The 57,671-nt window shown below is 38.0% G+C and carries 48 protein-coding genes, 1 other RNA gene and 2 pseudogenes (2 of these 51 running past the window's edge); 32 read left to right on the forward strand and 19 right to left on the reverse strand.

What is annotated here, in order from left to right; translation table 11 throughout:
* The 5 genes from XM47_RS01105 to XM47_RS01125 form a co-directional block, all read right to left on the reverse strand.
* Positions 1 to 341, reverse strand: partial view of a TolC family protein gene (locus XM47_RS01105; protein ID WP_078061796.1) — the 5' portion only. It extends 1,000 nt beyond the left edge of the window; the window shows 341 of its 1,341 coding nt (coding positions 1–341); it begins with the start codon at positions 339 to 341; the stop codon falls past the left edge of the window.
* Between the two features lie 69 nt (positions 342 to 410).
* Positions 411 to 761, reverse strand: coding sequence for a hypothetical protein (locus XM47_RS01110; protein ID WP_048688417.1), 351 nt, complete (start codon positions 759 to 761; stop codon positions 411 to 413).
* A 46-nt stretch (positions 762 to 807) separates the two neighbouring features.
* Complete coding sequence (locus XM47_RS01115) at positions 808 to 1,704, reverse strand: cation diffusion facilitator family transporter (RefSeq protein ID WP_048688420.1); 897 nt, start codon at positions 1,702 to 1,704, stop codon at positions 808 to 810.
* Positions 1,697 to 2,425: a transglutaminase-like domain-containing protein gene (locus XM47_RS01120; protein ID WP_048688422.1), complete on the reverse strand. Its 729-nt coding sequence runs from the start codon at positions 2,423 to 2,425 to the stop codon at positions 1,697 to 1,699. Before XM47_RS01120 ends, XM47_RS01115 begins: the two co-directional genes overlap by 8 nt.
* An 11-nt stretch (positions 2,426 to 2,436) precedes the next feature.
* Positions 2,437 to 3,066 carry a cation efflux transmembrane domain-containing protein gene (locus XM47_RS01125; protein WP_048688424.1) on the reverse strand — a complete coding sequence of 210 codons (630 nt, stop codon included), beginning with the start codon at positions 3,064 to 3,066 and terminating at the stop codon, positions 2,437 to 2,439.
* 82 nt (positions 3,067 to 3,148) lie between these two features.
* Here XM47_RS01125 and cadR point away from each other — a divergent pair, with 82 nt between their 5' ends.
* Positions 3,149 to 3,544, forward strand: coding sequence for a Cd(II)/Pb(II)-responsive transcriptional regulator (gene cadR, locus XM47_RS01130; protein ID WP_048688426.1), 396 nt, complete (start codon positions 3,149 to 3,151; stop codon positions 3,542 to 3,544).
* A gap of 91 nt (positions 3,545 to 3,635) precedes the next feature.
* On the opposite strand, the gene XM47_RS01135 is transcribed toward cadR, so the two are convergent.
* Complete coding sequence (locus XM47_RS01135; RefSeq protein WP_048688429.1) at positions 3,636 to 4,043, reverse strand: hypothetical protein; 408 nt, start codon at positions 4,041 to 4,043, stop codon at positions 3,636 to 3,638.
* Positions 4,044 to 4,168: 125 nt separating this feature from the next.
* Here XM47_RS01135 and XM47_RS01140 point away from each other — a divergent pair, with 125 nt between their 5' ends.
* The 18 genes and pseudogenes from XM47_RS01140 to XM47_RS18790 all read left to right on the forward strand — a co-directional run.
* Positions 4,169 to 4,375 (forward strand): helix-turn-helix domain-containing protein, encoded by a 207-nt coding sequence (locus tag XM47_RS01140; protein ID WP_048688431.1) that lies wholly within the window; start codon positions 4,169 to 4,171, stop codon positions 4,373 to 4,375.
* Positions 4,376 to 4,960: 585 nt separating this feature from the next.
* Entirely contained in the window at positions 4,961 to 5,341 is a 381-nt protein-coding gene (locus XM47_RS01145; RefSeq protein ID WP_048688432.1) for a hypothetical protein, read from the forward strand.
* A gap of 107 nt (positions 5,342 to 5,448) precedes the next feature.
* Positions 5,449 to 5,946 (forward strand): DUF411 domain-containing protein, encoded by a 498-nt coding sequence (locus tag XM47_RS01150; protein WP_048688435.1) that lies wholly within the window; start codon positions 5,449 to 5,451, stop codon positions 5,944 to 5,946.
* Positions 5,946 to 7,373: a TolC family protein gene (locus XM47_RS01155; protein WP_048688437.1), complete on the forward strand. Its 1,428-nt coding sequence runs from the start codon at positions 5,946 to 5,948 to the stop codon at positions 7,371 to 7,373. The genes XM47_RS01150 and XM47_RS01155 overlap by 1 nt, the downstream gene beginning before the upstream one ends.
* Entirely contained in the window at positions 7,373 to 9,145 is a 1,773-nt protein-coding gene (locus XM47_RS01160) for an efflux RND transporter periplasmic adaptor subunit (protein WP_048688439.1), read from the forward strand. Before XM47_RS01155 ends, XM47_RS01160 begins: the two co-directional genes overlap by 1 nt.
* 14 nt (positions 9,146 to 9,159) lie before the next feature.
* On the forward strand, positions 9,160 to 12,339 hold the full coding sequence (locus XM47_RS01165) for an efflux RND transporter permease subunit (protein WP_048688443.1): 3,180 nt from the start codon (positions 9,160 to 9,162) through the stop codon (positions 12,337 to 12,339).
* A 54-nt stretch (positions 12,340 to 12,393) separates the two neighbouring features.
* A complete protein-coding gene (locus tag XM47_RS01170; protein WP_048688445.1) occupies positions 12,394 to 12,741 on the forward strand; it encodes a copper resistance CopC family protein in 348 nt (115 codons plus the stop codon).
* 18 nt (positions 12,742 to 12,759) lie between these two features.
* Positions 12,760 to 13,644, forward strand: coding sequence for a copper resistance D family protein (locus XM47_RS01175; RefSeq protein ID WP_048688447.1), 885 nt, complete (start codon positions 12,760 to 12,762; stop codon positions 13,642 to 13,644).
* A 15-nt stretch (positions 13,645 to 13,659) separates the two neighbouring features.
* Complete coding sequence (locus XM47_RS01180) at positions 13,660 to 14,019, forward strand: hypothetical protein (protein WP_245623396.1); 360 nt, start codon at positions 13,660 to 13,662, stop codon at positions 14,017 to 14,019.
* A gap of 97 nt (positions 14,020 to 14,116) precedes the next feature.
* Positions 14,117 to 14,539: a hypothetical protein gene (locus XM47_RS01185; RefSeq protein ID WP_048688450.1), complete on the forward strand. Its 423-nt coding sequence runs from the start codon at positions 14,117 to 14,119 to the stop codon at positions 14,537 to 14,539.
* Positions 14,540 to 14,848: 309 nt separating this feature from the next.
* Positions 14,849 to 15,262: a MerR family transcriptional regulator gene (locus XM47_RS01190; RefSeq protein ID WP_048688453.1), complete on the forward strand. Its 414-nt coding sequence runs from the start codon at positions 14,849 to 14,851 to the stop codon at positions 15,260 to 15,262.
* 101 nt (positions 15,263 to 15,363) lie between these two features.
* Positions 15,364 to 17,607, forward strand: coding sequence for a heavy metal translocating P-type ATPase (locus XM47_RS01195; RefSeq protein ID WP_048688454.1), 2,244 nt, complete (start codon positions 15,364 to 15,366; stop codon positions 17,605 to 17,607).
* Positions 17,608 to 17,632: 25 nt separating this feature from the next.
* Entirely contained in the window at positions 17,633 to 17,986 is a 354-nt protein-coding gene (locus XM47_RS01200) for a cupredoxin domain-containing protein (protein WP_048688456.1), read from the forward strand.
* 9 nt (positions 17,987 to 17,995) lie between these two features.
* A complete protein-coding gene (locus XM47_RS01205; RefSeq protein ID WP_048688458.1) occupies positions 17,996 to 18,331 on the forward strand; it encodes a DUF2933 domain-containing protein in 336 nt (111 codons plus the stop codon).
* Complete coding sequence (locus XM47_RS01210) at positions 18,324 to 18,989, forward strand: methyltransferase family protein (RefSeq protein WP_048688461.1); 666 nt, start codon at positions 18,324 to 18,326, stop codon at positions 18,987 to 18,989. The genes XM47_RS01205 and XM47_RS01210 overlap by 8 nt, the downstream gene beginning before the upstream one ends.
* Positions 18,973 to 19,395: a hypothetical protein gene (locus XM47_RS01215; RefSeq protein WP_048688464.1), complete on the forward strand. Its 423-nt coding sequence runs from the start codon at positions 18,973 to 18,975 to the stop codon at positions 19,393 to 19,395. Before XM47_RS01210 ends, XM47_RS01215 begins: the two co-directional genes overlap by 17 nt.
* 10 nt (positions 19,396 to 19,405) lie before the next feature.
* Positions 19,406 to 19,777 carry a hypothetical protein gene (locus XM47_RS01220; RefSeq protein ID WP_048688467.1) on the forward strand — a complete coding sequence of 124 codons (372 nt, stop codon included), beginning with the start codon at positions 19,406 to 19,408 and terminating at the stop codon, positions 19,775 to 19,777.
* A 228-nt stretch (positions 19,778 to 20,005) separates the two neighbouring features.
* Positions 20,006 to 20,218 (forward strand): annotated as a pseudogene (locus tag XM47_RS18790) (integrase core domain-containing protein); the annotation flags it as partial.
* Between the two features lie 142 nt (positions 20,219 to 20,360).
* Here XM47_RS18790 and XM47_RS01225 read toward each other — a convergent pair.
* Complete coding sequence (locus XM47_RS01225) at positions 20,361 to 20,597, reverse strand: helix-turn-helix domain-containing protein (RefSeq protein WP_048688469.1); 237 nt, start codon at positions 20,595 to 20,597, stop codon at positions 20,361 to 20,363.
* A gap of 102 nt (positions 20,598 to 20,699) precedes the next feature.
* Between XM47_RS01225 and XM47_RS01230 the strand changes: the two genes are divergently transcribed.
* Together XM47_RS01230 and XM47_RS01235 are read left to right on the forward strand one after the other, a co-directional pair.
* On the forward strand, positions 20,700 to 21,221 hold the full coding sequence (locus XM47_RS01230; protein WP_048689163.1) for a hypothetical protein: 522 nt from the start codon (positions 20,700 to 20,702) through the stop codon (positions 21,219 to 21,221).
* Positions 21,218 to 22,657, forward strand: coding sequence for a DEAD/DEAH box helicase (locus tag XM47_RS01235; protein ID WP_048688472.1), 1,440 nt, complete (start codon positions 21,218 to 21,220; stop codon positions 22,655 to 22,657). The genes XM47_RS01230 and XM47_RS01235 overlap by 4 nt, the downstream gene beginning before the upstream one ends.
* A 748-nt stretch (positions 22,658 to 23,405) precedes the next feature.
* On the opposite strand, the gene XM47_RS01240 is transcribed toward XM47_RS01235, so the two are convergent.
* Both XM47_RS01240 and XM47_RS01245 read right to left on the reverse strand, forming a co-directional pair.
* Complete coding sequence (locus tag XM47_RS01240) at positions 23,406 to 25,130, reverse strand: ATP-dependent nuclease (protein WP_048688475.1); 1,725 nt, start codon at positions 25,128 to 25,130, stop codon at positions 23,406 to 23,408.
* A gap of 284 nt (positions 25,131 to 25,414) precedes the next feature.
* A pseudogene (locus tag XM47_RS01245) lies at positions 25,415 to 26,012 on the reverse strand (tyrosine-type recombinase/integrase).
* A gap of 236 nt (positions 26,013 to 26,248) precedes the next feature.
* Here XM47_RS01245 and XM47_RS01250 point away from each other — a divergent pair.
* The 4 genes from XM47_RS01250 (at position 26,249) to XM47_RS19285 (ending at position 31,237) form a co-directional block, all read left to right on the forward strand.
* A complete protein-coding gene (locus XM47_RS01250) occupies positions 26,249 to 30,022 on the forward strand; it encodes a DNA replication protein (protein WP_048688477.1) in 3,774 nt (1,257 codons plus the stop codon).
* 185 nt (positions 30,023 to 30,207) lie between these two features.
* Positions 30,208 to 30,585 (forward strand): MerR family transcriptional regulator, encoded by a 378-nt coding sequence (locus XM47_RS01255; protein WP_048688479.1) that lies wholly within the window; start codon positions 30,208 to 30,210, stop codon positions 30,583 to 30,585.
* A gap of 56 nt (positions 30,586 to 30,641) precedes the next feature.
* On the forward strand, positions 30,642 to 31,031 hold the full coding sequence (merC, locus tag XM47_RS01260) for an organomercurial transporter MerC (protein ID WP_048688482.1): 390 nt from the start codon (positions 30,642 to 30,644) through the stop codon (positions 31,029 to 31,031).
* Entirely contained in the window at positions 31,019 to 31,237 is a 219-nt protein-coding gene (locus XM47_RS19285) for a GDCCVxC domain-containing (seleno)protein (RefSeq protein WP_077066428.1), read from the forward strand. The genes merC and XM47_RS19285 overlap by 13 nt, the downstream gene beginning before the upstream one ends.
* A gap of 201 nt (positions 31,238 to 31,438) precedes the next feature.
* Here XM47_RS19285 and XM47_RS01265 read toward each other — a convergent pair whose 3' ends face one another.
* From XM47_RS01265 to ffs, 4 genes are all read right to left on the reverse strand, one after another.
* Complete coding sequence (locus XM47_RS01265; protein WP_077066440.1) at positions 31,439 to 32,419, reverse strand: TniB family NTP-binding protein; 981 nt, start codon at positions 32,417 to 32,419, stop codon at positions 31,439 to 31,441.
* A gap of 22 nt (positions 32,420 to 32,441) precedes the next feature.
* Entirely contained in the window at positions 32,442 to 34,259 is a 1,818-nt protein-coding gene (locus tag XM47_RS01270; RefSeq protein WP_048688487.1) for a Mu transposase C-terminal domain-containing protein, read from the reverse strand.
* On the reverse strand, positions 34,243 to 34,878 hold the full coding sequence (locus tag XM47_RS01275) for a TnsA endonuclease N-terminal domain-containing protein (protein WP_077066441.1): 636 nt from the start codon (positions 34,876 to 34,878) through the stop codon (positions 34,243 to 34,245). The genes XM47_RS01270 and XM47_RS01275 overlap by 17 nt, the downstream gene beginning before the upstream one ends.
* Before the next feature lie 127 nt (positions 34,879 to 35,005).
* Positions 35,006 to 35,102: signal recognition particle sRNA small type (gene ffs / locus XM47_RS18800), an RNA gene on the reverse strand.
* A 196-nt stretch (positions 35,103 to 35,298) separates the two neighbouring features.
* On the opposite strand from ffs, the gene aroA reads away from it, so the two are divergent.
* Positions 35,299 to 36,588 (forward strand): 3-phosphoshikimate 1-carboxyvinyltransferase, encoded by a 1,290-nt coding sequence (aroA, locus tag XM47_RS01280; protein ID WP_048688493.1) that lies wholly within the window; start codon positions 35,299 to 35,301, stop codon positions 36,586 to 36,588.
* 94 nt (positions 36,589 to 36,682) lie between these two features.
* On the opposite strand, the gene XM47_RS01285 is transcribed toward aroA, so the two are convergent.
* From XM47_RS01285 to XM47_RS01295, 3 genes are all read right to left on the reverse strand, one after another.
* Positions 36,683 to 38,878, reverse strand: coding sequence for a di-heme-cytochrome C peroxidase (locus XM47_RS01285; protein WP_048688496.1), 2,196 nt, complete (start codon positions 38,876 to 38,878; stop codon positions 36,683 to 36,685).
* 69 nt (positions 38,879 to 38,947) lie between these two features.
* A complete protein-coding gene (locus XM47_RS01290) occupies positions 38,948 to 41,782 on the reverse strand; it encodes a trypsin-like peptidase domain-containing protein (protein WP_048688497.1) in 2,835 nt (944 codons plus the stop codon).
* Positions 41,783 to 41,890: 108 nt separating this feature from the next.
* Entirely contained in the window at positions 41,891 to 42,403 is a 513-nt protein-coding gene (locus XM47_RS01295) for a retropepsin-like aspartic protease family protein (protein ID WP_048688500.1), read from the reverse strand.
* Between XM47_RS01295 and ampD the strand changes: the two genes are divergently transcribed.
* From ampD to tnpA, 5 genes are all read left to right on the forward strand, one after another.
* Complete coding sequence (gene ampD / locus XM47_RS01300; protein ID WP_078061798.1) at positions 42,402 to 42,965, forward strand: 1,6-anhydro-N-acetylmuramyl-L-alanine amidase AmpD; 564 nt, start codon at positions 42,402 to 42,404, stop codon at positions 42,963 to 42,965. The two genes, XM47_RS01295 and ampD, sit on opposite strands and share 2 nt — an antisense overlap.
* A gap of 50 nt (positions 42,966 to 43,015) precedes the next feature.
* On the forward strand, positions 43,016 to 44,017 hold the full coding sequence (ampE, locus tag XM47_RS01305; protein ID WP_048688503.1) for a regulatory signaling modulator protein AmpE: 1,002 nt from the start codon (positions 43,016 to 43,018) through the stop codon (positions 44,015 to 44,017).
* Positions 44,018 to 44,537: 520 nt separating this feature from the next.
* Positions 44,538 to 47,624: a TonB-dependent receptor gene (locus XM47_RS01310; RefSeq protein ID WP_048688505.1), complete on the forward strand. Its 3,087-nt coding sequence runs from the start codon at positions 44,538 to 44,540 to the stop codon at positions 47,622 to 47,624.
* Between the two features lie 63 nt (positions 47,625 to 47,687).
* On the forward strand, positions 47,688 to 54,401 hold the full coding sequence (locus XM47_RS18665) for a pectinesterase family protein (RefSeq protein WP_053084486.1): 6,714 nt from the start codon (positions 47,688 to 47,690) through the stop codon (positions 54,399 to 54,401).
* A gap of 368 nt (positions 54,402 to 54,769) precedes the next feature.
* Complete coding sequence (tnpA, locus tag XM47_RS01320; protein ID WP_048688506.1) at positions 54,770 to 55,195, forward strand: IS200/IS605 family transposase; 426 nt, start codon at positions 54,770 to 54,772, stop codon at positions 55,193 to 55,195.
* Between the two features lie 175 nt (positions 55,196 to 55,370).
* Here tnpA and XM47_RS19485 read toward each other — a convergent pair whose 3' ends face one another.
* Both XM47_RS19485 and XM47_RS01325 read right to left on the reverse strand, forming a co-directional pair.
* Complete coding sequence (locus XM47_RS19485; RefSeq protein ID WP_412731119.1) at positions 55,371 to 55,493, reverse strand: RICIN domain-containing protein; 123 nt, start codon at positions 55,491 to 55,493, stop codon at positions 55,371 to 55,373.
* Positions 55,463 to 56,080: an RICIN domain-containing protein gene (locus tag XM47_RS01325; RefSeq protein WP_053084487.1), complete on the reverse strand. Its 618-nt coding sequence runs from the start codon at positions 56,078 to 56,080 to the stop codon at positions 55,463 to 55,465. The genes XM47_RS19485 and XM47_RS01325 overlap by 31 nt, the downstream gene beginning before the upstream one ends.
* Before the next feature lie 72 nt (positions 56,081 to 56,152).
* Between XM47_RS01325 and XM47_RS01330 the strand changes: the two genes are divergently transcribed.
* Positions 56,153 to 56,506, forward strand: coding sequence for a DUF1428 domain-containing protein (locus XM47_RS01330; protein ID WP_048688508.1), 354 nt, complete (start codon positions 56,153 to 56,155; stop codon positions 56,504 to 56,506).
* 102 nt (positions 56,507 to 56,608) lie between these two features.
* Here XM47_RS01330 and XM47_RS01335 read toward each other — a convergent pair whose 3' ends face one another.
* Positions 56,609 to 57,671, reverse strand: partial view of a peptidase M42 gene (locus XM47_RS01335; RefSeq protein WP_048688511.1) — the 3' portion only. Its footprint extends 35 nt past the window's final position; 1,063 of the gene's 1,098 nt are visible here — the last part of the coding sequence; its start codon lies beyond the right edge, outside the window; the stop codon is at positions 56,609 to 56,611.

The following is a 57,671-nucleotide window of genomic DNA, read 5'->3' on the forward strand; positions in this document are numbered from 1 at the left end:
CCAAATTCTATTACTGATGAGATTGTTAATGTCATCTCTGAATTACTAAGTCCAGATACCTCACCTGTGCCAGCAAAGTTTTCTAATTCAGCCCCTACACTGTATTCAGGTTTCAACCCTGCGGTAATTAACTCACCTTCTAAACTTTTATATTTATAATCAAAAACACTTAACTGTGGGTTATTGGCAAGTGTTCTTTGTATTGCATTTGATAATGAAATTGTATCAATTGATAATTCATTAGCTAATGCGGTGGTGGTTGTCACCATTAATGACAACGTAAGCAACCGTGTCGTTTTCTTCAAAACACAGACGGAAGCCTTAAAATAAGACCAATTCATATTTTATCCTGTTTATTTTATGAAATGAGCGCAGGCTTAATAACCAAGCGCGCCAAGTAAATAAAAGGATTATTTTTTAGGGGGACGAAGCAGCTTGCTAGAGGGACTTTCGATTACTGAATTTTGGTAAATGAATGAGTGAGTATGTTTAAAAACAAATAATTGATGCAAATAAGCATGTGGCGCACCTTGCACATGTGAGCCATTACAATGACCGCAATGGTGGCAATCTGCTGGGTTATGCAATCCATCCTCTGCTATTTCGTATGAGCTTTGGTTATCATCTAGAGCGTGGACGTGGGTAGTTTGAAGATGCTCTGGATCAAGCATATGAAAATCGACTGATTTTGCCACAGCAGAAAGCGACTGAAGTAAAATCAGCACTATCATTATGTATTTAGAAAATCGGTTAATATTCATTTTTTTATTATATCTCTTTGCTTAATTTATACTAACACTATTTTGTTTAGTTTGCGTCACGGCATTGTTCATCTAAAAACTCTATCTCTATCGTAGTATGAGCGAACTCAAACCCTTCAAGTTCGTCTGATAATTCCTTCTTGTACACTTTTAATTGTTGGTTTGATACATCTGTATTTAGAGCAATATGTGCAGTTAACACGTTATTTTCACCATCTAACGACCAAATATGCAAATGATGTACTTCACCTACAATATCTTTCGATAATATTTTTATTTTAATGTTTTCAATCAGTTCAAGGTCGGGCGCTGCTTGCAAAAATAGTAATATTGTTGATTTTAATGTCCGCGCAACATTAAACAAAATAAATAAAGTGAAGCAAATTGATAGAATAGGATCGAGGATAGGCCAATCAACAAACATCAATACAATTGAAACAATAAAAATTGCTATCCAACCTAAAACATCTTCTAACAAATGCCAGTTTAACACTCTCTCATTAAGTGATTTTCCATGGCTTAGTTTATACGCAGCGTACCCATTTACTGTCATACCAAAAATCGCGAGTAAAAACATACCTTCGACATGTGGCATTTCTGGCTCTGCCAATCTAGGTATAGCCTCTATTAAGATAAAAATGGAACCAACTGATAAAACTAGACCATTAATTAACGCACCAAGTAAAGAAAACCGCTTGTAACCGTATGAAAACCGGTTAGTCGCAGGTTTGTTACTCAGTTTATTTAATCCCCATGCGGCACCGATTGAAAAACTATCGCCTAAATCATGGATAGCGTCAGCCATAATTGCAGTGCTATTAGTCAGCCAACCCCCAATAAACTCAATTATAGTAAAAGTCAAGTTCAGAAAAAAAGCCCAGCCTATGCGCTTGGATGCCTCATCATGGTGTAGATGAGTATGATTGTGAGTGTGGTTATGCATGCTGTACCTCTGCAATTATTGCTTTTGCCCTGAGTCTTCGCACATTCCAATTAATAATATGCCTGATCATTTTTTGATATGCCCAACGTCGGATACCCGATAAGTTTGTTCCTCGCTCAGCGTAAAATGCATCAGGTGAATCATAAATTCCAAAGTCGTCATGTATTCCTTCTTTTTGAATATAGGTATCCTTACCGGTCCAATCTGTTTCTGGCTTTTCTAAGCATTTTGTTGCGATACCGTACCCGCAAAAACTTTCTTTTGTTTGACTAAATTTAGATTGGATTGAATTCAGGTAAGGTCCGTCAAGAATAAACCCTTCTAAATTTATCCACTTATCTTCAAAATACACTTCAACCCAACTATGGATAATGTATTTAGGTGCTAGCCAAAAAACATAACTTGGAATAGCGCCTTTTTGTAGTTGCTGGTCTATCGTGAATCCATGGAAACGACATTGAATACCAAGTGCTCTTAAAAGGGCCACTAATAGGTTTCCTTTGGTATTACACTGCCCGTAGCCATCTAATAAAACCTCACTGGCAGCAATATCATCACTTTGGTTGTAGCCGAACTTGACTTCGTCTTTTACAAAAGTATAAACGGCCCCTATTTTGTTGTAATCATCGAGGAGTTTCCAGTTGCGCAGTAAAATCAATGATTGGATATTGTTATTTTTAAAATCTAATATTTTTGTGGCTGATAAGTAATTTGGGTTCATTTGAATAGCCTTTACGAACATGATTCTGATCGATTAGCACCGCAACTATTTTTAGTCTTTTTAGCGTCAGTAATAATTAAATATGACCCTCTTATTATTAAAATCGCAATTAGGCTACCAATTAAAATATCAGGCCAACGTGATTCAAGCCACATCACTAATATACCTGCAGCAATTACGCCTAAATTGGCAATCACATCATTAGCTGAAAATATCCAGCTTGCTCGCATATGGACCTCACCGTTATTGTGTTTTCTAATTAAAACTAAACAAATAATATTGGCAACTAATGCTATGAACCCCATACCGATCATAAACCATGAACTTGGCTCTGCAGAGCCAAATAATCTTCGAATTATGTCAAAGGTAATTAGTAACCCGAGCGCTAATTGAAAATAGCCACTAATAAGAGCAGCATTTGCTTTATGAATTAATGAACGACTTACTGCATATAGGGCGATGATATAGACTATGGCATCAGCTAACATATCTATTGAATCGGCTATCAGCGCCGTTGAATTGGCAATCAAACCCACTGAAATCTCAACCAAGAACATGACCACATTGATTCCAAGCAACCAATAAAGTACATGTTTTTGCTGAGTATCTTTTAACTCAACTTCACAGCCACATCCACTCATAATTGACCCCTTTATATTTAGCTTTATTCTTTAACTATAAAGTCTATACTTGGTATAGGGTCAAGGGCAGGGTTAAATAATTATGAAAATAGGCGACATAGCAGAAATAACAGGTTGTAGCATTCAGACAATACGATTTTATGAGCGAAAAAAATTACTACCAGAACCTACTCGAACCGATGCGAATTATCGTTTATATGATCAAAACGCTATAGAAAGGTTAACCTTTATAAAACAATGTCGAGCGCATGATATGTCCATTCAGGAAATATCATTGTTGTTAGCAAATAAGGAAATGCCAGAAGAAAGCTGTGACAGTGTTAATGCAATTATCGATGAGCATTTGCAACAGATTACTGTCAAAATTGAGGAGCTTATTGCCCTTAAGAAAAGCTTAAAGCAAATGGTAAATTCATGCTCTTCAAACCGCAAAATTAAAGATTGCGGAATATTGTCTAACTTAACTAAGTTGGATTAGTGCGTTACAGGATCCATTCCAAACTTTAACCATAACATTTGACTTAGTAATTTAATCCATCTAAGTCATATGACTAAAAAATATGTACATTTTAGTCATTTATATAATGAGTATTGTCTTTAGTTAGCGCATTGTACTCGTTAGCTAAAATGAAAATCCAAGGTGTTTTGCTTTCGATTTTTACACGTTTAAGAGGATGATTATTATTTGAAATATTCCTCATGATGCTCGTTAAATTTCGTTTGAACACACTGGGCTTCATTTTAAGGTAGCTTAAATTATTAATTTGAAGGGCTTGTTGGTTTTTGACTCGTTCAATGTTTAAAACATCGTCTAACTGCCATCCCATATCTGCTAATAAACTATCTGGCAAGGGTAAAATATAGTCACCATTTTCATCTGTTTCTATATCAACTGTAAAAAACAAACTTGATTCAAAAGTGACAATTGACGGTTTAAAGTTTTTAGGGAGTGACTTTGGACGTTTTATTTTTAACATATGAAGTTCCTTAAATTTTATTGGTGATCAAAATGGTGATTGAAAAGCAGCAATAAGCTGCTGACGAAAATTACCCAGTATATCCATATAAGCCAGATTCTGATTAAAACACTGAGATTCTTAAAATGAAAGATTTAGCTCAACGATTAGGTGCCAATATTCGTGAAAAAAGAAAAGAGATAGGTTTGGCTCAAGATAAGTTAGCAGAATTCGCCGACATGGATAGAAGCTATATCGGCCGAATTGAAAGAGGTCAGATGAATATTACAAAAGAGAAGCTTTATGCACTTGCAAAAGTGTTGGGTTGTCACGCGAAAGAGTTATTACCTTGAAGTTATTTATCTTCTTCCTCTTTGACTTACAGCAACTTGCACCGTTTAATATCTGCAAGCGTTTCGTTCAGAATTGACATTTTCCTTTTCGACTAACTTTAAATATCAATAATAAGATAATTATCCTTTTATCGGATAATCTAGTATAAAATTACACACTCTTTGAGTAAGCCATGTAAGCAGAGTTAACTCAATTGAAAATTGCTATAATGAAGAACCGAAAATCAACTCACTTTTGAAGCGAACATCGGATTAACAGTTCAGTAAAATCAAAAAGCGCATTGTGTTTGATTTTTCGCTTTTGGCACGCAGTAGACAAAGAAACAAACCTGTACTGTTACATTTGCTCCTATTGAGAAACAAAATTTTATAGAAAAATACATCTCAACATAGTTTGTGGTGATTGTAATAATAAGTTTATTTCTGATTTAATCGTTGTGTAGTTTAGTTATCGACTAAGCGATAATTTACATTTACCTCGCTGAAAAAATCGATATCAAATAATCATAAATACATATTTGATATCGATTTACTTATTCAAAAAATTAAATTATCATACTCACTGTATGTTTGTAAGAGAATTTTATGTCTAAAGCATTTTCAAAAGTCTTAGTAATAACGCTTATTATGGTTGCCTTTGTTGGGCAAACATTTGCGTATTCTGCTATGTCTTGTGAAATGCCACCTGGTTCTCACGAGTCACATATGAATATGGAACATTCTAATATGGGTCATCATGAAGGAATGAATCATGGTGAAATGACAAAAAGCAGCAATGCTCAAACTGAAGATTGTTGTACTTTAGAATGCGTTTGTCCGGCAAACGCTTGTACTTCTAAGACAATGTTAATTTCTAGTGTTGACTTAACGTACATTCAGGTGCTAAGTGAATCTGTAGCAACACTTAAATCTAAACAGCCTCATTCAATTTCAACTTCCCTTTATCGTCCACCGATTTTTGCCTAATACAGGATTAGTGCGCCCAAATTTTGCGCACATGTAATTAATTTTTCTGTTATTCAATATAGCGTCGTAGCGCTATAGATATTTTCCAGCGATGTCTGGGGGCAAAAATGATCAATAAGTATTTAAAAATAGCAGTTGTAATGCTGCTTTCACCTGCGTTTGCAAACGCTAATGAACATAACCATGCAGACAATCACGACGTAACACCTTTGGAGTTAATCGTTTATAAAACCCCTACTTGTGGGTGTTGTAAAAAATGGATAACTCATATTGAAGACGAAGGGATTGTTGCGCACTCCAAAGATTTTCGAAACATCAGCAATATCAAAACTAAGTATGGTATCAAGCCTAATTATCGCTCCTGCCACACGGCAGTGAGTAGAAACGGATTTGCCTTTGAAGGTCACGTGCCTGCTAAATTTATTCAGCAGTTCTTATCAGAAGAGCACCCGAATGCGATTGGGCTTTCAGTTCCAGCAATGCCAGTTGGCTCTCCCGGTATGGAAGTCGGTGACCGCTTTATGCCATACAACGTGTTAATTCTATTTAAAGATGGAACGAGCAAAGTGTACGCAAAAATTAAGAAATACGAGGAGCAATTCTAATGAAATTGAACGCTTCAAACCTTACGTCACTTTCAACTGCGCTACTGCTCGGCTTATCTGTATTCTCTGTTCAAGCTGAGAAAGTAGTGTCACTTGAACAAGCTATCACCTTAGCTCAGCAAAATGATCCTTGGCTTCATGGTAGCCGATTGAAACAAAGTGCGGTTGAAAATAGAAGTATTGCTTCAGGTACTTTGCCTGATCCGAGAGTATCGCTAGGGATAATGAATTTACCAACAGATACTTGGGATTTAGATCAGGAAGGAATGACTCAGCTAAAGGTTGGCGTCTCTCAAATGTTTCCGAGAGGCGATAGCCTAGAGATTAAACAAAGCCAGTTAAAAATTGAGTCAACGAAATTTCCTCTGTTACGTGATGATCGTAAAGCCAAGTTAAAAAGCCAAGTGTCACAGCTTTGGCTAGATGCTTACTTAGCCCAACAGACTATTAAATTGATAGAAGAAGATTGGTCGCTATTTGAGCAGATAGCGGAAGTGGCTAAAGCTAGCTACTCAAACGTTGTTGGTAAAACCAGACAGCAAGATGTTATTCGTGCTCAGTTGGAAATCGTGCAGTTAGATGACAGATTAACTTCGCAAAAACAGAAACTGGAAACGTCAATCGCTCGCCTCAATGAGTGGCTTCATATTTACGATGCAGACCGCTTGAATGAATCATTCAACTTTGATGCGCAACCATTAGAGTTTAGGGTTTCAAAAAAATTGCCAGCAATTACTCTGAATAATCCAGCAGTCCTAAAAGTATCTAATTACTCAAGAAATCTATTGGCTCAGGAACTTGCGAATCATCCAGCCATACTTGCAATTGATGTAAAACGCAAAGCTTCAGAAAAAGGAATTGAGTTAGCCAAACAGCAATATGAGCCGCAATGGGGTGTTAATGCAAGTTATGCCTATCGTGACAATATGCCTTCTGGTGATAGCAGATCTGACCTATTTTCTGTTGGCGTAACGTTTGATTTGCCGTTGTTCACTGAGAATAGACAAGATAAGCAAGTTGCAGCTTCTATTGCTGAGTCAGAGGCTATTAAAACAGAGAAACTCTTGCTGACAAAGCAAATGATCAGTGCGGTAGAAAAAGAGCTTAGACAGTTTAAACGCTTATCAGATAGACAATCTATCTATCAAGAACAACTCCTTAAACAAACTCATGACCAAGCGGAAGCGTCATTGACGGCTTACACAAATGATGATGGCGATTTTTCCGAAGTTGTTCGAGCAAGAATCGCAGAATTAAATGCCAGAATATCAGCCTTAAGAATTGATGTTGACGCACTTAAAACAGTTGCTCGCATCAACTATTTCTTTGCGCATTCTCAATCAAACTCAATTGCTGAACATAAGTCGATGCACACTTCGCACAAAATGAATCAGCACTTATCCAGTCCGCAATTTGGAGAAAAATAATGTCAACGAATACTAAAACACCAAATTTGAAACTAGTAGCCGCCATCATTATTGGGGCAGCACTAGGTGCTGGAGCATTAAGTTTATATCAAGGTACAGGTTCAAGCGGTAATGGCAATGAAGCTACATCAGCAGAGAAAAAACCGCTGTATTGGGTTGCACCGATGGATGCTAATTACCGCCGGGACAAGCCCGGGAAGTCGCCTATGGGGATGGATTTAATTCCCGTGTATGAGGAAGAATCATCTGGTGATGACTTTGGCCCCGGAGCAGTAAAAATTGCGCCTCATGTAGTGAATAACCTTGGGGTTCGGACTGCTCCTGTGGAGCTGAAAAATATGCATACCGAAATCTCAACGGTAGGTTACGTTCAATATGATGAAGATAGGCTAATTCATATCCATCCTCGTGTGGACGGTTGGATTGAAAAACTCTATGTAAAAGCAGCGGGTAACATTGTAGAAAAAGGACAACCGTTATACACCCTATATTCTCCACAACTTGTTAATGCACAAGAAGAACTGCTGATTGCTTTAAGGCGCAACAACAGTTCGTTAATTAGCGCATCAAAGGATCGTTTGAAAGCGTTACAATTATCATCGCGGTTTATCAAAGAGTTAGAAGAAAAACAAAAAGTACAACAAAACATTACTTTTTATTCCCCTCAAGCTGGTGTGATTGATGGTTTAAAAATTCGAGAAGGATCTTACGTTAAGCCGGGCAATACTTTGCTTAGTATTGGCAAACTTGATCAAGTTTGGGTTGAAGCAGAAGTTTTTGAACGTGATGCCGCACTAATTAAAGAGGGCCTCCCCGTTTCAATGACACTCGATTATTTACCGGGAGAGGATTGGACCGGATTTGTTGATTATGTCTACCCCACATTGAATAGCAAAACGCGCACCTTAAGACTGCGATTGAAATTCGACAACCCAGATTACCAGCTAAAACCAAACATGTTTGCACAAGTATCTATTCACGCTAATCAAGCTGATAGCACGATACTCGTGCCTAAAGAAGCCGTCATTCGCACAGGTAAACAAGACAGAGTTGTACTTGCGTTGGGGGATGGGCAATTTAAGTCTATCGAAGTGACGATTGGCCGAGTTGATATCGAAAGTATCGAAATCTTAGACGGTCTTAGTGAAGATGATGTTGTTGTCACCTCTGCGCAATTCTTAATAGATTCCGAATCGAGTAAATCGTCAGACTTCAAACGAATGACTCATGATGAAGTGCCTAACTCTGTTTGGATGCAAGGGGATGTTAATAGTGTAATGGCTGGGCACCGCATGGTTAATATTTCACATGGCCCTGCTGAAGCTTGGGATTGGCCTGAAATGGTTATGGATTTTACTGTGGCTGAAAAAGTCGATTTTGACTCATTAAAGTCAGGTCAATCTCTGCACTTTGAAGTGAGTAAAACCGAAGACGGTGGATATGAAATCACTGGTATTCATATCATGAGTGAGTCTGGTGATATGAGTGAAGAAGTATCTTTTGCAACAGTATCAGGTCTAATTAATGCGATTAATGTTGATACGCGTATTCTAAATATTAGCCGAGGCCCAATAGAGAAATGGGATAGAACTGCTGCGACGATGGACTTTTTCGTCGCGGACAATATAGAAATACTTGATTTCAATGTTGGTGATAACGTCACTTTCACTTTTGAGGTGAGAGAGGATTTGGTTATCACTGAAATCTCTCTTGAATCAGATGAACAACACGGCAAGGAAAATAAGCCTGTAGTTGATCACTCGAATCATTAAGTGGGAGAAAAATAATGATTGAATCAATTATTAGATGGTCTATCGGCAATCGTTTCTTTGTTTTGTTGATTACCTTAATTGTCGCGTTTGGTGGTTTGTACTCATTACAAAAAACGCCAGTAGATGCACTCCCAGATCTTTCTGATGTGCAGGTGATAATTAAGACGAGCTATCCGGGACAGGCACCACAAGTAGTGCAAGATCAAGTGACGTTTCCCCTTACTACAGCGATGTTGTCAGTGCCGGGAGCGCAAACTGTTCGTGGTTACTCATTTTTTGGTGACTCCTACGTCTATATCATTTTTGATGATGATACTGATTTGTATTGGGCTAGAAGCAGAGTACTTGAGTACTTAAGTCAAGTAGCATCAAGCCTGCCTGATTCGGCAAAACCACAATTAGGACCTGATGCGACAGGTGTGGGTTGGGTATACATCTACGCTTTAACAGATAAGTCTGGAAACCATGATCTAAGCCAATTAAGAAGTATTCAAGACTGGTTTTTAAAGTATGAACTACAAACTGTTCCGGGCGTGTCTGAGGTTTCCGCCGTTGGCGGTATGGTTAAGCAATATCAGGTACAAGTCGATCCCGACAAGCTCAGAGCTTATAACGTGCCGTTAAGTCATATCCAAATGGCACTTAAACGAGGCAATAAAGAAACTGGCGCATCTGTTGTGGAAATGGCGGAAGCTGAATATATGGTTACTGCTACGGGATATATTCAATCAGTTGGAGACATAGAGAAAATTCCACTTGGTATTAACGAGCAAGGCACGCCATTGCGTATTGGTGATGTTGCTACCGTTAATTTAGGGCCTCAAATGCGCCGTGGTATAGCAGAGCTTAATGGTGAAGGCGAAGTTGTAGGCGGTGTTGTCGTTATGCGCTTTGGTGAAAATGCCCAACAAACCATAAACGGTGTAAAAGAAAAACTTGAGTCGCTTAAATCTTCTCTACCAGAGGGGGTGGAGATTGTCCCTGTCTATGACAGATCGAAGTTAATAGATCGTGCTGTTGATAATCTTTGGAGCAAGTTGCTAGAGGAGCTTGCAGTCGTTGCTATTGTCTGTGTTGCTTTCCTATTTCATCTTCGCTCATCAATTGTAGCTGTTGTCACTCTGCCATTAGGTATCTTGGTGTCGTTCATCATCATGTATATGCAAGGCATCAATGCCAATATTATGTCTTTAGGTGGTATCGCTATTGCGATCGGTGCGATGACTGATGGCGCAATAGTGATGATTGAAAATATGCATAAACATATGGAGGCTCTTAATAAAAAGGGAATACCACTAACAGATGAAAACCGCTGGCAAATTGTAGCTAAGGCTGCGAGTGAGGTAGGCCCTGCATTATTTTTTAGCTTGCTGATCATAACTGTCTCATTCTTACCTGTGTTTATCTTAGAAGCGCAAGAAGGCAGAATGTTTTCACCGCTCGCCTATACAAAAACCTATGCAATGGCGGCATCAGCAGGCTTGGCGATCACATTGGTGCCTGTTTTGATGGGCTACTTTATTCGAGGCAAAGTTGTTTCTGAAAAGAAAAACCCGTTAAACCGATTATTGATTGCTATCTACATGCCTGTTTTAAAGCAAGTAATGAGGTTTCCAAAATCGACAATAGTAGCAGCAGTATTAGTGACTATCGTTGGCTTTTGGCCTGTCGATAAAATCGGTAGTGAATTTATTCCACCGTTGGATGAAGGCGATCTCATGTATATGCCTACTACTTATCCCGGTATTTCAATTGGTAAAGCAAGAGAGTTATTACAGCAAACAGACAAGCTTATTCGCACTGTGCCAGAAGTTGAAACTGTATTTGGTAAAGTAGGAAGAGCTGAAACTGCAACCGATCCTGCACCTTTAACCATGATTGAAACCTTTATTCAATTGAAGCCACAAGAGCAGTGGCGAGAAGGTGTGACTACTGAATCGTTAAAAGCTGAGTTTGATAAATTAGTTAAGTTTCCGGGCTTAACAAATGCTTGGGTTATGCCAATCAAGACCCGAATCGACATGTTAGCTACAGGCATAAAAACGCCTGTGGGTATTAAAGTCGCCGGACCAGAGCTTGATGTGATTCAGGAAATCGGCCAACAAATAGAGCAAATTTTACCCAAAGTTACAGGCACAGCATCAGTTTACTCTGAGCGAGTTGCAGGTGGCCGATATATCAAGGTTGATATTTCACGCGATAAGGCAAGTCGCTTTGGGTTAAATATCGAAGATGTTCAACAAGTGGTTTCTACAGCGATTGGTGGTATGAACGTTACCCAAACGGTAGAAGGTCAAGAGCGTTACCCTGTTAACTTACGTTATCCGCAGGATTATCGTGATTCTCCAGAGCAGCTTGCAAGGTTGCCAGTTGTAACACCAAATGGACAACGCATTGCATTAGGTGATGTCGCAGATATCCGAGTAGAAAATGGTCCGCCGGGGATTAAGAGTGAAAATGCTCGATTAAATGGCTGGACGTTTATCGATATAGACGGTGTTGACGTAGGTACTTATGTTGAAAGTGCAAAAATACACTTGGCTAATAATCTAAAACTACCAGCAGGTTATTCAATTACTTGGGCTGGGCAATACGAATATATGGAAAGAGCGAAAGAAAAGCTCACCTATGTATTGCCTTTAACACTCGCCATTATTGTTATTCTACTTTACTTGAACTTCAGAGCGTTTAGCGAAGTGGCTATCATCATCGTGACTTTGCCGATGGCAATGATTGGTGGCTTATGGTTGATGTATCTAGAAGGATTTAACTTCTCTGTGGCTGTTGGCGTGGGCTTTATTGCGCTGGCTGGTGTTGCTGTTGAGATTGGCGTGATAATGCTGGTTTATCTCAATCAAGCACTTGCTGAGCTGAAGGAAAAAGCCGAAGAGCGAGCTGAACCCATCTCAGATGATGCATATCAAGATGCATTATTGAACGGTGCTGGCTTACGTGTCCGTCCAGTAATGATGACGGTAGCCACAATCATTATCGGTTTAATGCCTATTTTATATGGTACAGGTACAGGCTCTGAGGTAATGAGTCGTATTGCTGCACCAATGGTAGGAGGCATGACAAGTGCTGTGCTACTCACTCTTATTGTGCTCCCAGTAATTTACTCAATCGTTAAAAAGCCAGAATTAAACGCCTTTAACAAGGAGCTTTCTAAGGCGGAGCTAAAAAGTAATGCTTAGCGAAGTTAAGAAAATCATAAATAGCAATTTCAATAAACTAAAATAGAGGTAAATATGAAAAAATTAATTAAATTTTTGACCGTAATCAGTGTCGTTTTTAGTAGTGCGGTATTTGCGCATGTGCATCTTGAAAAAAGTGTACCTGCTGATAATGCCATGCTGATGAAGACTCCAGAGAAATTAGCATTGACCTTTAGTAAAGAGGTACGCGTAGTCAAAGTTACTTTGCAAAGCAAAAAAGGTGAAAAGGTTAAATTTGGGTTCAAGCCATCAAAAGAAGCCTCCAGTGAATTTACATGGAAACTACCTAAGTTAGCTCCTGCAAACTATGTCGTTGATGTGACCTTCTTAGGTAAAGATGGGCATAAAATGAAAGATAGCTTCAGCTTTATGGTCCACTAATCTAACGGAGTGATTGTTATGGAAATGTATATCTGGAATACAGTTATTGTACTGTCAAAAATTGTATTTTACGTCGGCTTTGCCTGTATTGCTGGGTATACATTTTTCAGGCAAATTTTTGAGCATATTGAACCTCATAATAATGCTGTAATAGCGAACTTAACGTGGACAAGAACTTATATAGTTATGGCTTTGATCGCTAATATTATTTGGTTCTTTGCCAGTACTGGTGCGATGGCAGAAGAAGGTATTCAAGGAGCGCTAGACGCTGATATGTTGGCTATTATGTGGGACTCATCTGTCGGCACTGGTGCTTTGCTTCGTGGACTTGGGTTAGTTATCGCAATAATCGCTTTAGCTTTCAAACTAATTCAACGCTACAAATGCTTAAAGCAAAGTGTTTTAGTGTTTAGTTTAACTATCCTAGCTTATTCCTTCACTGTGCTGGGCCATGTTTCTGAGTTAGGCGTAATTGAAAAAGGCTTTCTGATGTTTCACGTGCTAGTTATGGCGTGGTGGTTTGGAGCGTTATGGCCACTAAAACGAGCTTGCTCACAACTAAGTTATACAGAACTTCATTTACTGATGGAAAGCTTTGGTAAACAAGCAAGTTTTGCAGTGAGCTTATTGTTGCTAGCAGGTCTCTGGCTCGTGATTCAATTAGTCGGAAGTGTTGAAGAACTGTTTAGTTCAAGCTATGGGCAAACACTGTTACTTAAATTAGCTCTCGTGACTTCGATATTGGGCATCGCAGCTAAGCATAAATTAAAACTCGTCCCACAACTTAAAAATAGTCAAGGCAGAGAGGCGTTATCTAAATCTATCTCGATAGAAATGGTAGTCGCTTTTGTTATTTTATTCATTACTTCAGGACTTACCAGTGTTGTTGGTACTGCAAATTAAAACCTAAAAGAGAAAATGAAAACAATAAATATACTACTCGTTTTATTAATGACGTTTAGTTTCGCAGCAAATGCTCATGGTGATAAGAATAAAGATAAAGGATTGTTTAAAGGTGTAGGTTCACCAGCCGCAAAAGTTGTTTTGGCATTTCACCAAGCACTTGAAACTGGCAATCAGAAACAGGCTAGAGAGCAGTTGGCTGATGATGTGACCATCTACGAGGGAGACCGTGTTGAAAGAAGTGCTGATGAATACGCCCATCACCATATGCTATCGGATATGAAATATTTAGCAGCCATGAAGAGCGAAACACTTGAACATCAAGCACATTCATTGGTCACATTAATTTTTTGGTCAAATAACGGAGAACTTTAAATGACTAAATATATAGCAGCCGGTACAAATATTGATCTGCATCATGGAAATGTTTTCATAAGCTGTTAGTGTTAACAGTGCTATAGAAGGAATTAAAATGTTTAGACTTTTCAGGTGGTTTAAAATAGTGGTGATTACCGTGTTGCTTACGCAGCATGGCTTTGCTATTGCTAAACCAATGAATTGTGAAGAACATCATAAGGACTCTTCCGATACGCATATTATGCAACAAAGCAAAAATATGCATCATCAAACAATGCATGAGAATACTCATCATCACACTGAAAATTTGCAAGATACCAAACACGATCATGCCGATGAAGAGTGTGAAAAATGTAAAGCTGGTGATTGTCTTTGCTGCGAAGGTGGCTTTTGTGCAAGCTTTCATTTAAATGCCTATCTTGTGCAAGAGGAAGAAGAAAGCAGCAGCAATATTAACTTAGACTTAATTATTCAACGGATACCCCCGCCAGCCTCTGGCATCCATCTCTTACCTTATCGTCCCCCAATTATTGGCTAATCACGGGATCAGTGCGTCTTTTTTCGCCAGTCCCATCAAAAATAGAACGATTTACTGATTGGTTTAAATAACCAACTGTTTTGAACAATTAGCACAATATCTTTGGGAGGCATGATGAACATGCTCAAATTATTGCCATTTACAGTAGTTAATACTGTCTATTTTGGCCGAGACTCCCTCATTTCACCAAAAAATAGTTTTTTGCTTTTGTATTTTAAATCACAAATAAAAGCGCTTGACCTGTGTCTAAGACACAGGTCTAAGCTGTAGGTGAGAGTACAAACTTAGGTGAAAAACTAAGGAGTAAATATGAAAGTTACAGAGCTGGCAAAAAGCCTTGGGACGACTGCTGATACGGTTCGTTATTACACGCGATTGGGACTGTTAAAACCTGCTAAGTCAGTGAACGGCTACAAGTCGTACTCGAATAAAGACGTATCGAGACTTAAATTCATTTTGAGTGCCAGAAACCTTGGTTTTTCCGTTGCTGATATCAAGCAAATTCTTAATGAATCTGAAGATGGTAAAAGTGCGTGCCCATTAGTCAGAAGCCTGATCAAAGAGCGGCTTGAAGAAACAGAAAAACAGTTTCAAGCAATGTTGGCACTTCGAGGAAAAATGTCTTCAGCTCTTTCTCAATGGGAAGAAATGGAAGACAAAGCACCGACTGCAAATATGGTTTGTCATCTCATCGAAAACTTTGAAAAAATTAAAAAGGCATAGGAGGAAAAATGGTGACTACTAATACAAATATAGAAACCAAATCAGGCTGTTGCTGTCAGGCAAAATCTCAATCCTCTTCGTGTAAAAGTAAGGAGAATACGTTGGATAAAGTATCACATAACCAACAGCTCATCATTGAAGGAGCTGGGTGTGCTAGCTGTGTAGGCAAAATTGAAGGGGCGTTAAAGGCAACTCTTGGAGTCGTCAGTGCGGAAATGAATTTTGCTGATAGGACTGTAACAGTTTCTGGGACAGCTAAGACAGAAGAATTGATCAAAGCTGTTGAGTCTGTGGGGTATAACGCGAAGCCAATTGATGATAGCTCAGCAACAGATGCGCTTGACGAGAAAGAGGCGGCGGATTGGGCATATTACAAAAAGCTAATGCGCGATACGTTTATTGCCCTTTCACTCGGCGTTCCTTTGATGATCTACAGCATTGTGGTTGGAGAAATGACGGTTGAAACCAACCTTGAACGTATGTCTTGGCTGGTTGTAGGCATTTTAACTTTTGGTGTTATGTATTTTTCAGGTAAGCATTTTTACGTTGGTGCTTGGAAAAGCTTTAAAAACCACTCCGCTAATATGGACACTCTAATAGCTTTAGGAACAGGTACAGCTTGGGTGTATTCGATGGTTGTCGTGTTTGCACCTGACGCCGTTCCATTGATGGCACGGCATGTTTATTTTGAAGCTACCGCCATGATCATTGGCTTAATTGATTTAGGTCTAGCATTAGAAATAAAAGCCAGAGGTAAAACCTCTGAGGCCATTAAACGTCTTATCGGCTTGCAAGCCAAAACAGCAACCGTGGTTCGTGACAACAAAGAAGTTCAGATTGGTATTGAACAGGTTTTACTTAACGATATTGTGAAGGTAAAACCGGGTGAAAAAATTCCCGTCGATGGTGTGGTATTGGAAGGGCACACTTCTATTGATGAGTCCATGCTGACAGGCGAACCTATGCCTGTTGAAAAAGCCGAAGAAGATGAGGTTGTCGCTGGTACTTTGAACAAATCAGGCATGATTTTATTCAGAGCCACACGCGTTGGTAAAGATACGGCGCTTGCGCAAATTATCAATATGGTGAAACGAGCACAAAATTCAAAACCGCCGATTGGCCGCTTGGCCGATGTTATTTCAGCTTTTTTCGTGCCTGTCGTCATGATCATCTCTGTGTTAAGTGCGCTTGCATGGCTTAACTTTGGACCTGAGCCAGCCATTGCTTTTGCCATCGTATCAGCAACTACCGTACTCATTATTGCCTGCCCATGTGCTTTGGGCTTGGCAACTCCCATGTCTGTCATGGTCGGAGTAGGAAAAGCAGCAGAGGCCGGAGTGCTTATTCGAAACGGTGAAGCACTGCAAACCGCCTCTAAAATCACTGCCATGATTTTAGATAAAACGGGCACTATTACTGAAGGGGCACCTAAGGTAACCGATATTATTTTAGCAAAAGCCACTGATGAAAAAGACGTTCTACAGCTTGCAGCAAGTTTAGAAAGCTGCTCAGAGCACCCTTTAGCGCAAGCGATTGTTGAAAGCGCGTTAGATAAGGATATTGAGTTACTAAAAATTGAATCGTTTAACGCCATTACGGGTTTTGGTGTAGAAGCAAACTGCAACAATAAAGCCCTGCTTTTCGGAAACGATAAACTAATGAAAATTAAAGGCATTGACCTTACTGGCTTTGTTGAACAAGCGCAGTCTTTAGCAAAAGAAGCCAAAACGCCTATGTATTTTGCAGTTGATGGTGAGCTGGCCGCAATTATTGCTGTTGCAGATCCAATCAAGTCTGACTCAATCTCCGCTATTAAACGTCTTCAGGGAAATGGTATACGCGTCATCATGCTAACCGGGGATAACAAGGAAACCGCTGCCGCTGTTGCCAAAAAAGCGGGTATTAGTGAGTTTCTTGCTGAAGTACTACCTGAAGATAAAGCTAACAAGGTGAAAGAGCTACAAGGCAGTGGCGAAATCGTTGGTATGACAGGTGATGGCATCAACGATGCTCCGGCACTAGCGTTAGCTGATGTTGGTTTCGCAATAGGCACAGGGACAGACGTAGCGATTGAAAGTGCTGACATTACCCTAATGCGTGGTTCACTTCATGGCCTTGCTGATGCCATAGCGGTAAGCAAAGCTACTTTACGAAATATCAAACAAAACTTGTTTGGCGCGTTTGTCTATAACGTAGCCGGGATTCCTTTTGCTGCGGGGATTCTATATCCCTTCTTTGGCATTCTGCTTAGCCCTGTAATTGCTGGTGCTGCAATGGCGTTTTCGTCATTGACTGTGGTGTCAAATGCAAATCGACTTCGATTTTTTAAAGCCCAAAATTCATAGAAAGTAAGCATTAAGGAGAATCACAATGATGATAATTAACTTATTAGGCTTAATGTTAATCGCGCTGATTGTTTGGTGGTTTTGGCTATACAAACCTAACAAAACAATTGTGCAAAACAGTGAAGTGCTAATTGAGGTGAAAGATGGCGTGTATTCCCCATCTTCAATTCAAGTGTCTGCTAGCCAACCTGTCACCTTGAAGTTTATGCGTAAAGATCAATCACCCTGCGCTGAAACAATGCTTATTCCTTCATTGGATATAAGCGAACAGCTTAAATTGAATGAAATTACTCAAATTACCTTATTGAACTTGTCACCGGGAGAGTATGAGTTTCATTGTCAGATGCAAATGTATCGCGGTGTGTTAAAGGTCGTTTAGGAGGCTAACATGAAAAATCAACACCCTAAATTTTGGTCAACACCCACAGGTTGGGCTGCATTGGTACTTATTGCCGCCGCCACCTATTTTTTAATCTTTGAACATGGACAACATGTTCTGCAATTTCTTCCCTATTTGATTTTGCTGTTATGTCCTTTGATGCACGTATTTATGCATGGCAGTCATGGCAAACATGGTCACGATCATTCACATGGTCCTGATGAGAAAAAGGAAGAAAGCTTTCAAGAACTCACGGATAAAAATGCAGCCTATCGCGATGGCTACATACAAGGTTTAGAGGAAGGACGCAAGGAATCACATAAAAAGGAGAACAGTGATGAATGAGACATATGATTACGGTTTATGGTCAATGGTGATACTGAACTCAGCAATTTTTATCTTTTTTGCATTTAGTTTTGTCAAACCAAAAACTTCTACTGATTGGCGAAGCCTTGGAGCGTTTTCCGCCTTTATTGTAGCCCTATTTACTGAAATGTATGGCTTTCCTTTAACTATCTATTTTCTATCGGGATGGCTGACGGAGACCTATCCCGAAGTAAACTTCTTTGCGCATGAAAATGGGCACTTATTGCATACTTTCTTTGGTTTTGAAGGTGATGCCCATTGGGACCCATTTCATATAGCGAGTATGGTGTTTATTGTTGCAGGTTTCTTTATGTTGTCTTCAGCATGGAATGTATTACATCACGCGCAAAAACATCATCAATTGGCTACAACTGGATGGTATGCAAGGTGTCGCCACCCACAGTATGTAGCTTTCATTCTAATCATGTTCGGCTTTTTATTGCAGTGGCCGACCATCCCAACACTGGTGATGTTTCCAATCTTGGTCGTTGTTTACGTCAAGCTAGCGAAACGCGAAGAAGCACAAGCGATTACTGAATTTGGCTCTGAGTACAACAGGTATATGGAATCGACACCAAGTTGGATTCCAAATTTTAATAAGAACATAGAAGGTAAAAATCATGAAAACGTTAGGTAAATCAATTTTATTTGTTAGCTCACTATTGGTGGCCACAAGTTTATTTGCCCAAAACAATGAGCATAAACATGAAGGCGTGGAAAAACCTGATATGCATCAAGGCATGGCAATGTCGCATGAGAGCATGGGAAAAATGCATAAAAAAATGATGGAAATGAAAAAAGAAATTCATGCCATTAAAACTGAAAATAATCCTGAAAAGCAAAAGCAGATGATGGTTGAACATCATCGCTCAATGATGAAGATGATGCAATCCATGCACAAAAACATGGAAGGAATGCCAATGCATCAACAAATCCAGATGGCTGAACATCATCTGGAAATGATGGAAAACATGATGCCGCAGATGAACCGGAAAATGGAAGAAATGAAAGATAGCAATCAACAGCATTCACACAAACATTAGGAGAAAAATTATGAGCGATTTAGATCATAGAGTTGGCGTTAGAGAGCAAAATTTAGTTGTTCGAAATCTAAAGCTTAGCAATGTCACAGAAGAAAGCTGTGACGAGTTAGTAAAAGAAATAGATCAGCTTTTTGGTATAGATGAAGTCAGTTACAACATCAAAGAAGGTGAAATACATCTTGCTTATGATGCCGTAAATATCAACCTTGATGGTATTGAGGAGGTTATTCGCAAGCATGGTGCTGATGTTCATGATGATTGGTGGACACACACCAAAGAAGGCTATTACAAATTTGTTGATCAAAACGTAAAGGACAACGCTGAGCATAAGCCGTGGAGTTGTCACAAAGTTCCTCCTCAATCTAGCCGATACAATAAGTAAGTTCTTTTAAGAAGCAACTGGGCTTATGTGTCTATCTATTAAGGAGCGTTATCTTAAATAGGAGTTCCTTAGAAATCACTTTTTTAATGCTCAGATTCATCTTCCATGAATCTGAGCATTATATTTTTGTGTTTCCAGATATTTAACAAAGAATTGAACGTTAAAGTGAAATAGACGACCAATATAGTGCCCTGAGATTCGAGCAAAAAAATCGCTCCCTACACGGGCTGTTCTCAAAATGCATTAGCAGAACGGGCCAATGGTATATTAAAACAGGAGTTCTTATTGTATAAGTGCAACTCTTTAAGTGAATTAAAAGAGCTCGTTCAAGAGTCTGTATTTATATATAATGAAATGAGACCGTACTCTAGTTTAGGGTTAAAAACGCCGAATCAAGGGCATAAAAAAGGCCAAGAGCAGAAGCGCCTAGCCTTTCACTAAAACCGTCAACATATTTTAGTTGACCGTTACAATAGTGTGTTGCTATTTAACTAATAATTAAGGTTAATATACCTTAATTATTGTATTTGTTTTATTTAAACTATCACTAATGTACAAATAAGTGTATTTAAATACGTTTAAGTTAATCTAAGATAATTTTATGCTTGAACCTTGAAGGCATGATGTCTGAAAACTCGCAATCTAAGGCGTTTGCTAGTTTGTATAAGGTTTCTAGTTTTATGTTTACTAAACCTCGTTCCATCTTGCCGTAGTTGCCTCTTTCAATGCCTACATAGGCAGCAAAGTTCTCTTGAGAATAGCCCGCTTCTTTGCGCTTTAGCCGTAATAATTCACCAAACTCTTTAACCAAATTACTCACCAGAATTTTCCTTGGGGTAAAATGATTAGATTTTCATATTGAGGGTTAAGGAACCACGCCCTATAATACCCATTTTATAATTTAATGTTAGTGAGTATTACTTTGAAATTAGATCCTTTTGTCGCTCAAATTATTTCCACTACCAACTTTGACCACTTCACAACGAGTGATGTCCGATCAGCATATTTTGTTTTGAAAAATGACCTATCTCTTGATGCAACAAATGTTAGGCGCTTTATCTATGCAGAGCTATTGAAGCTTGTGAAAAAAGGTTGGTTGAATAAATTGGCTTCTAATAAAAAAGGTAATACGCGGTTTCATAAAACTGAGCTTTTTAATGGTAAAGAAATATCGTTATTGGCTACGGAAATCGCAGAACCAGCAAGTACCGAGGTTAATAAACAAGATAAGTTACTTGCTAAGTTAAATCATTATAAAGCGGAATTGCTACTTAATATTGGGGAATCTGAGGCGTATAAAGATTTATATTCAGAATTACCTGAATTGGTTGATGAAATACAGCCTAAGTACAATAAGGCTAGAGATAACAATACTAAGCTACTAGGGAAGATCAGGGCCATTGAGGGCTTACTTAACCAAGATAAATTACCTGAGAACATATGAAATTACGACAATGGCAATCTGAATGTATCGAGTTAGCGTTAAAGCAGTATTTGGGTGGACATAGCCACTTTTTAACTTTAGCTACACCAGGCGCAGGTAAAACGTTAATGGCTTCGGAGTTAGCTAATCAGCTGTTAAGAAAGGACTTGGTTGATTTAGTTATTTGCTTTTCACCTTCTTCCATTGTTTCTCAAGACTTTAGTGAAAGCTTACAGCTAAAAACGCAAGAGCGCTTTGATGGGTTGATAGGTGCTAAGGGAAGGACGTTAACTTATCAAAACCTTCAGTTTCTTAATGGCGACTTTTGGCGTTTATTTACACGGTACCGTGTATTTGTGATATTTGATGAGATTCACCATTGTGCGGGATCAAATGTTGATAATGCCAATATGTGGGGTGAACAGATAATACTGAATATTCAAGACAAGGCTAAATACACTTTAGCGTTAACAGGTACTCCTTGGCGCTCAGATGCCGCCCCTATTGTTCTTTCTAATTATAGTCACCCCATCAATAAAATATCCTGCGATTACGTTTATGGGCTTTCTGAGGCTATTACAGATGATGTTTGCCGTGTACCACAGATTGTTGCGATAGATAATAACAATATTTCAGTGGTGAATGACAAGGAAACCAAAACATTTACTAGTTTTAAGTGTTTACTTTCACAATCGGTAATTCCTTATCAAGAAATTATCGAGGATGAAGCTGTTATTAAGTACGTAATATCTTCTGCGCATAAGAAACTTTCTAAAATTAGCCGAGTTAACCCTGATGCTGCAGGGTTAATTGTTGCCTCATCTGTTGAGCATGCAAGTCAGATATCTTCGTTGATGAAAACACGTTTTAACGAGGATAGTGTCGTAGTGACATATCGAGAAAGTGAGCCTACAGGTATTATTCAGCGCTTTAGGCATAGCCAAGCGAAATGGATTATTTCAGTTGGTATGATCAGTGAAGGAACTAATATTCCTAGATTACAGGTTTGTTGCCACCTAACGAACATAAAGACTGAGATGCACTTTAGGCAGATTTTGGGGCGAATACTCAGAGTAACAGGCTCAAAGAACCAAGAAGCTATTCTGTATATGCCTGCGGAGCCTAAGCTATTGGAATATGCTTATCGTGTTAAGCAAGATGTTCCATTTGAGGCTGATGTGGTGAAGTTTGACAAGATGAAAGCTGAAGTTAAGGCCGGCTTAGAGAGAAGTGAAAAAACAGACGTCGGTTTCGACAAGAGGGAGCCTTTAAAGCCGAATGTTAAACTTAGGGTTAATGGCTTTGAGAGTGAATTTAGCAATATAGATTTCGGTGAAAATAGTGTTGTTGCTGATGATCACTATTTAACAACTTCTTATGAAAAAATGGTCAATATATTTGGTCGGTTTAAGCAAGAAACAATAGAGCTAGGGCTAAGTGGATTGAGACTTACGTAGTTTAAAACCTGATTAATAGGAAATATACGATGAAAAGGCGCTGTATAAAACTAAATAAACAAAAACTCACAAGAACGATACGAGATAGTAAAAGAAATGAACTTTGTCTGTCATTGTGGTTATCCTTAAGAAATCAACTCTCATTAAGCAAACAAAAAAAACGCTCACAGAAAAAATGGTTCTCAATTAGACTTTAAGAACGCAGAATTCGATAGCTCACTAAAATGGTTGATGGTAACAGAGCTAGTTCCTGGTATAAGTTTTAAAGACTGCTCTGTTAGAATATTTCAATCTCCCAGCGAACTGCCCACTGAATTTCAGAAAGAGTTTTCGCATTATTGGAAATAAAAGTTCCCCACTAAGTTTGATATCAAGCAAAGGGGATTTGAGGCTTAATTTTTGTACTCCTTTCATTCACTAAAATGGTACCCATAAGTTAACTGAATATTTATATCCACCTTTCTACCTTGGAAAATAACATGGATGGAAAATCACATTAAATTTGCCAGTCATTATCATTCAACACAGCCACCAAATGACATTTACGGTCACCACTGAATTGCATTAAGTTTGCCGCTGACAAATTAAGTTCACTGTGGCACAAAGCCTATATTTCTGCTTTGAGCGAGGTGCGGGCAGTCGCTCTAAATCATTTCTGGACAAAAACGAGTTAGGACTGATGCTCTAAAGCGTTTCTGCCAGGTTAGGAAAAGTATGTTGATTCCTTGATTGTTTGTTTGTTATATTTTTATTTTACACCTTTACTTTTAGACAATATGTCATGTAACAAAGAAACTATTTCTAAATAATCTGAGCACTGAGTCCTTTGTGAAAGAAAGTACCCAATAAACAAGTCATACAACGAACCAACAGGGATAGAGGTTTGCTCAGATAATTCTTTGAATTTATCTTTACTATTATTGATTTCATCAACCTTACTTACGTCTACAAACGAAAAAGCACTTAAAACGTAAGAACGATCATAAATAATATCTTCTGGAATTTTTCTGGGTAAAAATAGAACATTTGATTTATAGTAATTAATATACTTTTTATAAAATTCTAATTTTTGTTTTGTATTTGAAACTTTTTTACTACCATCTACATGGAAAGGAAATTTATCAATATTTATATCTGTTATTAATTTTATCTGGCCTTCAAGATATGATTCATTTTTTTCTTTTTCTGGAACTGATGACAAGTTTACGACTGAAGATTTAAACATATCTCCATCAAAAACAATAAATCTATTAGCATCACCAACTTTAGAAAATGCTGTAATTAAAGACGTTTTAATGCTAGATGCACCTCCAGAGAAAAAATCAATATCCAACTGATTATTTATTTTTTCATTTTGTGCTACTCTCTCTAAAATTTTCTTTGCCAGATCATCTTCAACAATAACGTTCACACGTTCAAAATCTATTTCTAAGTTCTCTAAAGCATTAAGATATGTCGCACCTTGCTCAATAAACGTTTTACCAGCTTGGTCAGTAACAAAATTTTTAACACATACACTCGGTATATGTTCTATAAATGCCTGAGAATGTGTAGAGATGATAATTTGAATTTTTTTCTTAATTATTAAATCAAGGAAATAAGACAGCAATCTTTTTTGAGCACCTACATGTAAAGACAACTCAGGTTCATCTAGTAATAAAATAGTTCCAGATTGAATAGATGATAACTTATTTACAATATTTGCAACTATAAACTCACCACTGCCAGAGTTTGCTTCAGAATATACCTCACCTGAATTGAATATTATACTTGTTCCCCAAGTCCCACTAAAAAACCGATGCTCAATTATTTTTATTTCACCATAGTTTTTACCTAAAATCTCATTTATAACATTAACATTTTCTCTACTTATTTCTTTCAGTTTAGCTTTTTTACCATTATTATTCTTGGTGCTAATTGATTGTTGAACTTTCTTAGTAACCTTTTTTGCATACTCTACTTTTGATTTTAGATCCAACTTTGATGTTTGGTTATCAAAAAATGTGTTCTTTTCAAATGAGCCGATTAGAGATTTGAATTGTATATACACAATTTTAGTGAATGTTTTAACATTAGTGTTGTTTGATAAATAATTTTTTATTTCTTTATTTGTAGAAACAACTTCATCCGATTTAAAAGGAACCCAACTAAAGTGTTGCGTATTAATTTCTTTATATGAAACACCATCTAGCTTATAGCCAAACTCTGACGATCCTTGACCTTTAAATTTATCCCACTCAGTCTCAAAAAAGTAGTCATTTGGAGTTCGCTCTTTAGCCATAGACATGATCAGCTTAAGTAAGGTCGATTTTCCAGAACCATTTTTTCCGACCAAAATAGCTAACGGATGATCAAAACTTACATTTGAATTTTCACCAAACTGCCTAAAGTTATTGATCTTAAAATATTCAAGCTGATTTTTTATGATTCCTTTTGAATATAGTTCATCAATTGTTTTTATCTTTGATAACATCTGAACTCCAATTAAAAATATAACAGTGTCTTTTTAGAAGACATTATCTATATGATATTTTTATCAAATATATACACCATAGCAGTAACATACTGCTATGACTATCTTTATAATCCTAGCACTCACAAATTGCAGAACATGTCTGTATAGTCTTGAATGCTCAACTAGACTCATAGTCTGCCATTAGGAAAAGTAGGTCAAGAACTGACTTAGGAACGTATTCAGGAATTGAATGCCGAATGATCTTGGGGCAAAGGTAGCTTGAGTTTGCTGCCTATGTTAAGTCAACAATCTATTTCTCTGGATATCTTAATTGCATCTTCAATTTCAATTCCGAGGTATCTTATTGTGTTATCAATTTTTGTATGGCCAAGTAACAACTGGATGGCTCTAATATTTTTGGTTCGAGCATAAACCAAAGTCGCTTTCGTTCTTCTCATTGAATGAGTTCCGTATAGGCCAGAATCGAGACCCAACTGCATCTGCCCAGCATCTAATGATAGACCTATAATATGAATAGCTTATTGGTTGATTGGCTCGGCGCAAACTCGGAAATAAATAATCGCTAGATTGTAATGCGACTCCTTGAGTCCAACGGCTTATACTCTGTTGCGTTCGCGGTGTTATTTCAAATTGAACTTCCATTCCTGTTTTTTTCTGCGTTAATTGAACCCTTTCAAATACTTGATCGTGAGTAGCGACATCTCGAACTTTTAAATACAGTAAATCACATGATCTTAGTTTGCAATCTATAGCCAAATTAAGTAAGGCTAATTGCATCAAGTTGTTTTGAATTTCAATTCGAGTGCGGATACGCCAAATCTCTTCAAGTTTGAAAGGACGTTTCACGCCTGTAGCATTGTGGTTTAGTTCTGGTTTCATAGTAACCTCCTGTTTAAAGTCACTATGAGGATAGCGGATGTATTGCTGATTAGGGTTTGGACAAAAGTGTTTTAGAACCAGTATTAAAAATTATCCAAACGATGGTCGCTAATTACTTTAAACAAATACCTAACTAAATTTGTTCCTTGAACTACATGCGATTTAATTCCCATTCTTGTCGAAAAAATGCATTATTGAAGCAATAAAATATAAAAACCTATGTGTAAGGATATCTAGTGACTATAGCAAATCAAATAAGAAGCAAGTTACTTGAGTTGGAAGGAGGTGTTTTTCAAAGATTATGTGACGACTGGCTGCATCGTAAAGGTTATGAAAACATCAACTCTATAGGGATGATGAATACAACAGATAGAGTAACTAAAGGTACTCCTGACTGTTTATTTATTCAGCCTGATGGGTATTACGTTTTTTCAGAATACACAGTCCAACAAAATCGCCTTGCTGCAAAGCTTGAAGATGACATTAACAAGTGTTTCGACGAACAAAAAACAGGTATTAAAAGTGAGCAAATAAGCGAAATTATAATTTGCTATTTAGGAAATTTAACAACCAAAGAAATCAACCATTTAAAAAGTTTATGTCAGAAAAGACACGTAAGAGTTTGCTTAAATGGGCTCGATTCAATATCTTTAAGCATCCAAAATTGCTACCCCGTTTTATCAGAACAATATTTAGGATTAGCGCTTGATACAGGGCAACTGCTTTCCATAAATGACTTCGTCACTAGGTATGGAAAAAACAATCTCACAACGCCTATAGACAATAAGATACTGTTCCAAAGTGATGCTATTGACAAAGGTTTAGAACAGTTACGTCATTGGAGATTACTACTCGTTTCAGGGGCAGCAGGAGTTGGTAAAACACTATTTTCTGTCAATCTTGCATCGGCAATGCAAAAAAATAACCCAGCTTTAAAAGTGTATTGCTTATTTGACAAAGGTGCCGATTTAATAAGAGATATTACTGCACATTTTAGTGAACCCGGTGACTACTTAATATTTGTCGATGATGCTAACCGTTTGGATAGCCGGCTTGACTACATATTGCATTATTTAAACGAGAATGATGAAAACAGAACATTTCGTATTGTTGCAACAGTTAGAGATTACGCTCGTCACTCAGTAATTACCCAAGCCAGTAAATTCACCGAGGTTCAAGAACAAACAATTCAACCTTTGACAGATGAACAAATCAAAGAATTAGTAGTTGAGTTATTCGACATTAAAAACAGCGAGTATCAACAAAGAATTCAAGAAATATCAGGTGGGAACTCTAGATTGGCAATGATGGCTGCTAAAGTTGCTGTTGAGACGAATCAAATTCAATCTATACAGAATGTTGCATCACTATACGACGATTATTTTAGTCAAAATGAAAACATCAGAGAAGTAGTTGAAGATGACAAACTAATGACTGCTGCTTGTGCAATTTCATTCTTTAGAAAGATAGACAAGTTAAATGAGTCGCATATGGAGTGGCTGCAAAATTCATTTGGAATTTCACCAGAAGAATTTTGGGGGTATGTAGAAATTCTTCATAAAAAAGAACTAGTAGACTTGTATGAATATGAAGTAGTTAAAATTTCAGACCAAGTGCTATCTACCTACTTTTTTTACTTAGCTGTATTCGAGAGAAAAGTCATATCATTTTCGTTGATAGTCCATCATTTTTATCCAGGTTTTAACAGAACCATAGTTGATGCCTTAAACCCTGTTATTAGCGCTTTTGATCACAAGAAAATAGTCACTGAAATTAGATCGGAAATCGAAGGGATATTTAAAGAAATATCAAACTCTGGTGATTTAAAAAGTTCAATTGAGTTTTTAAATTCATTTTGGTTTGCCCTCCCGACAGAGACCTTAATTTTTGCCAATACACTGATATCTGAGATGCCAATAGTTGTTGAGTCTTGGGAAGATGAAGCCTTTGAAGAGGCTAAAACAGATGAAAACGAATACTCTGTAGTGTCCTTACTAAGCAGTTTCAGGAATTATGGTGTTGATGAGTTTAAAATGTCTTTTGATTTGCTATTGCAATACCTTTCAAAAAGCAAAGAATCTCTTGGTTTTGTAATCAAAACACTTACAGATAGATATAACTTTAAGCCTGATGATATGCTCTATGGGTACTATGTTCAGGCTCATGTTGTTGATACGTTAGTTGAACGAATTGAAAATGGTGCTAATCATCTATTTTCAAGGATATTTATTGTGTTAGCCAAGTCTTTTTTACAGGTAGAGCACACCGAACATAAGTGGGGACGCGGTGACACAATAACTATGATTACATATAGACTGGCCCCCGACGAATATCTAACTCCAATTAGGCAGAAGATATTTAAAAACTTAGCAATACTGATGTGTTTACCCGACTATGAACAATTAATTCAGGATATTTTTCAAGAATTAATAAGTCGACTAAGGTTTGAAGGGAAGGAAATGGCAGAAGCAGACTTGCCATTTATTACTGAGTTCTTTATTTCCAATTTAGACCCCAAAAACACGTCACATTGCCTGATCATGCAAGACGTTTGTGAGCATTTAGATGCTCTTGAGATTAAGTACCCTTCCAAATGGCAGTCTGAGTTCAATAATTCAACCATTGAGTTGTCGAATTTGCTTCTACAAGACAGGCATGAAATGCGTAAGCTAGATATGGGTTACGAAGAATATAAACAGTATCGACACCAATGTTTTGTTGATTACTTTTCAGATATAACAGTTGAAAAATTTATTGAATTTATGAGTCAGTGCGTTTCCTTACAGAACTCACTTTCTGGCAGGGAACGGGATTATTCACTCAACGTTGGCATTGAAATGAGTTTAAAAGCAATAGCCGAAAACCATCATGACCAAATCAATGAGATTGTATCTACATATATTGACTACGACGATACATTCAATATACACCCTGGCTCATTAATATTTAACCTATTCAAAACGTTAAGCAGTTCTGAAGTATGGGAATTAATAAACTGCAAGTCATACCGTTGGAAGAAATATTGGCGTTCATTTTATTTTTCAATGTTACCACAAGATGACATTAATGAAGATGAAACGCATTCGCTACTAATTCATCTAAACGATACACCTAGCAATGAACTTCCAACTTGGCTTGATTATTTATCTAAGTACCAATCTATAGATAAAGAAATTTATTTAAAAGTTGTACGTTTGTTAGTTGAAAAATCAAACGTAGACAACAATTACGCCTTCTCATTACGCCAGTTATTTAATAAAGATTGCGAGTTATTTGGCAAATGGTTTGAAGTTTTTAAATCAGATCCCCAACTTGTGTTTTCTGCGTATTTAGCAGCATTCAAAAATGAGAGATATTGTGACTATAATGGTGAAGCTTTGGCTTTACTTACCGAAGAAGATCCAAGTTTCATGAATAAAATAGTTGACTATATTTATGAAAATGAACGCTACCCTGATAAGCACACAAGCATGCCTGAGTTAACTTTTTTATGGGAAAGAGATAATTACTTAGATGCAGTGGAGCGATATGGTAAATATGTATACATCAAAGAGCAAGACTCTTACAGCTTTGGGAGTAATATATTTACTAAATTATTTTCAAAGGAAAAAGGAAGAGCCGAGCCTGACGAATTAATGGTCAAAAAGCAGGATTTTATAAAACATACAGTTCGAAATAACATTGACGATATTGGTTATATTTGTTTTATATTCAAAGCAGCAAATTTTATGGGACAGAGCTTTAGGCGTGAGTTGTTAGGTATCTTCCTACAACACAATAAAAAAATTGATGACTTTAAAAAGCTTGAGTATGAGCCAACGAGCAGAAGCTGGTCAGGAAGCCTAGTCCCCACATTGGAAAAAGAAAAGAATTACCTTATCACGCTATTACCTTTGTTAAATTCTGTTGATTTATTAGAACATCGTTCAAATATCGAAAAACGCATAGAGTATAAATTAAAGTATATTGAGTCTGAGAAGAAACGTGATTTCTTGGAAAGTCGGCAATAATCCAACGTATACCATTGTGTAAGCCGAACTCTGCTTTAGGACTTGTTTGAATAGTCGTATACCAAAATGCAATATGAGTTTTTGAGTAACTCGTTTTGGCAAATGCCTCAAAAGAGCGATTAACGGAAGTTCAGCTTTTGCCTAATAATGGTAAAATGATGCTAATTGAATAAGAGAATCTGCTTATGAAAACCATAGGAAAGCTGGCTAAAGAACTAGACATAAACGTAGAAACAGTCCGATTCTATGAACGTAAAGGGCTAATCGAACAGCCACCAAAACCTGATAGTGGTTACCGCATGTATGACAACACCCATGTCAGCCAACTTAAATTCATATTAAAAGCTAAAGCTTTAGGCTTTACACTTGATGAAGTCGCTTCGCTTATGTCGATGAGTGGAAACTGTGCTGATGTAGAATCAATGGGTTTACAAAAACTTAAATTAATACGAGATAAAATTGCTGACTTGCAGCGGCTAGAACATGTGATTCAAGATATGACAAACTCTTGTAAAGCCAACCAAGACCCTAATTCCTGTCCAATAATAAATTCGCTCAATTAGCTGTTGACTCCGTACCTATGTACAGAGTTTAAACTACCTCAAAAGTAGAGGTAATTATGATTAATAAAATTCTAGATAAAGTAGGCTCAGGTGGCATTTGGCTAGCCGCACTTAGCTGCACAGCATGTTTTCCAGCACTCGGTTCACTAGCATCAGCTCTAGGGCTTGGTTTCCTGTCTCATTTTGAAGGAATAGCGGTTAATACCTTATTACCATTATTTGCTGCGCTCGCTTTATTTATCAACTCGTATAACTGGTATCAACATAAGCAAGTGGTAAGAGGCATATTAAGTGTTATTGGGCCAATTGCAGTATTGCTGACTCTTTTTCCGTTGTGGCAATACGACTGGAGCACTTACTTATTTTACTTTGGGATCACATGGATGGCATTTATGTCAGTGTTGGATATCATTAAGCCAGTTAAGGAACCCGTATGCAATATATAGAATTCGAATCTAAGATTACTTGTCCCGAATGCGGATATAGTAAGGTCGAGGCCATGCCAACAAATGCCTGCCAGTGGTATTACGAATGTGAAGGGTGCAAAGCGTTACTCAAGCCATTAAAAGGTGATTGTTGCGTTTATTGCTCTTACGGGACCGTTAAATGCCCACCTATTCAAGAAGGAAGCAGTTGCTGCAATAAATCTTAAGGTCTGCTTTTGGCATAGAGCCGTCCTTCGGCTCTAAATTGTTTCTGTCCAAAAATGAGTCAGTGCGAGAGTCTGCTTTCGACCATTTGAGCCTTAGCTATAATCAAAGTTGATAGACCGCTATTGGCACAAAGCAGAGCTATCTTCCAATTTATTCAAAAGTTATTTGTCGGACAGATTTTATTAAACTCGAACCTAGAATTAAAAAAGATCATCTATGGTAATTTTTTTATCCTTAGAGTTAACTTTTCTTTGGTCAAGAATTGTTTCCCAACCAGCATTTTGATCGGGTTCAATTATGTCGTTTAAATCAATGTGTGAAAGAGAAAATGGGTTTTCTTTTCCTAATTTCAGCAGTTCAGCTGCATATTGTAGTGATTTTATACTGAGTTGATGTTCATTTGCTTTAAGTGATTTTTTAACTGCATAATTAATCAATAGCATTATTTGACGCAAATTTCCTTTCGATGCAACATAAATCGCTTTTGCAATATTTGGGTCACTTGCTAAGCTGGATATTTTATCGAAGGGAAGCGCTTTATCAATTGCGTTAATAAAGCTTAAATAATATTCACGATTCTTTTTCGATTTGATTCTGAACGGCTCCAAACATTGGCGTAATAAAAATCTACCCGACAATTGTTTATTGGCTTGGAGGATAAGCTCTGAATATGGTAACCCGAATAAAATGATTGGGATTTTCACTCTTATTATTAGCATCTTTAACCAATCCGCGACGCGAAATAATACTTTTTTAGATTTAAATTCAATCATATGCTGAAATTCGTCAATTATAATCATTTCAACGCCACAGTTTTTAATCAGTATACAAAGTTTCGCTGTTAATTCGATAATATTGTTAGTTTTAGAGTAAAAAGGGTCTCCAAGATCGTATAGTAATTGTTGAGCGGCTGACACTGGCGTCGCGTTTTCTGGTAAAGTCGTTGAAAGAAGAGGGATTTTCGATGAGTTGATAGTTTCAACAGGAGGTATTTGTTTAATATAATGCTCAATTAAAGTCGTTTTACCTGCACCAGTATCGCCTGTAACTAACATACACAATGGGTCGTTTGTTACCTTACTGTCCTGACAGCAATCATCCATTAGTTCTAGTATTTCTTTGAGCTTGGGAGTCAGTACAAAGATGGATTTTAAATTCACTGCAATGTTATTAGGTTGCATTGATTGGCTGTTAGAAGTTAGGTTAACCATCTTCTATTACCGAGGTCCAATTATCATCAAAACTCCAGTCATCATCAGATTCTGTTGGGGTTGCAGCTTTCTCTGAGTTTTTGACTAGTGCCACATTATTATCTTTTTCAATATACCTGCTGGCGCGCTTTTTACCTGTTATTTTTGTTTTTTTACTGGAGATAGATTCCTCAATTATGCTTCGTATTTTAATACGGGCTTCAATCAAGTCATTGATATCGAAATTCTCTTTTACGTGCTTACGTAAATATTTGACATGTAGTTTATGAGACCATAAAGATAAACCATTTGTGTATTCAGTATCGACAGCGGGCACTATAATATATATTTCTTTTGATTGGTCTAAAACATAGATGAAACTAAGATCCTCGGGGTTATATTTTATCTGTACAGAATGATCTCCGTGAGTAGCTCTCATTAGTGCTAATTCATCACTATGGTATCGCAAGTAATTGAATGTAATACCTTCTTTACGTAATCGACCTGATTTGATGTGGCCGAGATGGAAGTCTAACTCTTGCTCGGAGCCTTCAAACTCCATAGGCGGAAATTTAGTGACTGCCTTTCTCCAAGAAACAGATGGTATATTGGTATTCCTGCTATTGGGTGAATTTAGATAAACATCCACAACCCATGTAGCAACGATTTCTTTCAAAGCAGACAATGTTAAAACTGAAAAATTTTGAGAGTTATAGTCTTCACGTTCAAAAATATTTGAAAATGACTTACCTGGTATCTCTGTAAATATCTCACGATTTAGAGTGCCAAAATATCGTTCAATATTAGGCTTACGCCAAGGTTTCGATTTTCCGTGATGTTTTATATCTATATTTAATTCAAAACATATGTTATCAAAAATAGGGCTCCAGAATTCAGTAGCATTGTCCACCACTATTTGTTCAGGGATGCCAGAGCACAGCCACTCATTTTTGATTTGAGGATAAGTTTTTTTTAGCCAGGTTTTAGGGAGGATTGCATTTTTTAACGCGTAGGCAACAGATACTAAGCTAGGGGGTTCAAAGCCAATGTAATACCCAATTATCGATTTTGTGCAGTTATCATATAACGCAGTCAAATAGGGTCTACCTATTGGAAGCATATATTCATCATCAATAATAAATAGGTCTAAAGGTGTATGGTCGATCTCAACATGTTCGAGTACTCTTGTACTCTTGATTATCATGCCGACTTTTTGAAATTCTTGATCGGCTTTTCTTTTTCCTTTTATTGCGGCCATCTTGTCATATGGAGAAACAGCATTAAATCGTTTTCTTAGCGTTTCATAAGAGGGGGTTAACAGTTTAGCCCCTGTATTTTTATTATACAGAAAAATTACCTCTTCTAGATACCTATGTCCGCTTGCTATCGAAGGACGTTCAGCGCACAGCAGCCTCTTTAGAGCCTTTTGAATGAATTCTTCTGTTAACTCAGGCACTTTAGCAGAGCTGTTACCTGTTTTTTTACGAGGTATAAGCGCAACTATTTTTCGCCCCGACTTTTGAAAAGCGTCGTGCCATCTAGCTATGGTACGCCAGTTTGGCTTTTCACCTCCCAAACTTAAATGGATTTTTGATAGAGGAGCATCTAGTGATTTTTGCGAGAAAGTATGGATATTGAGATGATATAATTCTTTTAACCAAGAGTGTCTGTAAATTGCAATTTGCTGTGCTTCCTCCGAAAATGCGGTGATGTCAGTAAACTCTATATCATTGCCAAGCTTTGAAATTTCTACCGTAGCTTCTTGTATCTTCTCTTCATCCGATGAGGGGTTATTACTTCCAGTGAAAAAAGAATCAAATGAGCTGGCCATTGTAAACGAGCTCACTATCCAATGCTAAAGGTTTTAACAGGTTTGATTGCAAGATATCTTTTGCCAATAGGTCTGCAATTGAAGGGATGATCTCTGAAAAAGAAGTGTTTGTTTTTTCAATAAGATCAGATAATTTGAACTTTTCAGCAGCTGTTATGAGTTTTAATAGCTGCTTTTGAAATTGACTTAGATAGTTGTGAATTCTTTGGTATCTGTGAAGTAATTTTAAATTATTGAGGAGAGGCGCTTGCCTAATTTGTTTATCAGTTATTAGTTCTAATTTTTTCCCTAAAGTGAGTGATGCGGCCTGCATTGCCTGGAATTTTAGTCGAAATTCATCAGAGATAGTTAAACCGTATGGTTTTACTTCATAAAAGATTTCTTCTCCAGTACGTATTCTAACTATAAAGTCAGGGGTATAACTATGGGATTTGCCATTTAACTCGTATTTGAAACCCAGAGGCTGTTCTTTAAATGCAGTTATCTGGCTAGCAAATTCGAAATGAAAGCATGCGTCATATTCCAGACAGGATTCAACTCGCATAATCCGGTTGCATTTTTGGCTTGAAAATTTATTGATATTCTTACAAGTCGATTTTTGTATAACACGTTCGTACATTTGCATTTTAACCAAAATGTAATAAACTTACGTAAGAATTGTTCAAAAAATAGGCTTTTTCAAGTTATGGTTGTGATTTGTCAGCTTATGGTTGTATCAACAAAATATTAAAAAATTTGGGTGGTAACCTTACCAGCTACACCTCGGCACATGAGTCATCTGCTGTGGCTGCTCCCTTCCGGGCCTGACCAAGTTCACAAACTATCATTGCGAGGGAACCAATAAGGTCACCATAATGTGGACGAGTGCATTATCCATAATGTACTTAATTTATCAAGGCTTATTATTCGTTTATGGTTCGATCGCTTAATATTGCAGCAATATGCTAGATATCTATGGGGTTAGTAACTCGCAATTGTGAATCTTTTGGGTATAATCGACCCATATTTTTTCATCACGAATTTAGCATAGAGCGAGATAATGGAAAGTTTAACCATTCAGCCAATCTCCCACGTTAGTGGCGAGGTGACCATTCCAGGTTCAAAAAGTTTATCCAACCGTATTTTATTATTAGCGGCGTTAGCCCAAGGCGAAACGCACATTACCAATTTATTAGACAGTGATGATATTCGTCATATGTTAAATGCACTTAAAATTTTGGGTGTGGATTATAAATTATCTGAAGATAAATCAGAATGTACTGTAACAGGCGTTGCGGGTGCGTTAAATTTTGATGGTGCGGCAGAGTTATTCTTAGGTAATGCAGGTACGGCTATGCGTCCACTTGCTGCTGCTTTATGTCTTGGTAATGGTGAGTTCACTTTAACTGGTGAGCCAAGAATGTTTGAACGTCCAATCGGGCATTTAGTCGATGCACTAAATCAAGTTGGTGCTGATATTCAGTATTTGAAAGACGAAGGTTTCCCACCACTTAAAATTAATGCTAAAGGCTTAACGGGTGGCCGAGTTGAGATTCAAGGTAGTATTTCGAGTCAATTTTTAACTGCGTTATTGATGGCTGCGCCATTAGCAACGGGTGATATGGAAATTGTGGTTATTGATGAATTAGTTTCTAAGCCTTATATCGAAATTACTTTGCATTTAATGCAGCAATTTGGCATTGAGGTGGAAAATGATAATTTCCAAACTTTCCGTGTTAAAGGTAACCAAACTTATCAAGCTCCGGGCCGTATTTTAGTGGAAGGCGATGCGTCTTCTGCTTCATACTTTTTAGCAGCTGCTGCAATTAAAGGCGGTACAATTAAAGTAAATGGCGTCGGTAATAAGAGCGTGCAAGGCGATGCAAGATTTGCTGAAGTACTTGAAATGATGGGTGCAAAGGTTGAGTGGGCTGATGAGTCTATTACAGTAACTGGCACAGGTCAGCTTAAAGCGGTTGATGTTGATTTAAATCACATCCCAGATGCGGCAATGACAATTGCCACAGCGGCTTTGTTTGCTGAAGGCACAACTGCGATTCGTAATATTTATAACTGGCGCGTAAAAGAAACGGATCGCTTATATGCGATGGCAACTGAGCTACGTAAAGTAGGTGCGACAGTTGAAGAAGGTGAAGATTACATTGTTATTGTGCCGCCAGCTGAAATTACAACAGCTGCGATTGATACTTATGATGATCACCGTATTGCTATGTGTTTTTCGTTAGCGGCTATGGGTAAAAACCCTATGATTATTAACGATCCAAAATGTACGCGTAAAACTTTCCCGACTTATTTTGATTTATTCGAGTCTGTTGTTACTCGTAGCTAATCATTTAAAAGTGATATGGTTAATTGCCATATCACTTTTGCTTTTCTTGGTTTATCCCAGTTCAAAAATAATATACAGATAAACTCGCCTTAGGTTAAAGACTCTTCATATACTCTACGAGTAACCATCTCTCATCATCTGTTAGTGCAGGTAAAATATTACCATCACTGAGTGTAATATCTTGTGTGCCGTACTCGTGTCCAGCGTTGCTGTTGGCGACTTTACTTGTATCAAATACAAAGCCTTCATAACCTTGGCTAACAAAGCCGACTTTGACTGGATCAAATTTTCGGCTACCGACAATAAACTGTTCAGGTCGACATGTTTCTTGCTGAAATTTAGCTGGGCTGCATTTTGGTAGCAGTAATTGGTATAAACTGGGCACCGAGCCATTGTGTAAATAAGGCGCTGTTGCCCAAATGCCATTAAGCGGTCTTGCTTTGTATGCATTAAGAGATGCAAAAGGATCGGCAGTTGTATCTGCTTGGTAGTTACCGCGCTTAATGCTTTCTTTGATGTCGTTATCAAAAAATGTTGCACCTAGGTTGTATACCCAGTCTAACCATTTATTGACTAGCCCTTTATCTGGATCTGGTGTTGCGACTACGTTTTTAGTTGCACTGGTTAGTATGCTGGCAACTGCTGTTTTTTCTTCTAATAAAATATTGCCAACTTCTGTGGGTAAGTAAATGCCTTCGACTATGCCAGAGTAGCCGGTATAACTTGTGCTATTTTTGGCCATTTGGCTATCCGTTTGTATTTCACTTAACTGACTCATTTGCGCGACTACTTTGCGATTTGGGTTATCTCTTTCAATTCCTAAATGGCAACTTTGGCAATGTTGAACGAAGAGTTTTTTACCGAGTTTAGCTTTTGTTTTGTCTATTTTAGGCAATACAGCTTCAGGCCAAATAGGGGATTGCAGCGATTTTAATTGGGACTCTATCAGTCTTAAATTATTTACGTCGACAGACGAAGTAAAATCAGTATAGGCTCCGTTTTCGTTTTTTACTTGGTTGCCCAAAAGCGTAGAAAAATTCCAGCCTTGGCGCTCTTTCCAATCTAGAATTGCGAAAACGCCCATGACTTCGCCTGTGTTACGCCCAACCGCACCGACACCTGCGTTAGCAGCAATACCATTCCATTGTACATAGTCGTGTTGCGCTATATCCCATAAAAAGGGGTATGAGACAGGCGCATTTGCTGGGTTAAACAGTTCGTCTTTTAATTGTCTCAGTTGGTTCAAACTCGCTAATTGTTGTTTTTGTGATTCGCTGTCGGTTGTTGGAGCATTTAAGTTTAAATCAGCCACAAAGGTTTCTAGCAAATGGGTGATTTCATTTGAGTTGACTATGCCGTTGTCGAGTTTCGCTAAAACTTGCTCTGCATCTTGCTCGGGCAGGGCGTTATTAATGGCTTTGGTTAGGTGTTTTTTGTTGAGTGTATGCTGTAATACTCTGTTAAATATACGGCCAAAGGCATCTAATCTAGCATAGCCGTATTGAGTCGCGCTGCGGTTAACAAAATTGTATAAGCTGACTTGAGTTGCGTATTTTTTAAGATCTTCTTCTACTTGTTCTGAGGTGTCGTACTGGCTGGTTTCTAGTATGCTTTTTTCTTGGTTTGCTAACAAAATACGCTCGATAAAGCGCGCTTTTTTACTCGGTTGATTCAGGGTTGTGGTGAGCGCAGCTTCTAGCTCTATCATGAATTGATCCATATTGGCCATAGCAGGTGCACCATCAACTCGGATCGCAGTTTTGTTATATACAATTTGGTTGGTGTGACAGGCGGCGCAGGTGAAGCCTAAATAAGTTTTATCTTGATATGTGTCTTTTACCATGCCCAAAGGCAGCGCATCTGGATTTAATTTACTTGCTTGCTGAGGAATGTAACGATACTTGTCCATATTGGCGTTAGCGCGGAATAGTTGTTCGCTACTTGCTTGTTCTATATGAATAAAAAAGTCATACGGAAGTAGGGCAGAGCCTTGGGTTGCATTGTAGTACCACATGCTTTGCTCGGTTGACCAGCCTTGCCATTTCTGCCCTGTAGCAGTGTTTTGTGAATCCCAATCGCTAAAGTTTTCACTTGGGTAAACTAGAGTAAAACCGTCGCCAAATTGGCTTTCGGATAAAATTTCGGCCCCTCTGTTAGGTGCGTTGTCGCTAAACATTGCTTGGTATTTCCAGCTTAAAGAAAAACCAGTAATGATGACTAATGCAATTAATAAAACGCCAATGGATTTACTGGCTGCTTTTAAATGAGGAAATTTTCTTGGGTTTGTCATTTAACTATCCTTGTTAATTAGGGCTGAATAGGCGGCATTTAAAGTTAGTTTAAATGCCGTTATTTCGTTTTAATTATGTTGAATCATTTTCCAATCGTTATTTTCAAATTTAACTTCGGTAAACGGCCAGTAGTGATTGTCGAGTTTTAGTGTTTGCACTGCAATGTTATTGCTAAAGTCGATAGTTTTGATTAATACTGAATCTTGATGCTGCTTGTGTTTCACTGCTTGAATAAAATCTTCTGTATTATCAATGGTTTTACCATCAATTTCTATAATTCGTCTCATCGCATAAATGCTGTAGCGGGTGGCAGGTGAACCATAGTTGTAACTGGCTATGTACAAGCCTTTAGTACCAACATGCGCTTGAAGTTGCGCGGCTCTGTGTGGCGTATGTAAATACATGCCGGACCAATATAAAACCTGTTCAATATCGACACCATTAAGGGCTGTGGTTTTGATCTGCTTAGTGTCGACTTTGCCGGCTCTAAAATAAGTCACCTCTACTTCCTGTTTTTGAGTTAGTTTTTCAACTTGTCTGAAGCTGGAAACGGGGTTGCCATCAATCGCGAGTAAAATATCGCCACGTTTTAATAACTCGCTGCTAGGTGTGTCTGCTGCAATGTTATAGATAGCTAGCAGCTTTTGCGATTCTGGATTACTCGCTAAAATTTTACTCAGCCAATCTTTTGGTAAACCACGCTTAACTGCATATATAGGTGGGATTTGATTTAGGCTTAGTTCCAGTGAATAAACGGGTTTGCTATGTTGAGCTAAGTCGATTATTTCATGGATGAATTCTGCCAAAATACCGGCTGAAAGCTCTACAAGATCTGAGCCGTTTTGACCGCTTTCTTCAAAAGTAGACCAAAGCGCAGCGACTTCGCCTTGTTGATTTAATAAAACGCCGTCTATCACATTGTTTGGGTTAACTAGGTGAACTACCTCTAAGTTTTGTTGAATATGTTGAGGGACTCTAAATTCGCGTAAAAGCATTTGTTGAACCAGATCCACTTGAGTACTGCGGTACTCTAATTCGCCATCATAATTTAAACCAACTTGAATAACAGGATCGTCACGTTTTAGAGTCTTTTTACTGATTTTTGCTGGGGTTATACGTGCATTTTCGATTTGTTCTGGCTGATAAGAAATAAGCGCTAGGTTATGAATTGGGTGTAAATATTCAATCTTAGCGTCTAGTTCTACTTGGTTATTAAAAATGATTTTTGCATCGCCTAAGTGGCTAAATACTACAGATTTATCCACTATCACCCAGCCTTTTTTCGCATCGACCACTAAACCTGTTCCATATCTTCCGACATTATTGCGGCGTCCTTGAATTGAGTATGGGCTAGAGAATTTAACTTGCACTAAGGATGACTGAATTTGGGTCAGTAAATCTGTGTTCTGTTGCGCTTTTGAATTTGTAACTAGCTTCTCTTTAATGCTTTTTTTGCTATTGGTTACTGCGGTTAAATTAGCACACGGCCAATAACCTAGCTCGATATTTTGTTTGCAATAGCTATATTCAAACCAGTTCCGATTAATTTCGACCAGAGCATAATTAGAAACGGTTGGGTTTTGTAAACTGGTGTAGCGTAAGTGGACTTTTTCGCCATCTGCTATTTTGTTTATTTCCGTTTTAAATTGTTCTAGGTTATTGATTTTTATGTCGTTAAGCTCGGTGATTAAACTATAGCTAGGTATGCCTGCTTGTTTAAAATCGCCGGCATTTTGGGCTAAATAAACCCCAGCGACAGGTAAATTAAAGTGTCTTGCTTGTTGATATGATAAGTCGTGAAAAATGTTATTCGACATCTTTAAATAAGATTTAGGTAACAGCTGCTCAAGATCGTCTACTTTAACATCGACTGTTACTAACTCGCTTTGTCTTTGCACTGTCATGCTGATCGATTGGCCAATATTATCGTTGAAGAAAGATTCAAGTTGGATAAAGTTGAGAATGGCTTGGTCGTTTATTTTTAATAAAATATCGCCAACCGCTAAATTGTTTGCCGCTGAGCTGGCTGGAATTATTGATTTTATCACCAGTAGGCCTTTAGCTGCTGTATCTATTTGTCGGTACTGGGTTTCTTGCTCACTGGATAAGCCTAGTCGTTTTAACTCGCTAAACGCAGACAATTCAAAGGTGGTTTGAATTGTCCCTCGGCTGATAGCTTGGCCTTGTTGTAATTTTTCTAGTGCTCTTTGCACTTGGTATAAAGGTAAATAAAAGGCATTGGCTGATTTAGATTGGCTACCAGCATTTAAAGCAACTGCTTCGCCTTTTATATTAATCACAGGTGAACCTGACGACCCACCGGTTGAAGCGGTTGCCGCTTGAATGTAAAAGGTATTAAAGTCGTTATATCTGCCTAGGCCATAATTGGGGGCGTCTCTGTCTAATCTTGAGATAGTACCATCCAAAATGGCTACTTTTTGCCCTGCGTCGTTGCCTATAATTCTGATTTCTTGGCCGACATGAGCGCTGTTAGGGTTTAAGCTAAATTCATGTGGTTGAATATGTTTAAGTTGTTCAGGTTTGTATTGGTAAAAGCCAAAATCATGCACAGGATCTATATAAACAGGGGTTAATTCAACTTCTTCATTATTGATAAAAATAGCCTTAGCTGTCACTGGACCTGGCGTAACCACATGGCGGTTAGTCAATATAAGACCTTTAGCCTTATCAACCACAAAACCCGTTGCTGTGCTGCTACTATTCCATTTTCCATCAAAGCTAACGGGCACATCCATTTGTATCGAGACAACGCCATTGGATACTCTTTTTACAGTTTTATTCCAATTATTAGGAGATGTTTGATTTGATGTTGAGACACAGGCTGTTGTAATGAGCGCGGTAAATAAGACTAAGCTAGTTTTAAAAGTGCGAAATTGAATCATTCATTTATTCCATTTTATTATTTATTTGGCGTGTCAGTTAAAGATTGTTTAAATCTTCAACTGAGGCTAAGCCATAACGTTTATTGTCCGTTTATAGGGTTAAATAGTTTAATATTTCCGTAAAGTTAGTGTATTCCCTCTTTGGCTAAACTCAATTCTTTTTAGTGCGCTCATACCTAGCAATATGGTGTTTTCCATATAAGGGTTGATGCTGGCAGAGACGTTTCTGAGTTTGATATCGCCAATTTCGAGTAAATCGATTCGGGTTTGATACACTTCAATATTACCGTTTGCAGTTGATGCTATATGTTTAGGTCCATATGGCAGACCAATTTCTTGCGCGATAGTTTCAGGAATAGATACGCTAGTTGCACCAGTATCGAGTAAAAACTTAACTTGTTTTTGGTTGATATAGCCGTTGGTTACATAATGGCCGCTGGCGTTACGCTTTAACTTTACTTCGATTGCGCCTTGATAAAATTCGCTATCAGGGTTTTGGTTCGGGTTTTCTTTCCTGTTAAGATAGCCTTGAAAAAAATAAGTAAGTAAACCGACAGCAAGAATCCATGCGACATAACTCATTGCGCGTCCAGTTTTTTGGTTCAAATCAGGCTCATTCATGGCTAAGTATCTAAATTCATTAATTAATCATCAGCATATTTATCAAAATGCCGTTTATCGTCATTCTCCTCATTTTAACCAAAGACCAGAGAAAATAGCGATAAGTTTATTGGTTATCCATTGTATTTCTTTGCCTGAAGGTCAATTCGGTTTAAATCACATAGACGATTTATTTTTAGGCTGCATTAATTGCAATGCTCATCCCGACTTTAAAGATTTAGCTGGTTTGGAAGTTTCTGCGCATATACTGATTAGGCGTGACGGCCAAGTCATTCAATATGTGCCTTTTGATAAAAGGGCATGGCATGCTGGGGTATCTGAATTTAATGGTGTGCCAAACTGTAATGATTTTTCAATTGGTATAGAGTTAGAAGGGTGTGACAATTTAGCTTACGAAGATATACAATATAAAACGTTGGCAGAGCTAACCAAAGAAATTCAAATAAGGTATCCTGACATTACACAACAAAGAATTGTGGGTCATAGTGATATTGCCCCAGGGCGAAAAACGGATCCAGGCAAGGCTTTTGACTGGGAACACTATTTTTCCCTGATAGATTAACAAGCAGTTAACTTTAAAATTAAGGGTACAGCCCTAGAAAAGGAATGATTATGACACTTATTAGTATCATATTAGTGGTATTGATTGAGCGAACTTTTAGCCTAAACCAATACTTCCATTACAAGTTTTACTTCGCCCATTATCAGAAATTATTCCAGCAAAAGATCGGTTTTAATAAAAACTGGCAAGCAGAGCAGTACTTGTTGGTTTGGGTTGCGATACCTGTATTACTGGTTGTGCTGGTGGCTATGATGCTTTCTGGTAGTACGCTAGGTTGGTTATTTAATATTGCTATTTTGTATTTGTGCTTTGGCTGCCCTGCACATCGTCAGGCTTACAAGCAATATTTAGCTGCGGCGAGTCGCGATGATAAACAAGCTTGTCTCAAGTATGCAGAGCAACTCAGCCAAGGGTTTTCGAGCAAAGACGATGATCAAATTCAACCAAAAGCTGATCTCAGTGACGAAGTAGAAGAGGTTAAGCAAGAAACGCCTTCAATTGTTGAAGCCTCTGTTATTGCCGCTGAGCAGAAAGATATAGAGACTGTCGCTGTTGAACCAAATGAAGATGCATCCGAAGCAAAAGCGAGTGAATGCGAAACCTTAGGTCAAACTTTAGTTTGGTTGAACTTTAGCCATTATTTTGCCGTGATTTTTTGGTTTATTCTACTCGGCGCGCCTGGGGCTGTGTTATATGTGTTTACCCGAGCAATGTCCAAGTTAGATTCGCAAGAAGCTAGATTAACCGATATACAAAATGTGGCTAAGCGTTTACACCATATTTTAAATTGGTTACCTGCGCGTATAACTGGCTTTGCGATTTTGTTTGTCGGCCATTTTTCGCGCGCGCTACCTATTTGGTTAGCAGGCTTGGTTAAGCCTTGTGCAGATGCGCGTGAGTATTTAACGAGTATCGCTGTTGCCGCTGAAACGGTTGATTGTCCAGAGTGCGATTATATGACAGAGCCGTTTACTATGTTGAAACTAGCCAAACGTGCATTTTTATTTATATTAAGCGTTATTGCGATATTAAGTATTGCAGGTTGGATTTAGTCAATTCTATTAGTTTATATGTGTGAGCTTATATGTATTGCTCTATGGTATTGTTTATCAGCTCAGATTTAAACTGACCGTTTATCCAGATTACAATCTGTGACCGCCAGTTTAACTTTTTTAAATTGTTGTAAAAACTTGGGTTAGTTAGCCCAAGTTTTTTGCTCTTATCCGCGTTTCTAGTCAGCTCCTTAAATTATATTGTTTCATAATTATTTACCAAAATTAAACTTGTTTTAATTAATAAGTGGATGTTAAATATTATGATCTATCAATAAATCTTTAGCTTGTTTTGTTTTACTAATTTACTACCTAAATCAATAAAATTCATTATTAATCAATGTTTTGAGTTTTATTCCATCTTTTTGAACTTCCCTATTTGCCACCGGTAGACAAAAAGTTAATCCGTGCTGTTGATTTTATTTGCTACCGGTGGCAGAATGAGTTTGAATATTTTTATTAACAAGTTTTTAAACTAAGGTTAATTCAAACGTAATTAATGCCCCGGGAGGCTCTAGGCATGAAGAACTGGCAATTGAAATCTTTAGCTGTCGCAATTGGCGTCGCGCTAGCTTCACCCATATACGCAGCTGAAGCTGATGAAGAGGTTGTGGAAGTAGAGGCTTCTAAACGATCGAATGCTGAAACAGATGACCCAATGGAAGTTATTTCAGTAACAGGTGTGCAATATAGCGATCAAAAAGCACGTTTAATCGAACGTGATAAAAAACAATTTAGCTCTGTTGTATCCACCGATGATATAGGTAATTTTGTCGACCAAAATGTGGCCGAATCTTTAAGACGTTTACCTGGAGTTACATTACAACGCCAAGAAGGTGAAGGTAAGTTTATTTCGGTTCGTGGCTTAGGACCTCAGTTTGTCTCGGTAAATATGAATGGCGCCCAAATGGCTGGTGGTGGCGACGAGCGTAAAGTCGGTTTAGATGCACTTGCTGGCGATGCGTTAGGCTCAATTGAGGTGGTTAAAACCTTAACGCCCGATATGAACTTAAATTCAATAGGTGGTGCAGTTAATGTAAAAGCGATTTCAGCTTATGAGCGTGGCAAAAATACGCTTAAGTTGAAAGCTCAAGCTGCATATTCTGATTTACGAGAGGAGGTATCACCTAAATTTAGCCTGGATGGCACTCAGTTTTTGTTTGATAAAAAAGTGGGTTTAGGTTTTGTTGTTTCATCTGAAAAGCGTAGCTCGGTTGTCAACGAAAACCGTCATCACAGTACAAATGAAATGGAAAGCGTTAGGCAAAATTTCACTCAAATTAATACAGATACAGATGAAGGAAAAGCGCTACATCAAGCGACTGTTGCTGCTAATCCTGAAATTATTATTCCGCAAGAATTTGAAATTAGACAAGAGTTAGCAGACAGAGAAAGAAACACGGCGGCTTTAAATATTGAATTTAAGCCGAATGAAACGTCTAGCTTTTTTGTAACTGGTAACTATGTGTCTTACACGGATGAAGATGTCGCTCGCCGTGAATTTTATCGTTTTGGTTCTGGTACAGGCGACACTGAAGTGCTTTATGTTAATGATGAAACTAAAGAGTTCATCTTGTCGGATACCGATATGCAGCACCAGTATTTTATCCAGACGGCTAAAAATGAAACCACAACTTTCAATTTTGGTGGCGAGCATTTAGTTGGTGATGCGTGGACGATTGATTATGATTACACAAGCTCTAAATCAGTTGAAGACGGCTCTGGTGACAGACGTGTTCAATTTCGTGAACGTGACTTAATCACTTATGGTCAGGCGCATGCTAATCGTATCGACGTGAAAATCTTATCTGAGTCCGATTTGGGTCAATACAGAACGGATTTAACAGATTTAACCGTTTATGATGATGATCCAGATACAGAACAACTGCCAACTTACGGTATACCTGCGAATCAAGGTGGCGGCAATATCAATGATCCAAGTCAGCTCGTTTTCGATAATTTATTTTTAGAAGATAGTAAACGTACCGACAAAATCGATACTTTTAATTTTAATGTTAAGTATGATTTTTTAGACTCAGATTGGCTTTATTACATCAAAGCGGGAATTTCAACGAGTTCTCGTGAAAATGAAATAGATAAAAATAGATGGAGCTTTATTCCAGATGCAACGGCTTGTAATGGCGATGTGTTGTGTGAGGATGCTGTTGGGATTAGCCATGCAGGTGTTGAAGCGTTAGGTTTTGAGTTGGCGATACCTGAAAACAGTGATTTTAACTATCCATTTGTTAGTCAAGCCGCTTTAGAATATTTAGTGGATCAAGTTGAGCCAACTAAAGATCTATTAACAGAAGGCGACGAAAGTTACGTTAGTCTTGGTAGTGATTACTCTCTGACAGAAGATACAAAAGAAGCTTATGTTATGGGGGAAGTGGAGCTAGCGGAACGCTTAACCATGATTACGGGTGTACGATATGTTGCAACTGAATACGCCTCTACCGGTTATATGACTTTACGTAATGACCAATTTATCTTTAATGATAGTGCAGGGTACGGCATTGATATTTTTAAAGCGTTACCTGATGCGTCTATTAAGTACAGTGAGTTTTTCCCAAGTGTTCATTTAAGATATGAGCCAAGTGATAGTGTACTGATTAGGGGCGCAGTTTGGACTAGTTATACTCGTCCAACTTTTAAACAAAGCCGTGCATTTGCTCAGTTTGATAGCCGCATTGAGCTTTGCGCACCTAGCCCTAAAAGTGATGGTAGCCAAGACTGCGCAACCGATCCTGAAGATTTTGAAAACTTCTCAACGCTCGAACTTGAAAATTATACTCTAGGGGCAAGCAATACTTTAAACATAGGTAACCCCAACTTAATTCCAATGACAGCGGTTAATTATGATGCATCTGTCAGTTGGTATCATTCAGAAGACTTGTTCGTTGAAGCTGCTATTTTCTATAAAGATATTTCTAATTTTATTGTTGATGTAAGAGGGGCAACTAAGTCTTTTGATGACTTACCTTTAACTTTACCAATTAATCAAGTTGAAGAATTTATTATTCCTCAAGAGCAAGCATTAACGAATGTTAATTTCACCATAAATGGTGAAAAAGCAACTGTGTTTGGTATTGAGTTGAGCTACAACCACTTCTTTGAATCGGGTTTCTTTATTCAAAGTAATGCCACAATTCAAACTAGTGAAGCTAACTTAGATCCTAGTATTCGAAGAGGCTCTGTGGCTTTACCAGATCAAGCGGATAGTACAGCTAATTTAACTTTAGGTTGGGAAAACGACAAACTAAACGTGCGTGTAATCGCTAATCACAGATCGTCAATTTTAGATGCAATTGGCTCTTGTCCTGCCGCTACAGCAACCCAACTCGCTGATGCAAGCTTTGACCCTGATGCGATTGATTTTTGTAAAACCTGGTCAGATCGCTATCAAGGTTCACTTAAAACCATAGATTTTAAAGCAAAATATAACCTTGGCGGTGGCTTATCTGTTTACTTAGATGCAATCAATTTAACTGACAACCAAGACTTACGTTACTTTGAAGGTAACTCGGCAAGTGGCGGTAATGTGATGTATCAAAATGAAGAGTATGGCCGCACGGTACAGCTAGGCGTTAATTACAAATTCTATTAATCACACGTGTTGAAGCAGTTTTTTGCCCTAGTTTTAACTAGGGCTTAGCTAGAGGAAAAAATTATGAAATTTAAATTATCAATATTAAGCAGTGTGATTGGTGCTTCGGTACTCACTGGCTGCGGATTTGATGTTGAGAAAAATGTGGTTGAGCCATTACCACCTAAGCTAATGGCTCAATTTATTGATAGCCCTGTTAGTGGCATTGACTACCAAATTACAAATATAAACGGTGAAGTCTCTACAGGTAAAACAGATGAAAACGGTTTTTTTGAATATTACCGTGGTGATAGAGTTGTTTTTAGTGTGGGTGAACTAAAGCTACCTGAAATATCGCCAAAACCGACTATTACACCGCTTAACTTCTTTACAACAGATAACCCTGTTGCACCACAAGTCGCTAATTTAGCGAGATTGTTACAATCTTTAGATACAGATGGTAACCCTGACAATGGTATAAGCATTAGCAGCCAAGCCGCCGCTTTTGCAAAAATGCCGCTTAAGACAGATAGCTCAGGTAATGTGGTTGAAACAGTCGCTGAATTTTTTAATCGTTCAGAGACTGAATTTGCAGCAGCAATCGAGCCTTGGTTACAGACAGCTGTGCCAGAGAACACAAATTTAACTGGTTTAGTTTCTTATGACGCTGCTGTGGCTCATTTTGTTAAAAGTTTAGAAACCAATTTAGCGCAAACCGCGACCAATGGATTTGATGTGAGTAAATTTACTGGTGTAGTCCATAATGCCTTTGTCTCGGGAGCAAGTGTTGCTCAGCAAGAAGTGACTTTCACGCCTAGCGATTCAAATAACACATCTGGTACCTACCGTATTGTTGAAGCTGATACTGAAATAGAAACCGGATCTTATGAGTTTACTTTTGGTCGTCGTGTATTAGCTATGAGTTATATGGAAGGCGACGAAAGTAAAACTAAGTATTTAGTCTCACTTGCTTATGATACTCAAGATGATGTTTATAGTGTTTGTAGTGCTTCTGATTCTATGGGAGTGGCTTCGGTTGTTTCTAAGTGCGATACGCTTAATCAACGCAATATTAATAAACTTTCATTTGCGGCATTTTCTCAAACTGAAATTGATGCTTTAGAAGAAGCGGCTTTAAGCTTATCTATTGAATTAGTCGAAGATTTTAATACGACGACAGACAACTTTTTTACCACAGGACATAAGCGTTTATCGCAAGATTTAAGCAGTGGTGCTTTATATGCTATTGCTAGTGGTTCTCCTGAAATTGTAGATGGCGCGTTTAGTTTTAGTGGCGATAGAATTACCATTGGTAAAACCACATCAACTGCGACGACTGCGGCTGATATTATTGGGCAAGGTATTTACAATTTAAGTCAGGGTTTTGAAATATCTTTTGACGTAATTTCTGCTGATAGTGAAGGTAAATTCTATATTTATGCTGATAACAACACAGCATCTCAGTCAAACTCAATCCATGAAAATGGTATTTCTAAGTTAATACAAGTCGACTTAGCGACAGGTGAAACGACAGAAGGTGGCCTGTGCTTTGTTCAAAATGCAGACTCTCTCTGTACGCCAGAAAACAATATGCCAAAATTAGAAGTTGGCAAACGTGTTACTTATTCATATACAGGCGATGCTTTTGATGAGACTAAGCGCTCTTTTATTCAACTAAGAGCCGCTGGTGGCACTAATATTACGATAGATAATCTAAAAATAGATACTATTGCACAGTCGGTTGAGCAAGATGACGTACCGGATACGCCAGCACCAACTGGACCTCAAGACTCAACAACTCGAGTTAACTTACCATTTTCGACTGATTTCACGACAATTTCGGGAGATTTATTCAGTTCGGCAACTCTGGGTGTTGACGGCCAAGTTGATCCAACGGCAGCCGAAATTCCTATGTTCACTAAAACAGGCGGCACAGTTGCGATAACATCTTCAGGTTTAAAAATAACGGGTGGTCGTTTTACACTGGGTAACACTGAAACTTTATATGAAACGGCTGCGGATACTACAGTCGATACGGGTGTTTTCAACTTAACTAAACCTTACAATATAGTCATGGATGTTATCCAGACACAGCAGCCAACAGCAGGTAAAAACTTCCAAGTTTATGTGGATAATAATACTTCTGCGAGCTCTAAGTCTAAGCATGGTGGTTCTTCTAGAATCTATAATGTTGATATGATGAGCGTTCCAACTGGCACATTAACAATTCCAGGTGATGTTGGTTCTGCATACTCTTTCATTCAGTTAAGAGCCGAAGGAGACTCAGTTATTGAAATAAACAATTTACGTATTGAATATCAAAATAGCTTTGAGCCACCAATTTTTAACTGTGCAGACGCAACGAGTGAAATTTATTACTGTGATGATTTTTCTGGCGATAATTTAGATGACTGGGATATCAATCCAAACGGTACATCTGATGGCACGTTTGATATTTTAGAGCTGGCAAATGGCAATAAGGTCATGCGCTATACTGCGGGTGGTTCAGGCTTAGTACTAGCGACTTTAAAAGATTCAGCACTCGCTAATGTACCTTCTGCCGATTATTTTGTTGAAATGAAAATTCGCCCACGACAAAACAGTACCACGGCAAGCAAGCATTTATACGTTCTTGGCCGTTATCAGGATAAAGATAACTGGTATGGCGCGGGTTTAAATATGCAAAATGCGATTACTTCGACTCAAGCTGAAGTAGCAACTAATTTAGCTGCGTCTTTATCTCGCCCTGTGCAGCAGAAAAAACAATTTGCTCTAGGCGAAAAAGGCGCCACTGAAGATGGTGTATGGTATACGGTAAGATACGAAGTCATAGGATCAGACATTACTTTATATGTAGACGGTGAAAAAATAGGGACACACCAGGATTCAACACTGACTGCTAAAGGTTTAGTCGGCTTGTATACCAATAATAGATCGTTCGAAGTAGATGATTTAAAAATTGGCGATCCAAGTGTTAAACCTGTTCTACTTGCAACTGATTTTCCTGATTCAGTTTGGACAGGCAATGCAACCGGTGATGCATTAACACTTAATATAACAGCGGTTCAATCAGACGGTACAACAGCGGATACTTTCAAAGTTGAATCTTCAGATGACAGCATAGCTTCTGTCACTGTTAATGGAAATCAAGTCACGATTACACCTCTGACTCAAGGTAATGCAACGATTTATTTAACTTCTAATTCGGATGCTTCTGTTGTCAGAACCTTAAATGTGGAAGTCGGCCCAGCATTTAATGAATCACAAACAAATTACGGTGATTTATCTAGTAAGATTTCGCCAGCACCTATGAGCCAAGCTCAATATATTGACTCTAGTTTAGAGATTGAATTTGATTCAGCTCCGACTTTAGGCACTTCTGGTGTAGTTCGTATTTTCAATTCAGCAGATGACTCCTTAGTGGATGAAATAAAAGTGGCTGGCGAGGAAGATGAAATCGCTAAAAGTGTTTCAAGCATTATTGGTAAGACACGTAATGTTAAATATCGTCCATTTAAAATAGAAGGTAATAAACTTATCGTTAAGCCGCATAATAGTGTGCTTGAGTATGGTAAAGAATATTATGTTGTCATTGGTAATGACGTTGTGGTGAATACCCAATTAAATGGGGTTGATTTCGATGGCATTGGGCCGGGTGTTTCATGGTCTTTCCAAACTCGTGATGCAGCCCCAACTGGTACTGATATTACGGTTGACGATGATGGATTTGCTGATTTTAGAACTTTACAAGGCGCGCTAAACTACGCTATGGAAGATAAAAATACAGCTATGACAATTACGATTAAAGATGGTATTTACGAAGAAATATTATTCTTACGTAATAAGAACAACTTGACTATTCAAGGTGAAAGTCGTGATAAAACTATTGTTCAGTATGATAACTATGAAGGCTTTAATGGTGGTTCAAGTGGTCGTCCAGTATTTTTAGTTGAATCGGCAGATAACCTTGTATTGAATAACTTTACCCTGAAAAATACACACGTTAGAACAGGATCAGGTGATCAAGCTGAGACGATTTACTTTAATAGTCCATACAGATTAATTGCCAATAATATGAACTTTATCAGTGAGCAAGATACTTTATTGATGAAAGGTTATAACTGGTTCTATAACTGTTTGGTTGCAGGTAATGTTGATTTTATCTGGGGTTATAGTGTTGCTACTTTATTTGAAAATAGTGAAATTAGAACTTTAGGCGACTCTAAAAATGCGCCAAGCGCATCAGATGGCGGTTATATTCTACAGGCTCGTGTACAAGATGCGAATTACCCTGGATTTGTATTCATGAATAATGAATTCACCAGTGGCCCTGGTCCTTTAGGCAATACGGTAAATGATAATTCTACCTACATAGCTCGAAGCGCTGGAGACTCTTCTGTATATGACAACATAGTGCTAATTAATAATAAATTAGGACCGCATATGATCAGTTCTGGCTGGAAACTTGATCCTTTACCTAACCCGGTTACGGCTGATGCCACTTCTGGCTGGCGTGAGTACGGCAGCATGGATTTACAAGGTAATCCATTAGATATTTCGGGACGTGTGAGCAATGCAACTGCTGAAGCTGATTTAGCTAACGCACCTTACACAACGCGAGCCGAGGTTTTTGCTAGCTATAATAATGATTCTGGTTGGAACCCTCAGCCATTGAGTGCACCTGTTATTGTTGACCCTGTGCAAGCGACGGGAGACGGTGGATTCGCTAGCTATGGCGATACTATTACAGGCGGTGCAAATGGTACCAGTGTTACAGTAAGCAATGGTGTCGATTTAGTGAAAGCATTAGACGATGCTAAAAACGCTAATACCCCTGTGACTATTTATATTGATGGTAAGATTACCGCAGCAAACACAGATAATGCTAACCGTAGTATTGCCATTAAAGATATGCACAATGTTTCTATTATCGGGGTTGCTGACCGTGGTGAGTTTGATGGTATTGGTCTGCAGATAGAGCGGGCTAAAAATGTGATTATTCAAAACTTGAAGATTCATGAAGTACCTGCAAGTTTTGGTGATGCAATTGGTATACAAAGTGATCAAGGACAAGATGATACTTCGCATATCTGGATAGATCACAATGAGTTATATGGTTCTTTATCGGTTGATAAAGATGCTTATGATGGCTTAATTGATAGTCGATACAGTGCTCGAAATATCACTGTTTCTTATAACTATATACATGATCATCAAAAAACTATGTTAAATGGTTCAAGCGATGCGGCAGATGAAAGCGGTGATAGATTCATTACATACCACCATAACTATTTTGCGAACATAGGGTCACGAGTACCTTTATTGCGATACGGTTATGCGCATATGTACAATAACTACTTTTATAATATTACAGGCTCAGCAATTAACTCTCGAATGGGTGCTGAAATATTAGTAGAAAATAACGTTTTTGAAGATGTAAAAAATCCAATTGTTTCGCTAGCTTCAGAGCAAGTAGGCTATTGGAACGTCAGAAACAACTTATTTATTGGTTCTATTAGCTATTCACCTGCGAGCAACTTGGATTTAACTAAAGAAACGACTTTTGAAATTGAAGGGCAATCAACTTCAACTTATGAAGTCCCATATGATTATCAAGCGCATTTAATGGACCCAAGTGAAGTTAAAAACTATGTTGTTGTAAATGCGGGTATTGGTAAAATTGACCAATCTGGCTTAACAATTCCTGATGTGGTTGATAATGGTAATTCAGGCAACACGGGTGGAACAGGTGCTACATCTGGCTCTACTGTAGAAGATTTCTCAGCGGCTGATAGAGCGACTTTCTTTAGCGCGGCTTATAAATCTATGGCAAATGACACTTCGCTACCGCTTTACATTAGAACCGGTGGTGGGGTTGACCCAGTAAATGGTGAGTTAGTGATAGGTGGCTCTAGTGGTGGACGTTACACTATTGGTGACATAGGTGATCCAACTGGAGCGGGTCTTCAACCTAATGGAACGTTTGATTTATCTGCAGGTGTCACAATTAGCTTTAAACTCGTTGCAGCGCAAAATTTAGATGCCTCAGCGGATAAATCCTTTATGTTTTACATAGATAACAACACCTCAGGTGGTGCTAACTCAATTCATGATGGTAGCTCTAAATTTTGGAGCGCTAAGGTTTCAGAATTAACACCACAATTAGGTCAAACGATTACGATTGATACCGATTTAGGTACAGCGACCTCTTTCATTCAAGTGAGAAGTGAAAGTAATGTCGAAGTGATAATTGATGACTTAGTGATCACACCTAAAGTAAATGGCTTAGTTGAAGATTTCTCAGCAGCAGATAGAGCGACTTTCTTTAGCGCGGCTTATAAATCTTTGGCAAATGACACATCACTACCGCTTTACATTAGAACCGGTGGTGGAGTTGACCCAGTAAATGGTGAGTTAGTGATAGGTGGCTCTAGTGGTGGACGTTACACTATTGGTGACATAGGTGATGCAACTGTGGCTGCTGTTCAACCTAATGGAACACTTGATTTATCAGCAGGTGTTACAATTAGCTTTAAACTTGTTGCAGCGCAAAATTTAGATGCCTCAGCGGATAAATCCTTTATGTTTTACATAGATAACAACACCTCAGGTGGTGCTAACTCAATTCATGATGGTAGCTCTAAATTTTGGAGCGCTAAGGTTTCAGAATTAACACCACAAATAGGTCAAACGATTACGATTGATACCGATTTAGGTACAGCGGCTTCTTTCATTCAAGTACGTAGTGAAAGTAATGTTGAAGTGATAATTGATGATTTAGTGATTACGGCTAAGTAAAACGCCTAGCTAAAATATCTAGATGTTGAATAAAGCCCAGACAAAGCATTCACCTTGTCTGGGTTTTTTTATTTTAATCTGAAATGGAGATAAAAAATTAAGGCTTTAAAATCCTATTATTTTGTATTTTATCAAATTTGAACCTTTGGTAATTGCTGTTAAGACAATGCCATTGGCAGTGGATCGACCAGCATCTAAACACATACATGCACTTAGATGACGATTATACTTTAGGCACTATGTGGTTTTTATTAAATAACAAAACCACGTCCTGTGGGCGTGGACGAGAATATTTGGCTGTTGCCTGAAAATCTACTCAGATGCCCCCTATATCTGTTATTGCCAAACAACAGAATAGGAATTAGCAAATGAGTAGATTTAATAAATTATCGCATGTTTTATGGCATTGCCAATATCACATAGTTTGGGTTCCCAAATACAGATATAAAATATTGACGGGCAGGGTTGCTTTTGAATTGAATAAAAGTATTCACATGCATGCGGAAAAACTAGGCTGTGAAGTAGTTGAATTAAATATCCAATGTGATCATGTACACCTTTTAGTAAAGGTTCCGCCAAAAGTATCTATTTCAACATTGATGGGTACGATAAAGGGTAAAACAGCATTACAGGTATTTAGGCAGTTTTCATATTTAAAGGAAAAGCCCTATTGGGGGAATCATTTTTGGGCACAAGGATATTGTGTTGATACGGTAGGTGTGGACGCAGAGATGATTAGAAAGTATGTGAAATACCAAAACCAGAAAGAGCAAAATTTAAAACTTAAATTTTGAAATTGTAAAGCGATAGTAATGGCTAATTTTTTGAAAAGGTTAGCCACTACTTAATACGCCCTTTTAGGGCGAAATTAAAACCACGTCCTTTGGGCGTGGATATTTACTTTTTAGATAAATATTTTAGTTTGCAAATGCCAGCTGGTTGTTGGCATTTATTAGAATGGTCTTTGGTTTAGTTAATAAACTTGAATCTTTGGTTATTGCCATTAAAGCAATTCCACTGATTAAATACTGCACCATTAGCTGTGCCTTGTCCCGCAACGTCTAAGCATTTATCGCTAACAGTTGAGCGTATTTGTAATAACCTTCGCCTTGATCAATTAACTCCCATCGTTGTTTGGCATCACTATGATTACATACCCATTGATGCACAGTTGCACCATTTTCTGTACTGCCATCTTTTAATTCAATACATAAACCACTGCAGTTTGATTGAATAGTGTATTCACTGTTACCTAAACGGGTAAAAGTGAATTGTTGGTTAGCATTTGCCGTGTTACAGCCCCATTGCTGATATGTGCTGCCGTTCCACATAGCACCATTTGCAACATCTAAACATGTGTTACTATGTTTAGCTTGTAGGTTAGTTATGCCTGTCGGAACCACAGTAGTTGGGTTGCCACCGGAGCTGTTATCATCAATCGGCTCATATACACGTATCCAATCGACATACATTTTGTTTTTACTGTCATCAGCTAAGTCTGCGTCTGTTGCTAAATTGACTGCTTCAGAGCGCCAAGAATGATCTTTGGTATCAATAATAATGTAGGCTTCTTCATCCATATTGTATTGGTTTTTATCCAAAATAGCGCCTGTGTAATCTTTGTCTTCTTGGCTTGTTCCGAATAATAAAAGGGGAAATTGTTGCGTTATTTTTCTCACAACTCAATTTCTAAACTAAGATAAACACGACCTAGAGCTTGTTTTGATAACAGATTTAATGAGGGAAAGATAATGTCTTATGTTGATGGTTTTGTGGCAGCAGTGCCGACAATAAATAAAGAAAAATATTTAGTGCATGCCAAATTATGTTCTGAAATATTTAAAGAATACGGAGCGTTAAAATTAGTTGAAAATTGGGCTGATGATGTACCAGAAGGGAAGGTGACTTCTTTTCCTATGGCGGTTAAAGCAAAAGCAGATGAAAGTGTCGTATTTTCTTGGATTATATGGCCTTCTAAAGCGGTTCGAGACTCTGCTTGGGACGCAGTGATGGCTGATCCTAGAATGTTGCCGGAAAATAACCCTATGCCATTTGATGGAAAAAGACTCATTTATGGTGGTTTTAACACTATTTTTGAAAGTTAATCGCCGACCCGTTTTGATGCATTTAGTGATTAAGATTACCGTTTGGAAAAAGATCAAACGGTAATCTTAAATTAATACATTTAGTCAGTAAAAAATCGTGACTTATCCATCTTCTTTTTCGATATTTGCGAGCTCGATTAACACATCTAAAAATGCAGAAACCGATTTTATTGGTGCTGATTCTGACATAGTGTGATAGCCGGAAGTCGGGATTTGTAAGGTTGTACCATCTACTATACCTTCTGAAGCTTTAATTATTCGTCCCATTTCAGTTGAGCCTATGGAGTAAGGCTCTAACCCAGTAAGTGCGCGCTCTGCATTTAATTTTTCGGTGTACTCATCTTTGTAAGTTGTTGAATATCCCTTTTTGTGACATAAGGCTTGCAATTTCTCAGTTAAACTTTGATTAAAACTGGCATTAGCATCGCAATTTCTTAGGACTAGATCTTGCTCCGCTGCAATTTCAAAGTTAGGGAAGGGGCTGGTATCCACTACGACTAATTGATTAGTTTGATTCCCAAAACGTAAAAACCACTCTAGTAAATAGCGCCAACTTTTACCAGCTTCTTCTTCTGCTGTAAAAAAAGCAGTTCCTTGAAAGCCAAGTTCATATAGATAAACTAAAACAGCTGCCGTTAAGACATTATCTAGTTGACCAACGAGCGCTTGATCAGTAATCGATAGTTTATCTGTAAAGGCGATAGGCGTACCTGCAACTAAGTGCTCTAAGCCTTCTAATTCAAAAATTAGATTATGTCGTTTAGGGCAAATAGAAGCATATTTTACTTGGCCATTACCTCGATATGCGCCAGACCATGGTTCGTAGGCGTATACGGTTTGCTTAGGAAAGCGAGTGACGATTTTTTTCATTAAAAATTCATCAACTGAATTACCCAGCAAATCAGATCGGCTACCCGCAATAAAGGCTGCATATTGGAATTCGTTTGGTCCAGTACAAATTAAACCATGTCTATCAATATGAGCCGACAAAAACAAACTGTTTGGCGCACTGCCTTGGGCGACGAGAATACCTTGGTACCAAGTCACCTTTGCTCCTCGTTCTTCTAATTCTCGTTGTAAAACACGAAAGAAAGAGTGTTCAGCCCCAACTACGCTTGGGTTTCGAATGAGTTGAGCGATCAAATCAAGTAATGCGGGTGGTAAA

This window comes from Catenovulum maritimum, from assembly GCF_001050375.1.
GTDB classification, from domain to species: Bacteria; Pseudomonadota; Gammaproteobacteria; order Enterobacterales; family Alteromonadaceae; genus Catenovulum; species Catenovulum maritimum.

Excerpts from the sequence above, each read along its gene's own strand:
- XM47_RS01110 (WP_048688417.1), bottom strand. The coding sequence starts at position 761 with ATGAATATTAACCGATTTTCTAAATACATAATGATAGTGCTGATTTTA.
- XM47_RS01115 (WP_048688420.1), bottom strand. The coding sequence starts at position 1,704 with ATGCATAACCACACTCACAATCATACTCATCTACACCATGATGAGGCA.
- XM47_RS01120 (WP_048688422.1), bottom strand. The coding sequence starts at position 2,425 with ATGAACCCAAATTACTTATCAGCCACAAAAATATTAGATTTTAAAAAT.
- XM47_RS01125 (WP_048688424.1), bottom strand. The coding sequence starts at position 3,066 with ATGAGTGGATGTGGCTGTGAAGTTGAGTTAAAAGATACTCAGCAAAAA.
- cadR (WP_048688426.1), top strand. The coding sequence starts at position 3,149 with ATGAAAATAGGCGACATAGCAGAAATAACAGGTTGTAGCATTCAGACA.
- XM47_RS01135 (WP_048688429.1), bottom strand. The coding sequence starts at position 4,043 with ATGTTAAAAATAAAACGTCCAAAGTCACTCCCTAAAAACTTTAAACCG.
- XM47_RS01140 (WP_048688431.1), top strand. The coding sequence starts at position 4,169 with ATGAAAGATTTAGCTCAACGATTAGGTGCCAATATTCGTGAAAAAAGA.
- XM47_RS01145 (WP_048688432.1), top strand. The coding sequence starts at position 4,961 with ATGTCTAAAGCATTTTCAAAAGTCTTAGTAATAACGCTTATTATGGTT.
- XM47_RS01150 (WP_048688435.1), top strand. The coding sequence starts at position 5,449 with ATGATCAATAAGTATTTAAAAATAGCAGTTGTAATGCTGCTTTCACCT.
- XM47_RS01155 (WP_048688437.1), top strand. The coding sequence starts at position 5,946 with ATGAAATTGAACGCTTCAAACCTTACGTCACTTTCAACTGCGCTACTG.
- XM47_RS01160 (WP_048688439.1), top strand. The coding sequence starts at position 7,373 with ATGTCAACGAATACTAAAACACCAAATTTGAAACTAGTAGCCGCCATC.
- XM47_RS01165 (WP_048688443.1), top strand. The coding sequence starts at position 9,160 with ATGATTGAATCAATTATTAGATGGTCTATCGGCAATCGTTTCTTTGTT.
- XM47_RS01170 (WP_048688445.1), top strand. The coding sequence starts at position 12,394 with ATGAAAAAATTAATTAAATTTTTGACCGTAATCAGTGTCGTTTTTAGT.
- XM47_RS01175 (WP_048688447.1), top strand. The coding sequence starts at position 12,760 with ATGGAAATGTATATCTGGAATACAGTTATTGTACTGTCAAAAATTGTA.
- XM47_RS01180 (WP_245623396.1), top strand. The coding sequence starts at position 13,660 with ATGAAAACAATAAATATACTACTCGTTTTATTAATGACGTTTAGTTTC.
- XM47_RS01185 (WP_048688450.1), top strand. The coding sequence starts at position 14,117 with ATGTTTAGACTTTTCAGGTGGTTTAAAATAGTGGTGATTACCGTGTTG.
- XM47_RS01190 (WP_048688453.1), top strand. The coding sequence starts at position 14,849 with ATGAAAGTTACAGAGCTGGCAAAAAGCCTTGGGACGACTGCTGATACG.
- XM47_RS01200 (WP_048688456.1), top strand. The coding sequence starts at position 17,633 with ATGATGATAATTAACTTATTAGGCTTAATGTTAATCGCGCTGATTGTT.
- XM47_RS01205 (WP_048688458.1), top strand. The coding sequence starts at position 17,996 with ATGAAAAATCAACACCCTAAATTTTGGTCAACACCCACAGGTTGGGCT.
- XM47_RS01210 (WP_048688461.1), top strand. The coding sequence starts at position 18,324 with ATGAATGAGACATATGATTACGGTTTATGGTCAATGGTGATACTGAAC.
- XM47_RS01215 (WP_048688464.1), top strand. The coding sequence starts at position 18,973 with ATGAAAACGTTAGGTAAATCAATTTTATTTGTTAGCTCACTATTGGTG.
- XM47_RS01220 (WP_048688467.1), top strand. The coding sequence starts at position 19,406 with ATGAGCGATTTAGATCATAGAGTTGGCGTTAGAGAGCAAAATTTAGTT.
- XM47_RS01235 (WP_048688472.1), top strand. The coding sequence starts at position 21,218 with ATGAAATTACGACAATGGCAATCTGAATGTATCGAGTTAGCGTTAAAG.
- XM47_RS01240 (WP_048688475.1), bottom strand. The coding sequence starts at position 25,130 with ATGTTATCAAAGATAAAAACAATTGATGAACTATATTCAAAAGGAATC.
- XM47_RS01255 (WP_048688479.1), top strand. The coding sequence starts at position 30,208 with ATGAAAACCATAGGAAAGCTGGCTAAAGAACTAGACATAAACGTAGAA.
- merC (WP_048688482.1), top strand. The coding sequence starts at position 30,642 with ATGATTAATAAAATTCTAGATAAAGTAGGCTCAGGTGGCATTTGGCTA.
- XM47_RS19285 (WP_077066428.1), top strand. The coding sequence starts at position 31,019 with ATGCAATATATAGAATTCGAATCTAAGATTACTTGTCCCGAATGCGGA.
- XM47_RS01265 (WP_077066440.1), bottom strand. The coding sequence starts at position 32,419 with ATGCAACCTAATAACATTGCAGTGAATTTAAAATCCATCTTTGTACTG.
- XM47_RS01270 (WP_048688487.1), bottom strand. The coding sequence starts at position 34,259 with ATGGCCAGCTCATTTGATTCTTTTTTCACTGGAAGTAATAACCCCTCA.
- XM47_RS01275 (WP_077066441.1), bottom strand. The coding sequence starts at position 34,878 with ATGTACGAACGTGTTATACAAAAATCGACTTGTAAGAATATCAATAAA.
- aroA (WP_048688493.1), top strand. The coding sequence starts at position 35,299 with ATGGAAAGTTTAACCATTCAGCCAATCTCCCACGTTAGTGGCGAGGTG.
- XM47_RS01285 (WP_048688496.1), bottom strand. The coding sequence starts at position 38,878 with ATGACAAACCCAAGAAAATTTCCTCATTTAAAAGCAGCCAGTAAATCC.
- XM47_RS01290 (WP_048688497.1), bottom strand. The coding sequence starts at position 41,782 with ATGATTCAATTTCGCACTTTTAAAACTAGCTTAGTCTTATTTACCGCG.
- ampD (WP_078061798.1), top strand. The coding sequence starts at position 42,402 with ATGGCTAAGTATCTAAATTCATTAATTAATCATCAGCATATTTATCAA.
- XM47_RS01295 (WP_048688500.1), bottom strand. The coding sequence starts at position 42,403 with ATGAATGAGCCTGATTTGAACCAAAAAACTGGACGCGCAATGAGTTAT.
- ampE (WP_048688503.1), top strand. The coding sequence starts at position 43,016 with ATGACACTTATTAGTATCATATTAGTGGTATTGATTGAGCGAACTTTT.
- XM47_RS01310 (WP_048688505.1), top strand. The coding sequence starts at position 44,538 with ATGAAGAACTGGCAATTGAAATCTTTAGCTGTCGCAATTGGCGTCGCG.
- XM47_RS18665 (WP_053084486.1), top strand. The coding sequence starts at position 47,688 with ATGAAATTTAAATTATCAATATTAAGCAGTGTGATTGGTGCTTCGGTA.
- tnpA (WP_048688506.1), top strand. The coding sequence starts at position 54,770 with ATGAGTAGATTTAATAAATTATCGCATGTTTTATGGCATTGCCAATAT.
- XM47_RS01330 (WP_048688508.1), top strand. The coding sequence starts at position 56,153 with ATGTCTTATGTTGATGGTTTTGTGGCAGCAGTGCCGACAATAAATAAA.